The sequence below is a fragment of the Rubrivivax gelatinosus genome, from assembly GCF_016583785.1.
Lineage (GTDB): Bacteria > Pseudomonadota > Gammaproteobacteria > Burkholderiales > Burkholderiaceae_C > Rubrivivax > Rubrivivax gelatinosus_B.
This window is the reverse complement of the sequence record NZ_NRRU01000043.1, coordinates 1-43,225: the sequence shown is the minus strand read 5'-3', so window position 1 is coordinate 43,225 and position 43,225 is coordinate 1. Positions and strand designations below refer to the sequence as shown.

General features: G+C 72.5%; 36 protein-coding genes and 1 pseudogene. 14 read left to right on the top strand and 23 right to left on the bottom strand.

What is annotated here, in order from left to right; genetic code table 11:
* A pseudogene (locus CKO43_RS12920) lies at positions 1–373 on the top strand (hypothetical protein); the annotation flags it as partial.
* A gap of 15 nt (positions 374–388) precedes the next feature.
* Here CKO43_RS12920 and CKO43_RS12915 read toward each other — a convergent pair.
* From CKO43_RS12915 to CKO43_RS12885, 7 genes are all read right to left on the bottom strand, one after another.
* Positions 389–1,666 carry a hypothetical protein gene (locus CKO43_RS12915; protein ID WP_200228407.1) on the bottom strand — a complete coding sequence of 426 codons (1,278 nt, stop codon included), beginning with the start codon at positions 1,664–1,666 and terminating at the stop codon, positions 389–391.
* Positions 1,667–1,806: 140 nt separating this feature from the next.
* A complete protein-coding gene (locus tag CKO43_RS12910) occupies positions 1,807–2,091 on the bottom strand; it encodes a type II toxin-antitoxin system HicA family toxin (protein WP_200378883.1) in 285 nt (94 codons plus the stop codon).
* A 172-nt stretch (positions 2,092–2,263) separates the two neighbouring features.
* Positions 2,264–3,082: a (R)-mandelonitrile lyase gene (locus CKO43_RS12905; RefSeq protein ID WP_200228405.1), complete on the bottom strand. Its 819-nt coding sequence runs from the start codon at positions 3,080–3,082 to the stop codon at positions 2,264–2,266.
* A gap of 49 nt (positions 3,083–3,131) precedes the next feature.
* The gene (locus CKO43_RS12900; RefSeq protein WP_200378882.1) at positions 3,132–3,920 is read right to left on the bottom strand and encodes an NAD(P)H-binding protein; all 789 of its coding nucleotides are present in this window, start codon (positions 3,918–3,920) and stop codon (positions 3,132–3,134) included.
* Complete coding sequence (locus tag CKO43_RS12895) at positions 3,917–4,984, bottom strand: NAD(P)-dependent alcohol dehydrogenase (RefSeq protein WP_200378881.1); 1,068 nt, start codon at positions 4,982–4,984, stop codon at positions 3,917–3,919. Before CKO43_RS12895 ends, CKO43_RS12900 begins: the two co-directional genes overlap by 4 nt.
* Positions 4,985–5,014: 30 nt before the next feature.
* Entirely contained in the window at positions 5,015–5,998 is a 984-nt protein-coding gene (locus CKO43_RS12890) for an aldo/keto reductase (RefSeq protein WP_200378880.1), read from the bottom strand.
* A gap of 31 nt (positions 5,999–6,029) precedes the next feature.
* Positions 6,030–6,776 (bottom strand): SDR family oxidoreductase, encoded by a 747-nt coding sequence (locus CKO43_RS12885; RefSeq protein WP_200228401.1) that lies wholly within the window; start codon positions 6,774–6,776, stop codon positions 6,030–6,032.
* Positions 6,777–6,898: 122 nt separating this feature from the next.
* Between CKO43_RS12885 and CKO43_RS12880 the strand changes: the two genes are divergently transcribed.
* The gene (locus tag CKO43_RS12880) at positions 6,899–7,873 is read left to right on the top strand and encodes a LysR family transcriptional regulator (protein WP_200378879.1); all 975 of its coding nucleotides are present in this window, start codon (positions 6,899–6,901) and stop codon (positions 7,871–7,873) included.
* Between the two features lie 8 nt (positions 7,874–7,881).
* Here the strand turns inward: CKO43_RS12880 and CKO43_RS12875 are convergent, their stop codons facing one another.
* Positions 7,882–9,105, bottom strand: coding sequence for a multidrug effflux MFS transporter (locus CKO43_RS12875; protein ID WP_346728251.1), 1,224 nt, complete (start codon positions 9,103–9,105; stop codon positions 7,882–7,884).
* Positions 9,106–9,207: 102 nt separating this feature from the next.
* Positions 9,208–10,233, bottom strand: coding sequence for an NAD(P)-dependent alcohol dehydrogenase (locus CKO43_RS12870; RefSeq protein ID WP_200378887.1), 1,026 nt, complete (start codon positions 10,231–10,233; stop codon positions 9,208–9,210).
* Positions 10,234–10,909: 676 nt separating this feature from the next.
* Here CKO43_RS12870 and kdpF point away from each other — a divergent pair.
* From kdpF to kdpE, 6 genes are all read left to right on the top strand, one after another.
* On the top strand, positions 10,910–11,002 hold the full coding sequence (gene kdpF / locus CKO43_RS12865) for a K(+)-transporting ATPase subunit F (RefSeq protein ID WP_200228399.1): 93 nt from the start codon (positions 10,910–10,912) through the stop codon (positions 11,000–11,002).
* Positions 10,999–12,792: a potassium-transporting ATPase subunit KdpA gene (kdpA, locus tag CKO43_RS12860; RefSeq protein WP_200378878.1), complete on the top strand. Its 1,794-nt coding sequence runs from the start codon at positions 10,999–11,001 to the stop codon at positions 12,790–12,792. Before kdpF ends, kdpA begins: the two co-directional genes overlap by 4 nt.
* A gap of 8 nt (positions 12,793–12,800) precedes the next feature.
* Entirely contained in the window at positions 12,801–14,861 is a 2,061-nt protein-coding gene (gene kdpB / locus CKO43_RS12855) for a potassium-transporting ATPase subunit KdpB (RefSeq protein ID WP_200378877.1), read from the top strand.
* 7 nt (positions 14,862–14,868) lie between these two features.
* A complete protein-coding gene (kdpC, locus tag CKO43_RS12850; RefSeq protein ID WP_200378876.1) occupies positions 14,869–15,444 on the top strand; it encodes a potassium-transporting ATPase subunit KdpC in 576 nt (191 codons plus the stop codon).
* Between the two features lie 112 nt (positions 15,445–15,556).
* Positions 15,557–18,238, top strand: a complete 2,682-nt coding sequence (locus CKO43_RS12845; RefSeq protein ID WP_200378875.1) for a DUF4118 domain-containing protein — start codon at positions 15,557–15,559, stop codon at positions 18,236–18,238.
* Positions 18,235–18,927: a two-component system response regulator KdpE gene (kdpE, locus tag CKO43_RS12840; RefSeq protein ID WP_200228394.1), complete on the top strand. Its 693-nt coding sequence runs from the start codon at positions 18,235–18,237 to the stop codon at positions 18,925–18,927. Before CKO43_RS12845 ends, kdpE begins: the two co-directional genes overlap by 4 nt.
* A gap of 17 nt (positions 18,928–18,944) precedes the next feature.
* Here the strand turns inward: kdpE and CKO43_RS12835 are convergent, their stop codons facing one another.
* Positions 18,945–21,722, bottom strand: coding sequence for a transporter substrate-binding domain-containing protein (locus tag CKO43_RS12835; protein WP_207185020.1), 2,778 nt, complete (start codon positions 21,720–21,722; stop codon positions 18,945–18,947).
* A 301-nt stretch (positions 21,723–22,023) separates the two neighbouring features.
* On the opposite strand from CKO43_RS12835, the gene CKO43_RS12830 reads away from it, so the two are divergent.
* Positions 22,024–22,503 carry a hypothetical protein gene (locus CKO43_RS12830; RefSeq protein ID WP_242481154.1) on the top strand — a complete coding sequence of 160 codons (480 nt, stop codon included), beginning with the start codon at positions 22,024–22,026 and terminating at the stop codon, positions 22,501–22,503.
* Positions 22,500–23,450: a CapA family protein gene (locus CKO43_RS12825; protein WP_200378874.1), complete on the top strand. Its 951-nt coding sequence runs from the start codon at positions 22,500–22,502 to the stop codon at positions 23,448–23,450. Before CKO43_RS12830 ends, CKO43_RS12825 begins: the two co-directional genes overlap by 4 nt.
* A gap of 164 nt (positions 23,451–23,614) precedes the next feature.
* Here CKO43_RS12825 and CKO43_RS12820 read toward each other — a convergent pair whose 3' ends face one another.
* The 5 genes from CKO43_RS12820 to CKO43_RS12800 all read right to left on the bottom strand — a co-directional run bounded on the left by CKO43_RS12820 (position 23,615) and on the right by CKO43_RS12800 (position 30,792).
* Positions 23,615–24,403: an ethylbenzene dehydrogenase-related protein gene (locus tag CKO43_RS12820; protein ID WP_200378873.1), complete on the bottom strand. Its 789-nt coding sequence runs from the start codon at positions 24,401–24,403 to the stop codon at positions 23,615–23,617.
* 70 nt (positions 24,404–24,473) lie between these two features.
* Positions 24,474–25,067, bottom strand: a complete 594-nt coding sequence (locus CKO43_RS12815) for a NapC/NirT family cytochrome c (protein ID WP_346728250.1) — start codon at positions 25,065–25,067, stop codon at positions 24,474–24,476.
* 118 nt (positions 25,068–25,185) lie between these two features.
* Positions 25,186–26,589, bottom strand: coding sequence for an efflux transporter outer membrane subunit (locus tag CKO43_RS12810; protein WP_200378872.1), 1,404 nt, complete (start codon positions 26,587–26,589; stop codon positions 25,186–25,188).
* On the bottom strand, positions 26,582–29,656 hold the full coding sequence (locus CKO43_RS12805; RefSeq protein ID WP_200378871.1) for an efflux RND transporter permease subunit: 3,075 nt from the start codon (positions 29,654–29,656) through the stop codon (positions 26,582–26,584). Before CKO43_RS12805 ends, CKO43_RS12810 begins: the two co-directional genes overlap by 8 nt.
* Entirely contained in the window at positions 29,653–30,792 is a 1,140-nt protein-coding gene (locus CKO43_RS12800) for an efflux RND transporter periplasmic adaptor subunit (RefSeq protein WP_200378870.1), read from the bottom strand. The genes CKO43_RS12805 and CKO43_RS12800 overlap by 4 nt, the downstream gene beginning before the upstream one ends.
* 118 nt (positions 30,793–30,910) lie before the next feature.
* Between CKO43_RS12800 and soxR the strand changes: the two genes are divergently transcribed.
* Positions 30,911–31,372, top strand: a complete 462-nt coding sequence (gene soxR, locus CKO43_RS12795) for a redox-sensitive transcriptional activator SoxR (RefSeq protein ID WP_200378869.1) — start codon at positions 30,911–30,913, stop codon at positions 31,370–31,372.
* Between the two features lie 27 nt (positions 31,373–31,399).
* Here the strand turns inward: soxR and bla are convergent, their stop codons facing one another.
* Positions 31,400–32,272: a class A beta-lactamase gene (gene bla / locus CKO43_RS12790; protein ID WP_200378868.1), complete on the bottom strand. Its 873-nt coding sequence runs from the start codon at positions 32,270–32,272 to the stop codon at positions 31,400–31,402.
* 261 nt (positions 32,273–32,533) lie between these two features.
* Here bla and CKO43_RS12785 point away from each other — a divergent pair, with 261 nt between their 5' ends.
* The 3 genes from CKO43_RS12785 to CKO43_RS12775 all read left to right on the top strand — a co-directional run bounded on the left by CKO43_RS12785 (position 32,534) and on the right by CKO43_RS12775 (position 35,879).
* A complete protein-coding gene (locus CKO43_RS12785; protein ID WP_200228386.1) occupies positions 32,534–33,463 on the top strand; it encodes a family 2A encapsulin nanocompartment shell protein in 930 nt (309 codons plus the stop codon).
* A gap of 145 nt (positions 33,464–33,608) precedes the next feature.
* Positions 33,609–35,522 (top strand): family 2A encapsulin nanocompartment cargo protein cysteine desulfurase, encoded by a 1,914-nt coding sequence (locus CKO43_RS12780; protein WP_200378867.1) that lies wholly within the window; start codon positions 33,609–33,611, stop codon positions 35,520–35,522.
* A gap of 168 nt (positions 35,523–35,690) precedes the next feature.
* Entirely contained in the window at positions 35,691–35,879 is a 189-nt protein-coding gene (locus tag CKO43_RS12775) for a hypothetical protein (RefSeq protein WP_242481153.1), read from the top strand.
* Here CKO43_RS12775 and CKO43_RS12770 read toward each other — a convergent pair.
* The 7 genes from CKO43_RS12770 to CKO43_RS12740 form a co-directional block, all read right to left on the bottom strand.
* Entirely contained in the window at positions 35,837–36,814 is a 978-nt protein-coding gene (locus tag CKO43_RS12770) for a Bug family tripartite tricarboxylate transporter substrate binding protein (RefSeq protein ID WP_200378865.1), read from the bottom strand. The genes CKO43_RS12775 and CKO43_RS12770 overlap by 43 nt on opposite strands.
* A 183-nt stretch (positions 36,815–36,997) precedes the next feature.
* Positions 36,998–38,308, bottom strand: coding sequence for an O-acetylhomoserine aminocarboxypropyltransferase/cysteine synthase family protein (locus tag CKO43_RS12765; RefSeq protein ID WP_200232244.1), 1,311 nt, complete (start codon positions 38,306–38,308; stop codon positions 36,998–37,000).
* 113 nt (positions 38,309–38,421) lie between these two features.
* A complete protein-coding gene (locus tag CKO43_RS12760; protein ID WP_200378864.1) occupies positions 38,422–39,330 on the bottom strand; it encodes a hypothetical protein in 909 nt (302 codons plus the stop codon).
* A gap of 137 nt (positions 39,331–39,467) precedes the next feature.
* On the bottom strand, positions 39,468–40,379 hold the full coding sequence (gene flgL, locus CKO43_RS12755; RefSeq protein ID WP_200378863.1) for a flagellar hook-associated protein FlgL: 912 nt from the start codon (positions 40,377–40,379) through the stop codon (positions 39,468–39,470).
* Between the two features lie 22 nt (positions 40,380–40,401).
* The gene (flgK, locus tag CKO43_RS12750; protein ID WP_200378862.1) at positions 40,402–41,766 is read right to left on the bottom strand and encodes a flagellar hook-associated protein FlgK; all 1,365 of its coding nucleotides are present in this window, start codon (positions 41,764–41,766) and stop codon (positions 40,402–40,404) included.
* Positions 41,763–42,146 carry a rod-binding protein gene (locus tag CKO43_RS12745; protein WP_200378861.1) on the bottom strand — a complete coding sequence of 128 codons (384 nt, stop codon included), beginning with the start codon at positions 42,144–42,146 and terminating at the stop codon, positions 41,763–41,765. Before CKO43_RS12745 ends, flgK begins: the two co-directional genes overlap by 4 nt.
* A gap of 14 nt (positions 42,147–42,160) precedes the next feature.
* A partial coding sequence (locus CKO43_RS12740) for a flagellar basal body P-ring protein FlgI (RefSeq protein WP_200378860.1) occupies positions 42,161–43,225 on the bottom strand: 1,065 nt, incomplete at its 5' end.

Below are 43,225 nucleotides of genomic sequence, written 5' to 3'. Positions count from 1 at the left end.
GCCGACGGCGGCGGCGCCCGCAGGCAGCGGCGAGCTGCGGCCGCTGCACGAACGGCTGGCGGCAGCCGAGGGCCTGGACGTCGAGCTGGCGCTGCGCAACGTCGGCGGCCGGCCACCGGTGCTGCGCCGCGTGCTCGAGACCTTCGTCCAGAAGTACCGCGACGGCCCCGGCGTGCTCGACGGCCGCAGCGCCCATTCGCTGCGCGGCGCCTGCGCGACCGTCGGTGCGACGCGGCTGCAGGCGGCGCTGGTCGACTACGAGAACGGCATCGCCGCCGGCGCCGACGCCGCCGCGCTGCGGCACCGGGCCGATCGCATCGTGGCCGAGCTGCAGGCGCTGACGGCCTTGCTGAAGGCCGAGCTGGCGCGCTGAGGCGCGGCGCCGGCGCTACTGCTTTTCTTCCGGCGGGCAGGACGAGGCCGCGCGCCGCACCGCCACCGGGAGCAGATCGCCGCCGGGCAGGATCCGGCTGACGATCAGGCGGCAGAAAGCGCGGCCGACGTCCATGCGCGCCTCGTAGTCGGCGCCCGCCTCGGGGACAAAGCTCGCGTGGATGGTGGCGCAGCTCGCACCCGTGGCCGCGCTGCCGAAGCCGTAGTCCACCGTTACCGGTGCCCAGGCCGTGACCTCGCGCTCGAAGAAATAGGCCTTGGAGCCCGCCCGGCTGCGGTCCGACAGATGGCGCGTGGTCTCGGTTTCCGGCATGCCGATGCTGGTGCTGGACGCCACGTGCAGGGTCGACGCCAGCGCGTTCCAGAAGCCGCCGCCCGCCGCCTTCGTGCTGCCGCGGGAGGAACAGGCGGCCTCGTCCGTGAGGCCACCCTCCAGCCCGTTCTGCTGGAACAGCCGGATGCGCGCTTTCGTGTTGCCGAAGGGCGTGCCCTCGGGGGCGGAAGCCGCCGCCTCGGCGCTGGCGGCCTGCGGCGGCGCGGCGAGCAGGCCCTGCGCCTGGAGTGCCGTTTCCGCCGCGCTCGGCGCCGGCGGCGTCAGCAGCTGATCCAGCTGCCGGCGGCCTTCTTCGTCGCCCTCGGCGGCGCTCAGCACCGGGCCGCAGACGGCACGCACTTCGGCGGCGACGTCGGCGTCGCGCGCAACCGCCTCGTTCGACCACACCCCCGGCTTGTTGAACTCCAGATCGGCGCCGTAGGGGTCGCCGCGCGTGTCCAGCGACACGAAGTACAGCGAGCCGGCCTCGACCACCTTGGCCGCGGCGCACTGGACGAAGCGGCGCTGCGCCGTCGAGAACATGTGCCGCGGCGACGCGCCGTTGATCGGCTGCACGTGCGTCAGGCTCCAGTAGACCTGCCAGGCACGCGGCCCCGACGGCGCGCTGCGGTCCGGGTCGAAAGACATCGCCTTCAGCGCCGCGGCCGGAATCGGGTGCCCGGCCGAGACGAAGCGGCGCAGCAGGCGGCTGCGGTCGGTGCTCGGCGCCACCGGCACCTCGATCACCTCCAGCGGCTGCGCGGCCTTCCAGGCCCGGGTCACGTTGTCGACCATCGGGCCGCCGAAGAACGAACGCCCGTTGGGCTCGTCCAGGGCGCGCAGCATCTGGCCGTACTCGGACGTGTCGTACGCGGCGCCTTGTGCGCTCCAGGCCGTCGCGGCCAGCAGCACCCCGCCGCCGGCACGCAGACACCGGCGTGCAATCTCGATCCCCTTCATGGCTCTGACGGGCCTCCCTGCCCTCTCGTGACGTCGAAGCCGGGCACGCTAGCGGCGCGCGTGCCGGCGCTCCATCGGCCAGAGGGAGGAGGCTGCGCCCGCGCACGGGCGTTTCGTGAAGGATTTGGTACCGGGCGGCCTCAGCCGGCCGCGTCGCCCGTGCCCTCGAACGCCGCCGGCGTCACCCCGGCGCGTCCGAGGAAGGCGCGCACGTGCAGCACCGACTGGCTGTCGACCTCGTCGCCGTGCGGGCGGTGCAGGATGTCCTCGGCGCGGTTGAGCGTCACGCGCAGCCGCGCGCCCGAGATCGGCTCGATGCTGGTGCCGACGTGCCGCAGCAGCGCCTCGACGTCGCGCCAGTGCAGGTTGTGCGGCGGCGGGTCGTGGAACAGCGCGCGGATCAGGGTGGTGTGGTGCCGACTCATGCGCTGCTCCGGTGGCTGGCCTGGGGCGAGCGTACCCGATGGTGCGCGTGGACGTCGGCGGCCGTGTCGACAGGCGACACAGACCGCAAGACCTGCTGCGGCGAGCGATCGCCGCGAGGCGCCCGCGATCTCCTACTCGAGGTCGCGCCAAGCTGCCATCGAGACGGATCGCTCAGGGCTGGACAGCCGGCACGCCGAACACCTCGCGCGCCACGCCGATGGCCGTCACCGCGCTGGGCCAGCCGGCGTAGAAACCGAGCTGCGTGATGGCCTCGATCAGTTCGGCGTCCGACAGGCCGTTGCGGCGCGCCAGCGTCAGGTGGCCACGCAGCTGCTCGGCCCGGTTCATCGCGATCAAGGCGCTGACCGTGATCAGGCTGCGGTCGCGCGGCGACAGGCCGGGGCGCGCCCAGACGTCGCCGAACAACACCTCGTCGGTCAGCTGGGCGAACTTGGGCGCGATGTCGCCGAACAGCTGCCGGCCCTGCCCGGCCGGCGCCACGGTGGCGGCCTTCTCGGACGGCACGAGGTACTGGGCGTCGCTGACGTGTTCCAGCCACGTGGCGGCCTTGCCGTCCTGCATCTCGGTGATGGCGATGTGCGTCATCGCGCTGTCGGGCGCGGCGCCATGCCAGTGTTTGACCTGCGGCGCGATGTGCACGACGTCGCCGACGCGGATCTCCTCCATCGGCCCGCCCCAGCGCTGCACGCGGCCGACGCCGGCCGTCACGACCAGCGTCTGGCCCAGCGGGTGGCTGTGCCAGGCGGTGCGGGCGCCGGGCGCAAAGCTCACGCTGCCGGCCGACGCGCGCTCGGCACCGGCAGGCGTCTGCAGCATCTCCACCTGGACGGTGCCGGTGAAGTTCTCGGCCGGCGCGGTGTAGACGGGGCGCGTGCCGGCGCGTCGGATCTGCAGCTCGGGTTCGGCAGCGCCGGCCGTGTCCAGCATGGACAGCGTCAAGGCCGCGGCGGTGGCAGCAAGCAGTTTCATGGTGGACTCCTGTATCTGATGGGGTGGCCGAGGCACTGGCGGCCAGGTGTCAGCGGGCGGCCAGCCGCTCCAGGTCCGCGCGCACGCGCGCCGGCTCCTGGTCCAAGGGCATGTTGGGTGCGTCGCGCACGGCGTCCAGCGCGCCCGGGGTGTCCGCATCCAGCGCGGCGAACAAGCTGTCGAAGTCGTTGGTCGCCGCGCCGCGTTCGGCCACCAGTTCGAAGGTCTTGCCCAGGGCGGCGTCCGCGCCCAGGCTGCGCACCAGCAGCTCGGCGATCTGGCGGCGCGATACGACGCCATCGCTGGAGTTGCCGGCGTGGCGGGTGTCGCCCTGCAGCAGGACCAGCCGTTGCTGGTCGGCCGCGTTGTAGTCGAACCAGCCCGGCCGCACGACCGTGTACGGCAGGCCGCTGGCGCGCACCAGGCGCTCGCCGCGGCGCTTCCAGTCGTGGCCCTCGGTGGCGCGGTTGAAGTGGCCCAGCCGGTCGGTGACGCCGATGGCGGTCATCAGGGCGACGCGTACCGCACGCCCGTTCAGCGCCGTCAGCACGTTGCGCACGCCGCCGTAGTCGACATGCTCGGCGCCGGCCTTGCCGCCGGCGCTCGAGCCGTGGGTGAACACGATGGCCTGGATGCCGTCGACGGCGGCGGCCAGCGTCTCGGCGCGGGTGAGTTCGCCGACGACGCGCTCGGCCTGCGCCGGCAATGCGCCGGCGCGGCCCGCATCGCGCACCAGCACGCGCACCGCGTGGCCCTGGCGCAGCGCCTCGGCGACGACCAGACGGCCTATGCTGCCGGTAGCGCCGACGACGAGGACCTTCATTGGTCCAACGCTCACACCGTCGCCTCTTGCTTCAGCGACGCCATGTCGATCACGAAGCGGTACTTCACGTCGCTCCTGAGCAGGCGCTCGTAGGCTTCGTTGATGTCCTGGATGGCGATGGTCTCGGTGTCCGAGGTGATGCCGTGCAGGCCGCAGAAGTCCAGCATCTCCTGGGTCTCGGCGATGCCGCCGATCAGCGAGCCCGCCACCGCCTTGCGGCCCAGCACCAGCGGCGCGGAGTTCAGCGCCGGGTCCAGCGGCCCCAGGTAGCCCACCAGCACCAGCGTGCCGCCGGTGGCCAGCGTGGGCAGGTAGGGGTTCAGGTCGTGCACATAGGGCACGGTATCGATGATCAGGTCGAAGCGGCCGGCCACGCCGTCCAGCTGCGTCTCATCGGTGGACAGCACGACGCGGTGGGCGCCCAGCCGGCGCGCGTCGGCCTCCTTGCCCGGCGAGCGCGTGAACAGCGTCACCTCGGCGCCCATCGCCCGCGCCAGCTTCAGCGCCATGTGGCCCAGGCCGCCGAGGCCGACCACCGCGACCTTGCTGCCGGGCCCGACCTTCCAGTGGCGCAGCGGCGAGTAGGTGGTGATGCCCGCGCACAGCAGCGGCGCCGTGCCCGCCAGGTCCAGCTTGTCGGGCAGCTTCAGCACGAAGGCGTCGCTGACGATGATCTTCTCCGAGTAGCCGCCTTGCGTCGGCCGGCCGTCGAGGCGGTCGACGCTGTTGTAGGTGTCGACGCGGCCGCTCTCGCAGTACTGCTCCCAGCCCTTGCCGCAGGCGCTGCACTGCCGGCACGAATCGACCAGGCAGCCGACGCCGACGCGGTCGCCGGTCTTGAAGCGCGTGACCTCGGCGCCGACCTCGACGACGCGACCGACGATCTCGTGGCCCGGCACCAGCGGGTAAGTGGCATTGCCCCAGTCGTTGCGCACGCTGTGCAGGTCGGAATGGCAGACGCCGCAGTAGAGGATCTCGATGACGACGTCGTCGGCGCGCGGGCTGCGGCGGTCGAGCTTGAACAGGCCCAGCGGGCTGGTGGGCGAATGGGCGGCGTAGGCGCGCACAGCAGTGGTCATGGCGTGAGGTTCCAGCAAAGGGTGCGTGGTTCAGCGGCCGACACGAGCGGCCAGGTGCGCGGGGTAGCGCGCACCTTCGACCGGATGGGCGGTCAGTGCGTCCTGGATCTGGCGCAGGTCCTGCGCGCTCAGCACCACGTCGGCCGCGGCCAGGTTCTCGTCCAGGCGGTTCAGCTTGGTGGTGCCGGGAATCGGCACGATCCAGGGCTTCTGTGCCAGCAGCCAGGCCAGCGCGATCTGTGCCGGCGTGGCCTTCTTGGCGCCGGCGATGGCCGTCAGGGCGTCGACCAGCGCCTGGTTCGCCTCGCGCGCCTCGGGCGTGAAACGCGGCACGACGTTGCGGAAGTCGTCCTTGGCAAAGGTGGTGTTGGCGTCGACCTTGCCGGTGAGGAAACCCTTGCCCAGCGGGCTGAACGGCACGAAGCCGATGCCCAGCTCTTCGAGCAGCGGCAGGATTTCACCCTCGGGCTCGCGCCACCACAACGAATACTCGCTTTGCAGCGCCGCCACCGGCTGCACCGCATGGGCGCGGCGGATCGACTGCGCGCCGGCTTCGGACAGGCCGAAGTGCAGCACCTTGCCCTCGGCGATCAAGTCCTTCACCGTGCCGGCGACGTCTTCCATCGGCACCGCGGTGTCCACGCGGTGCTGGTAGAACAGGTCGATGCGGTCGGTCTTCAGGCGCTTGAGCGCGGCGTCGGCGACGGCGCGGATGGTCTCGGGCCGGCTGTCCTGGCCCTTGGCGGTCTCGCCGTCCTTGAAGCCGAACTTGGTGGCGATCACCACCTGGTCGCGCACCGGCGCCAGCGCCTCGCCGACGATGTCTTCGTTGGTGAACGGGCCGTAGGCTTCGGCGGTGTCGAAGAAGGTCACGCCGCGTTCGACCGCGCCGCGGATCAACGCGATCGCGTCCTGCCGGCTCAGCGCCGGGCCGTAGGCGAAGTTCAGTCCCATGCAGCCCAGGCCGATGGCCGAGACCTGCAGGCCGCTGTTGCCGAGGGTTCTCTTTTGCATCTTGATTCCTTGAAGTCGATTCGGCGCGTGGTCAATAGACCTGGCGCGTGGGCCGGAACAGGATCTCGTTGACGTCCATGTCCTCGGGCTGGCCGATCGCGAACTCGACGCAGCGCGCGAACGAGTCGGCCGAGATCGCGTTGGCGTCGTAGAACTCGTACAGGCCCTGGGCGATGTCGGCTTCGGTGGCGCTGCCCGGCAGCTCGGTGGCGACGGCGCCCGGCGAGATGATGGTGCTGCGGATGTTCCAGGGCTTGACCTCCTGGCGCAGCCCTTCGGACAGCGCGCGCACCGCGTACTTGGTGGCGCTGTAGACGGCGCCGTTGGCGCCGACCTTGTGGCCGGCCACCGAAGAGACGTTGATGATGTGACCTGACTTCTGGCGCTGCATGTGCGGCAGCGCGGCGGCGATGCCGAAGAGCACGCCCTTCAGGTTGACGTCGACCATGCGTTCCCAGTCGTCGACCTTCAGCCGCTCCAGCGGCGAATGCGGCATCAGCCCGGCGTTGTTGATCAGCACGTCGACGCGGCCGAAGGTCGACACCGCGCTGTCGACGAGGTTCGCCACCTGGGCACGGTCGGTCACGTCGGTGGCCACAGCCATGGCCTGGCCGCCCTGGCGCACCAGATCTTCGACCAGCGAGCGCAGGCGCTCGATGCGGCGCGCGCCCAGCACGACGCGGGCGCCGCGCGCGGCCAGCAGCCGGGCGGTGGCTTCGCCCAGGCCGCTGCTGGCGCCGGTGATGACGACGACCTTGCCTTGGATGCTCTGGCTCATGACGATCTCCTGGGGTTGGACGAGAGTGACTGTAGGCCGCTCGCTGTCAATCAACTAGCCGTTAGCAGCTTGCACCAGAAGCAAGCTGCAATTGATAATCAAACGACACACCAGGGGCCGCCATGGCGATGAACGAGTTGCGTGCGATCGAGATGTTTGCCAAGGCCGTCGAGCTCGGCAGCCTGCGCCGCGCCGCCGCGGCGCAGGGCGTCAGCCCGCAGGCGGCGAGCCAGGCGCTGGCACAGCTGGAGCAGCGCCTGGGTGCGCGGCTGCTGCACCGCACGACACGCAACATCGCGCTCACCGACGAAGGCCAGCAGTTCCTGGAAGCCACCCAGCCGGCGCTCGCGGCGCTGGAGCGTGCGATGCAGCGCGTGCGCGCGGCCAAGGACGAGGTCGCGGGGCCGCTGCGCATCGTCGCGCCGAAGTCCTCCTTCCTGCCGGTGATCTGGCCCGTGATCGACGCCTTCTGCCGCCAGCACGGCGAGGTGCAGCCCGAGGTGCAGCTGGACGACCGCATCGGCAACTGGGTTCAGGACCGCGCCGACGTCGGGTTTCGCATCGGCGCGCCGCCCGAGGACGGGCTGATCGCGCGCCGGCTGTTCACGGTGCAGCTCATCGTCTGCGCCGCGCCCGCCTACCTGGCCGCGCACGGCGCGCCGGGCTCGCTGGACGAACTGGCCTCGCACCGCTGCAGCATGTTCCGCCATCCGGGAACCGGGCGCGTGCTGCCGTGGTACTTCAAGGTCGGCACCGAAGTCGTCAGCCGCGACCTGCCGCCAGCGCTGTCGACCAACGACACCGAGCTGGAATGCGAGGCCGTGCTCTCCGGGCACGTCATCGGCTCCTTGTCCAACCTGTCGGCCGCCGCGCACATTCGCGCCGGGCGGCTGGTGCCGCTGCTGACGCAGCACGTGACCGACCACCTGAGCGTGCACGTGTACTACGGCAGCCGCTCGGCGCAGCCGCTGCGGGTGCGCGCCTTCATCGATCTGGCGGTCGAGCGCCTGGCCGACTCCGCGGCCTACGAGCTGAGCGCCAGGGAACTGGTCACGGCCGAAGCCAGGGGGCGCAAGACGCTGCGGCAGAAGGGCTGACCTGCGGCTCAGCGCGCCGGCACGGGCGCCACGCCAGCGCGCGACCCCACCAGCCACGCCGCCGACAGCGCGCTGGCGATGCCGAACACGGCGATGACCCAGCCCATCGGTGCCGCCGTTCCGTCCGCCAGCAAGCCGACGGCTGCCGAGCCCAGGATGCCCGTTCCGTACTGGGTGGCACCGACCAGCGCCGAGACCGCACCGGCGGCCGCCGGCTCGTCGTCGAGTGCGCCGGTGATCGCATTGGCGACGATGAAGCCGGTGCACGAGACGAAGAAGAACAGCGCCAGCAGCAGGCCGGTCAGCCCGCCCCAGCCGGTGCCTGCGGCGAGGGCAGCGGCCACGCCGGCCAGGGCCGCGCCGACGGCGCCGGCGCGCATCAGGCGGTCGCCCCCGAAGCGGCCGACCAGCCGCGCATTCAGCAGGTTGGCGCCCATGATGCCGACGATGCCCAGGCCGAAGAGCAGCCCGTAGTGCTGCGGGCTGACGTGGTGGACCTCGATGTACGCGAACGGCGTCCCAGCCACGTAGGCATACATGCCGCCGTAGAAGAAACCGCCGACGCCCAGGTAGCCCAGCAGCCGGGGCTGCCCGAGCAGCGCGCCGTAGCGGGCGAGCGCGCGCCGCAGCGGCTCCCGCGTGCGCCGCTGCGCGGGCAAGGTCTCGGGCAGCGTCCAGAGTGCCGCGAGCGTGAGCACGCCGATCCCCGCCAGCGTCCAGAAGATGGCCCGCCACGAGCCGAACGCCAGGATCCAGCCGCCGGCGCTGGGGCCGATCAGCGGCGCGATCGCCATCACGGTCATCAGCGTCGACATCATCCTGGCCGCCGGCGCGCCCGAGTACAGGTCACGCACCATCGCGCGCGCCAGCACCACGCTGACGCAGGCGCCCGCGGCCTGCAGCACGCGCCAGGCCACCAGCGCCGGCGCGCTGTCGGCCAGCGCGCACCCGGCGGAGCCGACGATGAACAGCAGCAGCCCCAGCGTGACGGGCAGGCGCCGCCCGTACCGATCGGAGATCGGGCCCCACAGGAGTTGCCCGAGGCTGAAGCCGATCAGGAAGCCCGAGACCGTCAGATCAAGAGTGCCAGGGCTGGCGCCGAGCGCGGCGCGCATCGCCGGCATCGCCGGCAGGTACAGGTCGGTCGAGATCGACGCGAAGCCCATCAGCAGGCTGAGCACCGCCAGTGTCCAGAGCTGGCGGGCGGGGGTGGGCGGCAGGAGTCTGGGCACGGCAGGCGCTTGTCAAGGCAGCGAAGAGCAGAACTCTAGGCTCCGCTCTATCAACCGTGAAGCCGGCAATTGCTTGCGTGACACGCAACCTGAACTTGATACTCAAGCCTTCATGTCGACGACGTAGCGATAACGCGCCTTCTTGTCGACGACCCGGTCCCAGGCAGCGCTGATCTCGTTCATCGCAATCCGGCTGGTCTCCGGGCGGATGCCGTGCAGGGCGCAGAAATCGACGAGCTCCTGCGTTTCGCGGATGCCGCCGATCTGCGAGCTGGCGTAGGAGTTGCGCGCCGCCAGCAGCGAAAACGGCCCGATCTCATAAGGCTCGGAGACCTTGCCGGCGCCCACCATGCAGAACGTGGCGTCCTGCTTGAGCAGCGTGAACAGGCGGTCGAGCTTGTGCTTGTAGGGCGCCGTGTCCAGGATGAAGTCCAGGCTGCGCTTGTGCCGGCTGAGATCGGCGCTGTCGGGGTTGACGATCACGTCCCTGGCACCGAAGCGCAGGGCATCGGCCACCTTGTCGGGCGAGGTCGTCAGCACGGTCACCTCGGCACCCATCGCCTTGGCGATCTTCACCGCCATGTGGCCCAGGCCGCCCAGCCCGACGACGCCCACCCGCTTGCCGGGCCCGACACTCCAGCGGCGCAGCGGCGAATACACCGTGATGCCCGCGCACATCAGCGGGCCGGCGTCGGCCAGATCGATGGCATCGGGGACACGGATCACGAAGTCCTCGTCGACCACGTTCAAGGTCGAGTAGCCGCCCTGGGTCAGCGTGCCGTCGCGGTCCTTGGAGCCGTAGGTGAAGGTGGCGCCGTTCTCGCAGTACTGCTCCAGGCCCACGTTGCACATCGAGCAGTGGCGGCAGGAGTTGACCATGCAGCCCACGCCGACACGGTCGCCGACCTTGAACCGGGACGCGCTGGAGCCGACGGCGACGACCACGCCCGCCAGTTCGTGGCCGGGCACGAGCGGGAACGGCTCCTGGCGCCAATGCTCGCGGCCGTGGTGGATGTCCGAGTGGCAGATGCCGCAGTAGTGGAGCTGGATCGCGACGTCCTTGGGCCCCAGCGCCCGGCGTTCGAACTTCAGCAGCCGAAGCGGCTGCGTTGCCGAATACGCCGCCATGCCCTCGACGGCGTAGGGGCCCGGCCCGATCCCGGCGCCAGCCCCTGCCCCCGGCGCGGCGGCCTGGGCAGCACGCGCCGACCGCGCCCCGAACAAACCGACGGCACCCGCGCCCATCGCGCTCGCGACGAAGAAGTCGCGCCGCCCCAGGTATCGGCCTTCGGGGATCTCGGCCGTGTCATGCGGCTGCGGGCTGTCGGCACGATCGCGTGTCATCGCTTCTCCTTCTGAAGATGGGAACGGGGCCACCTGCGGCGCTTGCCGTGCCGGCTTGGCGCCACGACGGCGTGCTCTCGGATACGGGAGGCGCCGCTCTGGTTGCGAGGCGAATCTAGGCGCGAAGCGCCAGGTCGAATAGACGCCGAGCGCTTGCGAGACCGACAAGCACAGCTTGCCAATTCCAGGCCCATTCAGGGCAGCCGGCCGCCCGGCACGGGCGCTTGCGGCATACGCGGCCACCACGCCTGCAGGAGAAGCCGGCCCCGTCTTGACGGTTTCTTGACACCCCCCGCCCGCCTCTTGCGACCGTCTTGACGCCCCGCTTCCTAGCATTTCCCCATCGTCTCTTGGAGGGTTCGATGGACCTGGTTTATCTGGCGGTCGCGGCAGCGCTCTGGCTCGCGATCTGGGGCATGAGCCTGGGCTGCGCGCGGCTGCAGCGCATGGGGGCGGCGTCATGAACGGCTGGTTCGTCGCCGGCGCGCTGCTCGCCGGCCTGCTGCTCGTCTACCTCGTCGCCGCACTGCTGCGGCCGGAGGATTTTTCATGAGCGCCGGTGCCTGGCTGCAGCTCGCGGCCTTCCTGCTGGTGCTGCTGGCCGCGGCCTGGCCGCTGGGGCATGCGATCGAGGCGGTGATGCAGGGCCGCTTCGCCTTCGGCCGGCGCATCGAGGCGCCGCTGTACCGCCTGGCCGGCGTCGACGCGCAGGCCGAACAACCCTGGCAGCGCTACACGCTCGGCCTGCTGGTCTTCAACGGCCTGGGCTTGCTGGCGGTCTATGCGCTGCAGCGGCTGCAGGGCCTGCTGCCGCTGAACCCGCAGGGACTGGCGGCGCTCACGCCCGACTCGGCGCTGAACACCGCCGTCAGCTTCGTCACCAACACCAACTGGCAGGGCTACGGCGGCGAATCCACGATGAGCTACGGGACGCAGATGCTGGGGCTGGCGGTGCAGAACTTCCTGTCGGCCGCCACCGGCATCGCCGTCGTCGTCGCGCTCGTGCGCGGCTTCGCGCGCCGCAGCGCCGCCACCGTGGGCAACGTCTGGGTCGACCTGACACGCGCCACGCTCTGGCTGCTGCTGCCGCTGGCTTTCGTCGCCTCGATCTTCTTCGTCTCGCAGGGCGTGGTGCAGACGCTGTCGCCCTACGCCAGCGTCGAGACGGTGGAGCCGGTGTCGTGGCAGCAGCCGCGCCTGGACTCTGCCGGCCAGCCGCTGCTGGACGTTCAGGGCCAACCGCTCACCGAGACCGCCAGCACGCGCACGCAGACGCTGGCGCTGGGCCCGGTGGCCTCGCAGCTGGCGATCAAGATGCTGGGCACCAACGGCGGCGGCTTCTTCAACGCCAACTCGGCGCACCCGTTCGAGAACCCGACGCCGCTGGCCAACTTCGTGCAGATGCTGTGCATCTTCCTGATCCCGGCGGCGCTGTGTTTCGCCTTCGGCCGCATCGTCGGCGACCGGCGCCAGGGCTGGGCGCTGCTGGCGGCGATGACGCTGCTGTTCGTCGCCGCGGTCGTGGCCGTCACCGCGGCCGAACAGGCCGGCAACCCGGTGCTGGCGCGCCTGGGTGTCGACCAGGCGGCCTCGGTGCTGCAGGCCGGCGGCAGCATGGAAGGCAAGGAAGTGCGTTTCGGCGTCGCCGCCAGCGCGCTGTTCGCCGCCGTCACCACCGCCGCCAGTTGCGGCGCGGTGAACGCGATGCACGACAGCCTGATGCCGCTGGGCGGCGCGGTGCCGCTGGTGCTGATGCAGCTGGGCGAGGTCGTCTTCGGCGGCGTCGGCTCGGGGCTCTACGGCATGCTGGTCTTCGCCGTGCTGGCGGTGTTCATCGCCGGGCTGATGATCGGCCGCACGCCCGAGTACCTGGGCAAGAAGATCGAGGCGCACGAGATGAAGATGGTGTCGCTGGCGATCCTCGTGCCGCCGCTGCTGGTGCTGGGCGGCACGGCGCTGGCGGTGGCCACCGGCGCTGGCCGCGCCGGCATCCTGAACCCCGGCGCGCACGGCTTCAGCGAGGTGCTGTACGCGCTGAGCTCGGCCGCCAACAACAACGGCAGCGCCTTCGCCGGGCTGTCGGCCAACACGCCCTTCTACAACCTGCTGCTGGCTGTGGCGATGTGGCTGGGCCGCTTCGGCGTCATCGTGCCGGTGCTGGCGCTGGCCGGCTCGCTGGCAGCCAAGAAACGCATCGCCGCCACCCGCGGCACGCTGCCGACGCACGGCCCGCTGTTCGTCGTGCTGCTGCTCGGCGCGGTGCTGCTGGTCGGCCTGCTGAATTACGTGCCTGCACTCGCGCTCGGCCCCGTCGTCGAGCACCTGACGCTGCAGGCGCAATGAGAGCCCTCATGACCCGCAACACCCTGCCCCTGTTCGACCCCGCGCTGCTGCGCCCGGCGCTGCTGGACGCGCTGCGCAAGCTGCACCCGCGCGCCCAGTGGCGCAACCCGGTGATGTTCGTCGTCTACGTCGGCAGCGCCTTCACGACGGCGCTGGCGGCCGCTGACCCGGGGCTGTTCACCATCGCCGTCGCCGCCTGGCTGTGGTTCACGGTGCTGTTCGCCAACCTGGCCGAGGCGCTGGCCGAAGGCCGCAGCAAGGCCCAGGCGGCGGCGCTGCGCGGGCTGAAGAAGAAGACCTGGGCGAAGAAGCTCGAGCCCGGCCAGGACCTCGGCGCCCGCGAGGCGCTGCGCTGGCACCCGATCGAAGCCGACGCGCTGCGCCGCGGCGACGTCGTGCTGATCGAGGCCGGCGACACCGTGCCCGCCGACGGCGAGGTGCAGGCCGGCGTCGCCTCGGTCGACGAGAGCGCGATCACCGGCGAGTCGGCACCCGTGATCCGCGAGTCCGGCGGCGACTTCTCGGCCGTCACCGGCGGCACGCGCGTGCTCTCCGACTGGGTCGTGGTGCGTGTCGCCGTCGACCCGGGCGAGACCTTCGTCGACCGCATGATCGCGATGGTCGAAGGTGCGCGCCGGCGCAAGACGCCCAACGAGATCGCGCTCACCATCCTGCTGGTGGCGCTGACGCTGGTCTTCCTGGGTGTCGTCGTCACGCTGCTGCCGTTCTCGCAGTTCGCGGTGGCGGCGGCCGGCGGCGGCGAGCCGGTCGGGCTGCTGGTGCTGGTGGCGCTGCTGGTGTGCCTGATCCCGACGACGATCGCCGGGCTGCTGTCGGCCATCGGCGTCGCCGGCATGAGCCGGCTGCTGCGCGCCAACGTCATCGCCACCTCGGGCCGTGCGGTCGAGGCCGCCGGCGACGTCGACGTGCTGCTGCTGGACAAGACCGGCACGATCACGCTGGGCAACCGCCAGGCGGCGGCCTTCCTGCCCGCGCCCGGCGTCAGCGAGGCGCAGCTGGCCGACGCGGCGCAGCTGGCGTCGCTGGCCGACGAGACGCCAGAGGGCCGCAGCATCGTCGTGCTGGCCAAGCAGCACGGGTTGCGCGAACGCGAGGTGGCGGCACTCGGCGCGAGCTTCGTGCACTTCTCGGCGCAGACGCGCATGAGCGGCGCCGACCTGCCCGGCGGCCGCACGCTGCGCAAAGGCGCCGCCGACGCCGTGCGCCGCCACGTGCAGGCACTCGGCGGCCAGTTCCCGGCCGAGCTGCAGCAGGCCGTCGACGAGGTCGCGCGCCGCGGCAGCACGCCGCTGGTGGTGGCCGACGGCGCGCGTGCGCTCGGCGTCGTCGAGCTGAAGGACGTGGTCAAGGGCGGCATCAAGGAGCGTTTCGCCGAGCTGCGCGCGATGGGCATCCAGACGGTGATGGTCACCGGCGACAACCGGCTGACGGCCGCGGCCATCGCCGCCGAAGCCGGCGTCGACGACTTCCTGGCCGAAGCCACGCCCGAGGCCAAGCTGGCGCTGATCCGCGAGCACCAGGCCGCCGGCCGGCTGGTGGCGATGACCGGCGACGGCACCAACGACGCCCCGGCGCTGGCCCAGGCCGACGTCGCGGTGGCGATGAACACCGGCACCCAGGCCGCCAAGGAGGCCGGCAACATGGTCGACCTCGACAGCAACCCGACCAAGCTGATCGAGATCGTCGAGACCGGCAAGCAGCTCCTGATGACACGCGGCGCGCTGACCACTTTCAGCGTCGCCAACGACGTCGCCAAGTACTTCGCGATCGTGCCGGCGGCCTTCGTCGCCACCTACCCGCAGCTCGCGGCGCTGAACGTGATGCACCTCGCCAGCCCGGCGTCGGCGGTGCTGTCGGCGGTGATCTTCAACGCCCTCGTCATCGTCGCGCTGATCCCGCTGGCGCTGCGCGGCGTGGGCTACCGCGCCGTCGGCGCGGCCGCACTGCTGCGCCGCAACCTGGCCGTCTACGGCCTGGGCGGCGTCATCGTGCCCTTCGTCGGCATCAAGGCGATCGACCTGCTGATCGCCGCCACCGGACTGCTTTGAGGCCTACATGAACTCCATCCTGCGTCCCGCGCTCGTGCTCTTCGCCGCGCTCTCGCTGCTGACCGGCCTGGCCTACCCGCTGCTGGTGACCGGCGTCGCCCGCGTCGCCCTGCCCTGGCAGGCCGAAGGCAGCGTCATCGAACACCAGGGCCGCGCCGTCGGCTCGGCGCTGATCGGCCAGGCCTTCGCCGACCCCGGCCACTTCTGGAGCCGGCCGTCGGCCACCGCGCCCATGCCCTACAACGCCGCCAACTCGGCCGGCTCCAACCTCGGGCCGTCCAACCCGGCGCTGGCCGACGCGGTGCGCGAGCGCGTCGCCGCGCTGCGTGCCGCCGACCCGGGCAACACCGCGCCGGTGCCGGTCGACCTGGTCACGGCCTCGGCCAGCGGCCTGGACCCGCACATCAGCCGCGCCGCCGCCGACTACCAGCTGGCCCGCGTGGCGCGTGTGCGCGGCGTGCCGGAGGCCGAGCTGCGTGCGCTGGTCGAGCGCCACAGCGAAGGCCAGCTCTTCGGCTTCCTCGGCGAGCCGCGCGTCAACGTGCTGCAGCTGAACCTGGCGCTGGACGCGCTGCGGCCGTGAACGAGCTGCTGCAGGCGCTGGCGGCGGTCGTCGTTGTGGTGCTCGTGCCGCTGGCCGCCGCCAACTGGTGGCTGCGCCGCGCCGACCGCCGCCATGGGAAGATGCCGCGCCGATGAACGAGCCCGAACGTCCCGACCCCGACGCGCTGCTGCAGCGCGTGCAGCACGAAGCGGCGCGCGCGGCGCGCGGCCGGCTGAAGATCTACTTCGGCGCCTCGGCCGGCGTCGGCAAGACCTGGGCGATGCTGGCCGCGGCGCGCGACGCGCTGGCGCAGGGGCGGCCGCTGGTCGTCGGCCTGGTCGAGACCCACGGCCGCAGCGAGACCGAGGCCATGGCGCAAGGCCTGCCGCGGCTGGCGCTGCGCCGTGTGCCGCACCGCGAGCGCACGCTCGCCGAGTTCGACCTCGACGCCGCACTCGGCTTCGGCGCCGAGCGGGCGCAGGCCCTGGTGCTGGTCGACGAGCTGGCGCACAGCAACGCACCCGGCTCGCGCCACCCCAAACGCTGGCAGGACGTCGAGGAGCTGCTGGCCGCCGGCGTCGACGTCTGGACGACGATGAACGTGCAGCACCTGGAGAGCCTGAACGACATCGTCGGCGGCATCACCGGCGTGCGCGTGCGCGAGACCGTGCCCGACCGCGTGTTCGACCAGGCCGACGAGGTCGTCGTCGTCGACCTGCCGCCCGACGAGTTGCTGGCGCGGCTGAAGGCCGGCAAGGTCTACCTGGCGCAGCAGGCCGAACGTGCGGCGGCGCACTTCTTTCGCAAAGGCAACCTGCTGGCGCTGCGCGAGCTGGCGCTGCGCCGCACCGCCGACCGCGTCGACGGCGAGATGCTGGCGTACAGGCACCAGAACTCGGTGGCCGCCGTCTGGCCCAACCGCGAGGCGCTGCTGGCCGGCATCGGCGCCGGCGAACACGGCGAGAAGGTGGTGCGCAGCTGCGCCCGGCTGGCGGCACAGCTGGGCCTGCCCTGGCACGCGGTGCTGATCGAGACGCCGGCACTGCAGCGCCTGCCCGAGGCGCGCCGGCGCCAGCTGCTCAAGCTGCTGAAGCTGGCCGAGGAGCTGGGCGCCAGCGCCGCGACGCCGTCGGCGCCCGACGCCGCCGCCGGGCTGGTGCGCTACGCGCGCGAGCACAACCTGTCGCGCCTGGTGCTGGGCCGCGGCCAGCGCCGCTGGCCGTGGCAGCGCGGCACCGCCGAACGCGTCGCGGCGCTGGCCGGCGAACTCGACCTGCTGCAGGTCGGCACGACCTCGGCGATGCGCACACGCACCGCGCACGAGAGCGCGCCCGGCGCCGCCTTCGCCTGGCAGGGCTACGCCGCGGCGCTGGCCGCCTGCGCCGGCACCGCGCTGCTGGCGATGCCGCTGCACGGCGTGCTCGAGCTGACCAACATCGTGATGATCTTCCTGCTCGCGGTGGTGGGCGTGGGGCTGCGCTTCGGCCGCGGGCCGGCGGTGGCCGCGGCCTTTCTCGGCGTCGGGCTGTTCGACTTCTTCTTCGTGCAGCCGCGTTTTTCGTTCGCGGTCAGCGACGTGCAGTACCTCGTCACCTTCGGCGTGATGCTGGCGGTGGCGCTGGCGATCGGCCAGCTCACCGCCGGGCTCAAGGTGCAGGCGGCGGCGGCGATGCAGCGCGAGCACCGCGTACGCAGCCTCTACGAGATGTCGCGCGACCTGTCGGCGGCGCTGCTGCCGCTGCAGGTGGCCGAGATCGGCGCGCGTTTCCTCGCCGCCGAGTTCGGCGCCCGCTGCACGCTGCACGTCGCCGACGACGACGGCCGGCTGCAGGCGGTGCCCGGCGGCAGCGCCGAAGCCGACGAAGGTGTGCTGCAGTGGTCCTACGACCGCGGCGTCGCCGCCGGCTTCGGCACCGACACGCTGCCGGCCAGCCGCTGCCTGGTGCTGCCGCTCAAAGCCCCGATGCGCGTGCGCGGCGTGCTCGCCATCGAGCCGGCGCAGCGCGAGGCGCTGGGGCCCGACGCGATGCGGCTGCTGGAGACCTGCGCCTCGCTGCTGGCGATCTCGCTGGAGCGGCTGCACTACGTGGACGTGGCGCAGAAGAGCTCGCTGCAGATCGAGAGCGAGCGCCTGCGCAACTCGCTGCTGTCGGCGATCTCGCACGACCTGCGCACGCCGCTGGCGGCGCTGGTCGGCCTGGCCGACACGCTGGCGCTGCAGGGCAGCGGCCAGCACACGACCATCGCCGCGATCCGCGAGTCGGCGCGGCGCATGGCGGCACTCGTCGGCAACCTGCTGGACATGGCGCGGCTGCAGGCCGGCGCGGTGCGGCTGCGCCTTGCCTGGCAGCCGCTGGAAGAAGTGGTGGGCAGCGCGCTGGCCGCCAGCCACGCGGCGCTGCAGGGCCGGCCGGTGACGGTGGAGTTGGCCGATGACCTGCCGCTGCTGGCGCTGGACGCGGTGCTGTTCGAACGGGTCTTCGTCAACCTGCTGGAGAACGCGGCCAAGTACACGCCGGCCGGCAGCCGTGTCACGATCCGCGCCGCGCGCCAGAGCGAGCAGGTGCGCATAGCCGTCGAGGACGAGGGCCCGGGGCTGCCGCCGGGGCGCGAGCAAGCGCTGTTCGAGAAGTTCGAACGCGGCGAACGCGAGAGCGCGACACCCGGTGTCGGCCTGGGGCTGGCGATCACGCGCGCCATCGTGCAGGCGCACGGCGGCACGATCGTCGGCAGCAACCGCGAAGGCGGCGGCGCGCGGTTCACGATCGAGCTGCCCTGCGGCACGCCGCCGGCCGACGACGGCAGCGCCGCCGCGCAAGAGGACACGACATGAACGAGCTGCGCCAGCGGGTGCTGGTGGTCGAGGACGAAGCCGAGATCCGGCGCTTCGTGCGCCTGGCGCTGGAGAGCGCCGGCTACGAGACGCACGAAGCCGAGGGCCTGCAGCGCGGCCTGATCGAAGCCGCGACGCGCCGCCCCGACCTGCTGGTCGTCGACCTGGGCCTGCCCGACGGCGACGGTGTCGAGCTGATCCGCGAGCTGCGCAGCTGGTCGGCAGCGCCGGTGATCGTGCTGTCGGCGCGCACCGGCGAGGACGACAAGATCGCCGCGCTCGATGCCGGTGCCGACGACTACCTGGTCAAACCTTTCGGCGCCGGCGAGCTGCTGGCGCGCGTGCGCGCCCAGCTGCGCCGCCAGACGCTGCAGACACCCGACGGCGAGCCCGTCATCCGCTTCGGCGACATCTGCATCGACCTGGCACGCCGCCGGGTGCAACGCGGCGACGAAGACCTGCACCTGACGCCGATCGAATACAAGCTGCTGACCTGCCTGGCGAGCCAGCCCGACCGTGTCATCACGCACCAGCAGTTGCTGAAGGCCGTCTGGGGCCCGGGCCACGCCGAGGACACGCACTACGTGCGCGTGCACATGGCCAATCTGCGCAAGAAGGTCGAGGCCCAGCCGTCGATGCCGGCGCATCTGCTGACCGAAGCCGGCATCGGCTACCGGTTCCGGGGCTGAAGCCGGGGCAGCCGGCCTCAGGCGCCGGGCAGCGGCGCCGCCTCGCCGTCGGCGCCCTGGCCCAGCAGCGCCAGCACGCGCAGCACGAACACCCGGACGTCGCTCTCCTTGGCCAGCACCTCGCGCGCACCGGCGGCCAGCAGCCGCGCCTGGGCCTCGGGCTCGACCTCGGCCGACATGCAGATCACCGGCGGCAGGCGCACGCCCGGGCGCACCGCGTCGCGCATGAACCGCAGCAGCTCGCCCGCTTCGCCGTCGCCGACGTAGCGGTCGCACAGCACCAGGTCGAAGCTGGGCGTGGTGACGCCGGCGCCGGCCACCGACTCGACCAGCGCGCCGCGAGCCGCCTCCAGCGTCTCGGCCAGCACGACGGCGATGCCCAGGTTTTCGAAGGCCTGGCGCAGCAGCAGGCCGTAGACCGGCGAGTCCTCGACGACGAGCACGCGGTCGACGTGGCCCGGCGCCGCCTGCGGCGGCTGCTCGGCGGCCTCGACGTCGAAGGCCAGCGTGAAGGTGGCGCCGGCACCGGCGGCGCTGTCGACTTCGATCGTGCCGCCGAAGGCGTGCACCAGGTCGCGGCTCAGCCCCAGCCCCAGGCCGCTGCCGGGGCGGTCGCCGCCTTCGGTGTGGAAAGGCTCGAAGATGCGTTCGCGCGAAGCCGCCGCCACGCCGGCGCCCGAGTCGATCACGGCGATCACGAGCCGGCGCCAGACCGCCCCGCGTGCCGACGGCTCCAGGCCGGCGGCCAGCGTCACCTGCCCGCTGTCGGTGTACTTCACCGCGTTGACCAGCAGGTTGCGCAGCACCTGCTGCAGGCGCAGCGCGTCCAGCCGCCACCAGCCGTCCAGCGGGGTGCGGCGCTCGAAGGCGAGCGCCAGGCCTTTGGCCTGGGCCATGGGCTGGATCTCGTCGACGGCTTCGCGCAGGCAGCGTTCGAGCGACTCGGGGCGCAGTTCCAGCGCCAGCCGGCCTTCGTGCAGGCGGTGGCGATCGAGCAGCGCGTTCAGCAGCCCCAGCGTCGCACGCGACGAACGCCCCAGCACGTCGAGCAGCGGGCGCTCGGCGATGCCGGGCGACGAGCCGCGCAGCAGCGCGACCGCGCCGCTGACCGACTGCAGCGAGTTGCGCACCTCGTGCGCGAGGAAGGCCAGGTACTGCTCGCTCTCCTGGCGCGCGCGCCGCGTGCGCTCGATCTCGCGCCGCAGCGTGCGGCTGTGCCACCACCAGGCCAGCGCCAGCGCCAGCAGCGCCGCCCCGGCGGCATAGGCCGACAGCCGCACGCGCTGCCAGTCGACACGCGCACGCACCTCGGACTGGGCCCATTCGCGCTCGATGCGCGGCATGTCCTCGGCGAGCACGGCGTTGAGCGCGTCGCGCAGCCGCGGCGCCAGCGTCGCACGCGCCAGCGACAAGCCCAGGTTGTGTTCGTCGTAGAGCCCGGGCACGGTGCCGGTGATGTGCAGCCTGCTGCCCGAGCGTGGCCCCAGGCGCGCGTAGGCGCCCTGCAGCCCGTAGAGCGCGGCCTCGGCGCGGCCTTCTTCGAGCAGCGTCAGACAGTCGTCGAAGCTCGTGCATTCGACGATGTCCACCATCGGGTAGGCGGCACGAATGTAGGGTTGGCCGAAGTAGCCCCGGATCATCGCCAGCCGCTGCCCGGCGAGCTGCTGCAGGTCCCAGACCGAGAACTGGCGCGGGCTGATCAGCACCAGCGGGTTGGCGCGGTAAGGGCCGACGAAGGTCATGCGGTCGCGGCGCTCGGCGATGTCGGTCAGCCCCAGCATCACGTCCAGTCGCCCGTCGGCCAGGGCCTCCAGGCCATCGGCCAGGCTCATCGGCTGGAACGAAGCCACCTGCAGGCCGGCGCGCTGCGCCACCTCTTTCATCATGCGGATGCCCAGGCCGTCGGCGACGCCGGGCCGCACCTCGGTCGTGAACGGCAGGTCGCCGGACAGATAGCCGACGCGCAGCGGCGCGACGTCCAGCGTGTCGTCGGCCGGCAGCGGCGGTGGCGGCGGTGCCGGCGGCAGCCACTTGTCGCGCAGCGCCTTCGTGAAGGCCGGGTCGAGTGCGGCCAGCGTCGCGTCGAGCTGGCGCACCAGGGCCGCGTCGCGCATGCCGGTGGCCAGGCGCAGATGGCCTTCGGGGAAACCGTAAGTGCGCAGCACCGCCAGATGCGAGCGCGGGCGCTCGGCGAGCAGCGTGCGCAGCGTCGGCAAGGCCTCGAAGACGAAGTCGACGTCGCCGCGTTCGGCGGCGTCCAGCGCCGCCGTGACGTTGGCATAGGCCGGCCGCGACGCCGAAGGGAAGCGTTCGGCGGCGATGCTCTCGGTGACGTAGCCGCGCGTGACGGCGACGCGCCGGCCCGACAGGTCGGGCGTCGCCGGCACCGAGGTGATCGCGGCCGCGCCGACGAACGCCTGCTGGACCGACGCGTAAGGGCGCGTGAAGCGCAGCGTCAAGGCGCGCTCGGGCGTCTGCGCGACCGCGGTCGTCAACCGCACGCGGCCGTCGGCCAGCGCCTGCTGCAGCGCCGGGAACTCGGCGAAACGTTCGTAGCGGAAACGCAGCCCCGTCTGGCGCGACAGTTCGGCCAGCAGCTCGACGTCCATGCCGGTCGGGGCCGGCTGGCCGGGCTGCCACTCGTGGAACGGCGGAAAACGTTCGAGCAGGCCGACGGTGACGACGTCGCCGGCCTTCAGCACGTCGCGCTCGGCAGCGCGCGCCGGTGCCGCGGCGATGCACAGCGCCGCCAGCCCGGACACGCCCCAATAGGTCCACGATCTCCAGCCGTGCATCCCATCCTCCCTGCGCGCACTGTAGTCCCAGCCAGGTCGCCGGGCGCGGGCGGCGGCGGCGCCGGGTGTGCGCGAATCGGCAGACCGGCGGATCCGGTGGTCCCGGTGGCGCGCCCGGACGGCGTTGCTCAGGCCGCGAGCAGCCGGCGCCGGCGGAACCGGACGGTGCAGCCCGGCAGGCGCGTGTTCATCTGCGGCCCCGGATCTCAGCCGCTGCGCGACGGTGTGCATCGGCAACTGCGCATCGGCAAGCGCGACGTCGCGGCCGGTCGGTCCGAGCGCCGCGCTTAAAGTCGCAGCCATGCTCCACACGCCCGACGCCGGAAGACCCGGCAGCAGACGATCCACGAGCCTGTTGCCGCGCCTGGTGTGCGGCCTGGCCGCCGCCGTCGCCACGGCTTCCGGCGCAGCCGACAACGTGCTGCCGGAAACGGCCACGCCGCTGCTGCGCTGCGAGCTGCGCTACGTCAGCACGACGATGCGGATCGAGGCCCGCCCGGTCGCCGACCCGTACACGGTGGCGGCGCAGGACGTCGGCACGCGTTTCCGCTTCAAGGCCGTGGTGCTGGGCACACCCGAGCGCGTCGACTCGGTCTCGCTCTACACCTACGACATGGCGGTGGAGAACGCGCCGGTGCTGGTGCACGAGGTGGTCTTGCGGCCGCCCTTCCCCGCGACGAGCACGATCCCCGGCCTGACCGGCTGGAACCACGTCTACTCCTCGCGCCTGGGGCGCGAACTGGTCTACGGCTGCGCGCTGGGCACGGAGGCCGCCCGATGAAGCGCCGCGACGCCACCGCCGCGCTGCTGGCCGGCGCCTGGGCCGCGGCCGGGGCCGCACGTGCCGAGCCACAGCCCAGCGTCAGCCTGGTCTTCGTCGGCGACGTGATGCTGGCCGACGGCCCCGGGCGCCTGCTGCGCCGCGGCGGCGACCCGTTCGCGCCGACGGCGCGGCTGCTGGCCGGCGCCGACCTGCGCATCGCCAACCTGGAATGCGTCGTCGCCCGCGGCGGCAAGGCCGACGACAAACCCTGGACCTTCCGCGCCGACCCGCGCGTGCTGGCACTGCTGCGCCGCCGCGTCGACGTCGTCTCGCTGGCCAACAACCACTCGGGCGACTTCGGCCGCGAGGCTTTCGCCGAGATGCTGGGGGCACTGAAGGCCAACGGCCTGCCGTACTTTGGCGGCGGCCACGACCTCGCGGAAGCGCACCGGCCGCTGATCGTCGAGCGCCGCGGGCTGCGCATCGCGCTACTGGGTTACGACGAGTACTTCCCGCGTTATTTCGAAGCCGGCAGCGACCACCCCGGCGTCGCCTGGAGCGAGGACGAGCAGGTCGTGCTCGACATCCGCCGCGCGCGGGCGATGGCCGACCTGGTGATCCCGTTCATGCACTGGGGCGAGGAAGGCCGGCCGACGGCCAACGAGCGCCAGCGCGCGCTGGCCCGGCTGATGATCGACGCCGGCGCCGACGCCGTCGTCGGCACCCACCCGCACATCGTGCAGGACGTCGAGTTCCACCGCGGCAGGCCCATCGTCTACAGCCTGGGCAACTTCGTTTTCGACGGCTTCGACAAGCCCGAGAACAACACCGGCTGGGTGCTGCGCATGGAGATCGGCCGCGACGGCGTGCGCTCGCTGCGGCGCAGCGTCGTGCGCATGGACCGCGACGGCACGCCGCACCCGACCGGGGACGAGGCGGACCTGATGCCCGCCGCGGGCCGCTGAGCGGCGGCTCAGCGCCTGGGCGCGGCCGGGATCCTGTTCGGCGACGACGACTCGCAGCCCGGCCGCGCCACCAGACAGCAGGCGGAAACCGGCGCCGCCACCGGTGCGCAGCTACAGCCGCGCGAGGACGGCGAGGGCCGGCTCCGGCGCCCCCCGGCAGCGGCTCATCGGCCCAGCGCCTGCACCTCGCCGGCGACGCCGTCGCCCAGGGCCAGCCGGTAGCCGAGCGAGACGTAGTGCAGGCGCCCGGCGGCATGGTTGGCGTGGATCGCGATGCCGAACGGCACGCTGCGCCCGGCGACGGCGGCGCCGCCCAGCTTGCGCGAGAAGGTGACGACGGTCCTGCCGCCCTCCTGCGTGCTCGCCACCTGGACGCCGGCCGGCTGCGCGGCGGGTTTGCCGCTGGTCCATTGCAGCAGCTCGAAGCGGCCGGCGCCGACGTACTTGCCCTTCTTCGGGTCGCCTCCGGGCATGCCGCGCAGGTCCTGGTGGCAGGTGGCCCAGCAGCCGGCCTGCGCCGCCTGCGGCACCTGGTCGTCGAGCAGCATGAGCGCGGCCTTCAGCTCGTGCGCCGCGTCGCGGCCCAGCGGCGCGTCGGCCGGCGGCTTGAACGCCAGGCGCACGCTGAGCGTTCCCTTGTCCAGCGCGGCCTGCACGCTGACCGGGAAGCTGACGGTGCGCGGCATCGCCTGCACGTCCGGCTCGCGCGGCGCGAGGCGTTTGGCGTTGTAGTCCAGCCCCGTCTTCGTTTCGTGGCAGACGATGCAGGGCTGGCCGGACTTGAGCACGCTGGCACCGGGGTGGCCGCTGGCCAGCCACTCGACCGAGGTGGCACCGGGGTGGAAGACCGTGATCTCGCGTGCCGGGATGCGGCTCCAGTCGGGCGCGGCCAGGGCAGCGGCGGCACCGACGGCCCACGGCAGGGCGAACGCGAAACGGATCAAGGGCGGCATGGGATTCCTTTCATGAAACAAGCCGGTTGAAGAAACAGGGAGACAGGGCGACGGCGCCCGGCACACGGACTCAGGTGCCCTCGGGCATGTCGTCTGGCAGCCGGTGGGCGATGCCTTTGTGGCAATCGATGCAAGTGCGGCCCTCGGCGCCGATCAGCGCGTGCATCGCCTGGGCACGCGGCGTCTGCTTGTCGGCCGCCATGCCGTCGGCGTGGTGGCAGCTGCGGCATTCGCGCGAGTCGTTGGCCTTCAGGCGCGCCCATTCGCGCTGCGCGAGTTCGAGCCGCCGGGCGGCGAACTTCTCCGGCGTGTCGATGCTGCCGTTCAGCTTGGCCCACAGCTCGCCGGCCGACTCGACCTTCTTCACCAGCTTGGCGCCCAGCGGTTTGGGGATGTGGCAGTCGGCACATTGCGCGCGCACGCCCGAGCGGCTGTCGTGGTGCGGCGTCTGCCGGTACTCGTCGGCGACCTGCTTCATCTCGTGGCAGGCGCTGGCGCAGAAGTCCGGCGAACTCGTGAGCTCGAAGGCGACATGCGTGGCACCGACGAAAGCGAGGCCGGCGACGAAGCCGACGCCGACCAGCGTCAGCTGCGAATAACGAACGGAAGGCCGCAGCAGCGTGTGGCGCAGGGTCGCGAAGAGGCGGGAGATGGATGTCGGCACGGTTGGTTCAGGCTCCGATGGGATGGATGGGATGGGATGGGATGGATGCGGGCGTGGCGCCGCGTGCGCCCGCCACGACGGCGGGCAGCAGCGGCCAGTCGACTCGACAGGACTCAGCTCAAGGGCCGACGTCCCAGCCGCCGCCGAGCGCGCGGAAGACGTCGACGCGGGCAGAGGCCAGCGCGAGCAGCGAGTCCAGCCGCAGGCTCTGCGCGGCGATGCGCTCGCGGCTGGCGTCGAGCAGCTCCAGCTGCGAGACGCTGCCGGCGCGGTAGCGGCTGCGCGCCAGCTCGTAGGCCGCGGCCGAGCGCCGCTCGGCTTCGGCCAGCCGGTCCTGGTGCTGCTGCTCGGCGGCCAGGCTGGCCAGCGCCTGCTCGGTTTCGCGCAGCGCGTTCAGCACGCTGCCGTCGAAGGCGGCCAGCGAGGCCCGAGCCTGCGCCTCGGACTGCCTGACGCGCGCCCGCGCCACGCCCAGCTGCGGAAAGCTCCAGGACAGCAGCGGGCCGACGCCGACGCTCCAGCCGTCGCCGCCCGAACCCGCCGTCTGCAGATGGCTGCCGGCGGCGCCGAACTCGATGCGCGGGTAGAGCTCGGCCGTGGCGACGCCGATGCGGGCCGTGTCCGCCGCCAGCCGGCGTTCGGCCTCGTGCACGTCGGGCCGCCGCCGCAGCAAGGCGGCACCGTCGGCGGCCGGGATCGGCGCCGCCAGCGCGGGCGCACGCTCGCAGGCCGCCGCGGCCGGCGGGACGTCGGTCGGCGCCGCGCCCAGCAGCACCGCCAGCGCGGCCAGCGTGTTGTGCCGGCGCGCCTGCAGCGGAGGCAGCGCGGCTTCGGCGTTGGCGAGCAGCGCGCCGGCACGTTCGAGTTCCAGCCGCGACGCGGCGCCGGCACGTTCGCGCCGGGCGCTCAGCTCCAGGGTCTGGCGGGCGACGTCGACGGCAGCCTGCGCCGCCACCAGCGACTCGGCCAGCGTGCAGGCGAGCACGTAGTGGCGCGTGACGTCGGCGGCGACGGCGACACGCACGCCGTCGCGCGCCGCGGCCAGCGCCTGGGCATCGGCGTTCGCGGCTTCGACCAGGCGCCGCACGCGGCCGCCCAGGTCCAGCTCCCAGCTGACGGCGACGACGGCCGTCGTCGTCCATTGGCGCTGCGCCAGGGCGGAGCCACTGCCGGTGGACGAGCTGCTGTCGCCGTCGGTGCGTGCGGCCTCCAGCCGCGTCGCCGGCAGGCGCGCCGTCTGCGCCTCGGCGAGCACGGCACGCTCGCGCTCCAGACGCGCGGCGGCCACGCGCAGGTCGGTATTGGCGGCGAAGGCCTGCTGCACCAGGGCGTCGAGCACCGGGTCCTGGTACAGCCGCCACCAGCGCCCGGGCAGCGGCTCGGCACTGGCCGTCGCCCCCGCAGCGGCAAAGGCGCCGCTGGCGCCGGCCGGCCACGGCGGCGCCCGGTGCTGCGGGCCGGCGGCACAGGCGGCCAGCAGCACAGGTGCCAGCACGGCCGGCAGCAGGCGGGCCTCACGCATGGCCGGCCTCCTGCGCCAGCTCGCGCGAGCGCGCAGCGCCGGCCTCGGCGTGGTGGTCGCGCGCCAGCAGGCTGTAGACGGTGGGCAGCACGAACAGCGTGAACAGCGTGCCGATCGTCATGCCGCAGACGACGACGATGCCGATGGCGAAGCGGCTGCCGGCGCCGGCGCCGCTGGCGAACAGCAGCGGCACCAGGCCGACGACCATCGCCGCCGTCGTCATCAGCACCGGCCGCATGCGGATCTCGGCCGCGCGCCGGATGGCCTGCGCCGGCGGCAGGCCCTCGCGGCGCTGGATGTCGTTGGCGAACGAGACCATCAGGATGCCGTGTTTGGAGATCAGCCCGATCAGCGTCACCAGCCCGATCTGGGTGTAGATGTTCAAGGTGGCGTAACCCAGCCACAGCGGCGCCAGCGCGCCGCAGACCGCCAGCGGCACCGTCACCAGGACCACCAGCGGGTCGCGCAGGCTCTCGAACTGCGCCGCCAGCACGAGGAAGATCACCAGCAGCGCGGCGGCGAACGAGACGGTCAGGCGATGGCCTTCGTTGACGTACTGGCGGCTGTCGGAGAGCCAGTCGACACGCGCGCCGGCGGGCAGCGGCAGCCGCTGCAGGTACTCGACGGCCTGGCCCATCGTCACGCCGGGCAGCAGCACGCCCGACAGCGTCGCGGCGTTCATCTGGTTGAACTGCGGCAGGCGGTTCGGCGCCGGCCCGGCGTGCGCCTGGACCAGCGTGGCCAGCGGCACCAGCGCCCCCGACTGCGCGCGCAGGTAGTAGCCGCCCAGGTCGTCGGGCGCGCTGCGCTGCGCGCGCGGCACCTGGGCGATGACGTCGTAGGAGCGGTCGAACCAGTTGAAGCGGTTGACCGTGCTCTCGCCGACCAGCGTCGCCAGCGTGTCGGCGATCGCGCTCATCGACACCCCCATCTCGCCGGCCTTGGCGGCGTCGACCGCCAGCCGCAGCTGCGGGCTGTCGAAAGCGAGGTCGCTCTCGACGAAGGCGAACAGGCCGCTGGCGCGGGCCGCGTCCTTGATCTCCTCCATCGTGCGGTAGAGCGCGCCGAAGTCGTCGGGCGAGCGCAGCACCATCTGCACCGGCAGCCCGCCGCTGCCGGCCGGCAGCGGCGCCGGCTGGAAAGCCGTCAGCGAAACGCCGGTGATGCCCGCGGCATGCCCGTTGAGCGTGTTCTGCACCTGGTCGGCGCTCTGCCGGCGCCCGTCCCAGGGCGTCAGCACGACGCCGCCGAAGCCGATGTTCTGGCTGCCGGCGCCGTTGACCAGGAAGCTGCCGGCGTAGTCGGGCAGCGCGCCGAAGAAACCCTGGACCTGGCGCGCGAAACGCTCGGTGTAGGCGAGGTTGGCGTACTGCGGCGCCTTGGTCTGGACGAAGACGTAGCCCTGGTCCTCGCGCGGCGCCAGCTCGCGCTTGACGCCGGCAAAGAGCACGGCGATGCCCACCAGCACCGCGACGCAGACCAGCAGCACGGCGGCGCGCGCCCGCAGCGTGTGCTCGAGCAGGCGGCCGTAGCGCCGCGCCAGGCCCTGCATCGTCTGCTCGACGCGCCGCGCCAGGCGCCCGTCGGCCACGCGTGCGCCCAGCAGGTAGCTGCTCATCATCGGCGACAGCGTCAGCGCGACGAGGCCGGAGACGATCACCGAGCCGGCGAGCGTGAACGCGAACTCGCGGAACAGCGCGCCGGTGAGCCCGCCCATCAGGCCGATCGGTGCGTAGACGGCGGCCAGCGTGATCGTCATCGCGATCACCGGCGTGACGATCTCGCGCGCGCCGACCAGCGCCGCACGCGGCGGCGACAGGCCTTGCTCGATGTGGCGGTGGATGTTCTCGACGACGACGATGGCGTCGTCGACCACGAGCCCGATGGCCAGCACCATCGCCAGCAGCGTCAGCAGGTTCAGCGAGAAGCCGCAGACCAGCATCAGCGCCGCCGTGCCCACCAGCGACAGCGGGATCGTGACGATCGGGATGACGACGGCGCGCAGCGAGCCCAGGAACAGGAAGATCGCGAGCACGACGATGACGATGGCCTCGACCAGCGTGCGCACGACCTCGTCGATGGAGGCGTGCACGAAACGCGCGGTGTCGAAGGAGTTGACGACCTTCAGCCCCGGCGGCGCCGCGCGCTGCAGCTCGGGCAGCAGCGCGTTGACGCCGGCGACGATGGTGAGCGGGTTGCCGTCGGGCGTCGGCGACACCGACAGCGAGACCGCCTGCCGGCCGTCGTTCAGGAAGCTGCTGTCTTCGTTGTCGCCGCCGAGCTCGACCGTGGCGACGTCGGCCAGGTGCACGACGCCGTGCTCGCCGCGCTTGAGCACCATCTCGCGGAAGGCCTGCACGCTGCGCAGGTCGGTGGCGGCGGTGATCGGCATCAGCGTCTGCTCGCCGCGCAGCGCGCCGGGTGCGGCCTGCACGTTGTTGGCGCGCAGCGCGGCGACGAGCTCGCTCGCGCTCAGGCCGCGCGCGGCAAGCCTGAGCGGGTCGACCCACAGCCGCATCGCGTAGGTCCGGCCGCCGTGCAGCTCGGTCGAGGCGACGCCGGGCACGGCGTTGATCAGCGGCTGCGCGACGCGGGCGACGAAGTCGGTGATCTGGGCGATGCTCTGCTGGTCGCCGACGAAAGCCAGGTACTGGACCGCGGAGACGCCGTCGGTGATCTTCTCGATGACCGGGTCGAACGCGCCCTCGGGCAGCCGGTACTTCACCTGCTGCACCTTGGCCAGGATCTCGGTCATCGCGCGGTCGGCGTTCGCGTTCAGCACCAGCTTGGCCTTGATGTGGCTGCTGCCGGTGGTCGAGCTGGAGCTGAGGTACTCGATGCCGTTGGCGGTGGCGATGGCCTGGGCGATCGGCGTCGTCACGAAGCCCTGCATCACCTCCTGCGTCGCGCCGGGGTAGCGCGTCTCGACGACGATGGTGGCGCTCTCCATCTTCGGGTACTGGCGCATCGGCAGCGCGAACAGTGCGGCGCTGCCGGCCAGCAGGATCAGCAGGCTCAGCGTCAGCGACAGGATGGGCCGGCGGATGAAGAGGTCGGTGAAGCTCATCGTGCGCTCCCGGCGGGCGCGGACGCGCCCTGCGCCGGCACGACGTGCACCCGCGCGCCGGGCCGGATGCGCAGCTGGCCTTCGCTGACGACGAGGTCGCCGGCGCGCAGGCCCTGCTCGACCAGCACCCGCTCGCCGACGCGGCGCCCGAGCCGCAGCGGCACGATCTCCGCCGTGCCCAGGGCCTGGGCGTCGAGCCCGCGCACGACGACCGCGGCGTCGCCCGTCGCCGATGTCAGCACCGCCGTCGCCGGGACCAGCAGCGCGTCGGGCTGGGGCGGCAGCTCGACCGCGACCGCGACCGACATGCCCGGCCGCAAAGCCCGCCCGGGATTGGCGAGCTCGGCCTGGACGCTGGCGTTGCGCGTGTCGCGCCCGACCTGCGGCTCGATCGCGCTGATGCGCGCCAGCACCGGTGCGGCGCCGGGCGCGTCGCCGCGCACCTGGACACGCTGGCCGACGCGCAGCCGCGGCAGCGCCTGCTGCGGCAGGTCGAAGTTGACGTACAGCGCGTCCAGGTCGGTCAGCGTGACGATGCGCTCGCCGGCCTGGAGGTACTGGCCCGGGTCCACCTGGCGCAGGCCGAGCACGCCGGCGAAGGGCGCGCGCAGGTGCAGCTTGCGGATGCGCGCCTGCAGCTGCTGCACCTTCGCGGCGGCCTGGTCGAACTCGGCGCGGCGCTGCTCCAGCAGCTCGCGCGCCACGGCGCCGGTCGACGCCAGTTCGCCGGCGCGCTGCCACTGCTGGCGCGCGAACTGCGCGGCGGCCTGTGCGGCGAGCAGGTCGGCCTGCTCGCTGCTGTCGTCGAGGTCGAGCAGCGCCGCGCCGGCGCGCACCGACTGGCCGGCGGCGAAGCCGATGGCGACGACGCGGCCGGCGGCTTCGCTGGCCAGGCTCACCTGGCGCACGGCGCGCAGCTCGCCCAGCGCCTGCAGCTGGTCCGCGGCGGGCTCCGGGTGCAGCGGCAGCGCGACGACGTCGATCGCCGCCGGCGGCGTGTAGCCGCCGCCGGACGCACGGCTGCCGCGCCAGGCCCAGAGCGCGGCGGCGACGGCGGCGACCAGGACGGCGGCGATGGCGAGCGACCGCCAAGAGACACGCGCACGCGGCGCGACGGTGGTGGACGGGGCGTCCATGCTGGCTCCCGAAGACATGAGGAATTGCCTTGCCGGGACCCAAACCGAGACTGCTGTTTTGAAACCGGACCGGACGGGATAGACTCTAAAACCTCAACTTAACTTGAGGTCAAGAGGCATGGCGCAAGAGATTGCGGAAGGTTCGACCGCGCTGTTGTCGGTCGGCGTCATTGCCAGGCGCAGCGGCGTGGCGGTCTCGACGATCCACTTCTACGAGTCCAAGGGGCTGATCAGCAGCGTGCGCACCGAAGGCAACCAGCGCCGCTACGCGCCGGTGCTGCTGCGCTACATCGCGATCATCAAGGTGGCGCAGCGCACCGGCATCCCGCTGGAGGAGATCCGCGAGGCGCTGCGCCGCTACCCGCCGGGCAGCAAGCTGACGGCGGGCCAGTGGAAGACGCTGGCCTCGGAATGGCGCGTCGATCTGGACCAGCGCATCCAGAAGCTGACGCGGCTGCGCGACGAACTGGACCAGTGCATCGGCTGCGGCTGCCTGTCGCTGGAGGAATGCCCGCTGCGCAACCCCGGCGACGCGCTCGGCGCCAAGGGGCCGGGCGCGCAGATCCTCAACCGGCCCTAGGCGGCCGCGGCGCCAGGGGCCGGCCCCTCAACCCAGCAGCCCCACCCTCACCCGCCGCGCCACCAGCGCCAGTGCCGCCTCGCGCGCCTCCAGCGGTGCCTGGCATTCGGTGAGGTAGGCGGCCACCAGCAGCGGCGCACGCCCGGGCGGCCAGACGACGGCGACGTCGTTGGTCGTGCCTTCGCCGCCGCTGCCGGTCTTGTCGCCCACCTTCCAGTCGGCAGGGAAGCCGGCGCGCAGCCGCTTGGCGCCGGTGCTCGAAGCCACCATCCACTGCAGCAGCAGCTCGCTGCTGCGCCGCGACAGCGCGCCACCGAACAGCGCCTGGCGCAGCGCCGCGACCATCGCCGCCGGGCTGGTGGTGTCGCGTTCGTCGCCCGGGCGGGCCTCGTTCAGGGCGGGCTCGCGCCGGTCCAGCCGCGTCACGCGGTCGCCCAGCGTGCGCACGAAGCTGGTGAAGGCCGCCGGGCCGCCGAGCGTGTCGAGCAGCAGGTTGGCGGCGGTGTTGTCGCTCACCGTGACCGCGGCCGCGCAGAGTTCGGCCAGGCTCAGGCCCTGGCCGCCGACGCGTGGCGCGGTCACCGGCGCGTACTCCAGCAGCGCCTCGCGGCCGTAGACGATGCGACGTTCCAGGCGCTCGCGGCCGGCGTCGACACGCGCCAGCACGGCGGCGGCCAGCAGCCACTTGAAGGTGCTGCACAGCGGGAAACGTTCGTCGGCGCGGTGGCCCAGGCTGCGGCCGCTGTCCAGGTCGTAGGCCTGCACGCCCAGGCGGCCGGCGACGGCACGTTCGATCGCACCCAGCGTGTCGGCGTCGCCGATGTCGGCGGCAGCCGCCGCCGGGCGGCCGGTGGCGGCCAGCACGAGTGCGGCCCAGGCGTGGAAGCTGCGTCGTTTCATGCGCCCATTCTGGCGCGCAGGGGCGCGGCCGGCGTGGCAGACGGCGGCCGCCCCCGTTGTTGCGCCATCGGCGCATGTCGACATGCACCGCCTGCGCCCACGCAGCGCCGTCCTTGCGTTCGCTCGTGGCGCGGGGCGTTCGCCGTCTATAGCCGGTTGCCGCCTGCTACCGCCGTTCCGGAGACTGCGGCGGCGACCTCCGGTCCAGCCGCCACCCGGCGGCGCCGTCGCACGCTTCACATCCAAGAGGACGAGTTCTCCATGGCAGATACCGCGCCCGTGCAACTGGCTCTCGGCGACAGCGCCGCCCGCCAGCTTGCCAACGCCACCAAGACCGCGCCGACCCTGGCGACCATCAGCCCGCGCTGGCTGACCCATCTGCTGCAGTGGGTGCCGGTCGAAGCCGGCATCTATCGCCTGAACAAGGTGCGCAACCCGCAGGACGTGCAGGTGCTGTGCGCCAAGCGCGACGAGTCCGAGCTGCCGACCACCTTCGTCGACTACGAGGCCGAGCCGCGCGAATACTTCCTGAACGCCGTCAGCACCGTGCTGGACGTGCACACCCGGGTCTCCGACCTCTACAGCAGCCCGCACGACCAGATCAAGGAGCAGCTGCGCCTGACGATCGAGACGATCAAGGAGAAGCAGGAAAGCGAGCTGATCAACAACCCCGACTACGGCCTGCTCGCCAGCGTGCACCCGGATCAGGTGGTGTACCCGCTGACCGGCGCGCCGACGCCCGACGACTTCGACGAACTGCTGAGCAAGGTCTGGAAGGAACCGGCCTTCTTCCTGACGCACCCGCTGGCCATCGCCGCCTTCGGCCGCGAATGCACGCGCCGCGGCGTGCCGCCGCCCACCGTCAGCCTGTTCGGCAGCCAGTTCCTGACCTGGCGCGGCATCCCGCTGGTGCCCAGCGACAAGGTGCCGGTGGCCGACGGCAAGACCAAGGTGCTGCTGCTGCGTGTCGGCGACAAGCGCCAGGGCGTCGTCGGCCTGTACCAGCCGGGGCTGCCGGGCGAACAGAGCCCGGGTCTGTCGGTGCGTTTCATGGGCATCAGCCGCAATGCCATCGCGTCCTATCTGATCTCGCTGTACTGCTCGCTGGCGGTGCAAACCGAGGACGCGCTGGCGGTGCTGGAGGACGTCGAGATCGGCAAGTACCACGCGTATCCGGACACCTACCGATGACCCACCCCCGTAGCGCCTTCGGCGCTCCCCCTCAAGGGGGCGACGCCAGCGACCGGGCGAAGCCCGGCCGCGGCGTCCGCTCGATGCGCTGCAGGCACGGATCGGGGCCCGCGCCTCGGTCATGCACAGGAAACACCCCGTCCCGATGACGACCCCCGAGATCCCGGCCGCGGCCTTGCCGCCCGGCCTGCCCGACCCGGCGCTGCTCGCGCGCCTGGCCGGCGAACTGTTCAGCAGCTGGCCGGGCGCGGCCACGGTGCCCGCCACCGGCGGCGTGCCGCTGCCCGAGCGGCCGCACCCGGCCGGGCTGACGCTGCCGCCCGGCAGCTTCGGCCCATCGACGCCGGCAGCAGTTCCGGGCGGACTGCCGCCCGGCGCCAACCTGCTGCCGAGCTCGCCACAGAGCGCCGCCAACATCGTCGCCTCGGCTCCGGCGCGGCGGCCGCACGCGTTGGCCGGCAACGGCGTGCCCGACGTGCTGCTGTCCGCCGCGCCGGCCTACGACGGCCGTCTGGGCAGCCACCTGCTGGCGGTGCCGCAGGCGCCGGTGGCCGCGGCACCCTTCCACTTCGCCGAAGCCGAGGCGCTGGGTTTCCCGGCGGCCGAAGCGGCACCGGCGGCGACGCCGGCGGCCGGCCCGGCCTTCGAGGCGCTGCGCGCGCTGCCCTGGCAGCTGCCGACCGCGGGCGCGGTGCCGCGGCTGGATGCGACGCCGACGCCGCCCGCGGCGCCAACGGCCGCTTCGCCGCGTTTCTACTTCGTGCCCGAAGCGGCACCGGCGGCAGCCGCAGCCGGCCGCCCGGCCTTCGCCGACGCGCATCCGCCCTTCGACGTGCACGCGGTGCGGCGCGACTTCCCGCTGCTGGCCGAGCGCATCAACGGCCATCGCATCGTCTGGCTGGACAACGCCGCGACGACGCAGAAGCCGCAGGCGGTGATCGACCGCCTCGCGCACTTCTACGCCCACGAGAACTCGAACATCCACCGCGCCGCGCACGCGCTGGCAGCGCGTGCCACCGACGCCTACGAGCAGGCGCGCGAGACCGTGCGCCGCTTCATCGGTGCCGCGTCGACCGAGGAGATTGTGTTCGTGCGCGGCGCCACCGAGGCCATCAACCTGGTCGCCGCGGCCTGGGGCTGCCGCCACGTCGGCGCCGGCGACGAGATCGTCGTCTCGCACCTGGAGCACCACGCCAACATCGTGCCCTGGAAGCGCCTGGCCGACGAACGCGGCGCCAAGCTGCGCGTGATCCCGGTCGACGACAGCGGCCAGGTGCGGCTCGACGAATACCAGCGCCTGCTGAGCGAGCGCACCAAGATCATCGCCGTGACCCAGGTCTCGAACGCACTCGGCACCGTGGTGCCGGTGGCCGAGATCGTGGCCATCGCACGCCGCGCCGGCATCCGCACGCTGGTCGACGGCGCCCAGTCGGTGTCGCACCTGAAGGTGGACGTGCGCGCGCTGGACACCGACTTCTTCGTCTTCTCGGGCCACAAGGTCTTCGGGCCCACCGGCATCGGCGTGCTCTACGGCCGGCGCGAGCTGCTGGAGGATCTGCCTCCGTGGCAGGGCGGCGGCAACATGATTGCCGACGTCACGTTCGAGCGCATCGAATACCAGCCGCCGCCGGCACGTTTCGAGGCCGGCACCGGCAACATCGCCGACGCAGTGGGGCTGGGCGCGGCGCTGGAGTATGTCGAGCGCATCGGCATCGCCAACATCGCGCAGTACGAACACGGGCTGCTCGAGTACGCCAGCGGCCGCATGGCCGAGGTGCCGGGGCTGCGGCCGATCGGCACCGCGCGCGACAAGGCCAGCGTGCTGTCCTTCGTGCTCGCCGGCTACTCGACCGACGAGATCGGCCAGGCGCTGAACCGCGAAGGCATCGCCGTGCGCACCGGCCACCACTGCGCTCAGCCCATCCTGCGGCGCTTCGGGCTGGAAGCTACCGTGCGGCCCTCGCTGGCCTTCTACAACACCTGCGAGGAAGTGGACCAGCTGGTCGCCGTGCTGCACCGGCTCGCCAGCGCCCGGCCGGTGGCCGGACGGCGCGGCTGAGGCCGCGGGTGCCGGCTGCGGCCGGCACCCTGCGGCGCGCGCATATCGAAGCGACCATTGGTTCGTGGCGGCGGCCGGCGGCGGCGCCTATCGTGCCCGGACACGTTTCGAGGACCCGCCATGCCGTTCGCCGCCTTACAGCCCCGCCACCCGCCCTGCCCCCGCCTCGTGAGGCCGGCGCTGGGCTGCGCGCGCGGCACGGCCGGCGAACTCGCGCCGGTGATCGACGCCGACATCCGCCGCGCCGCACTCGCGGTGCTGAAGCTGACGGCGACGACCTGGTGGCCGAGCGCGCCGGCAGCACCCGGCCGGCTTCAGTCGCTGGCCAGCTTCACGCGGTCGGACAGCCGGCTGTAGCGCTCGAAGTCGCGCCGCACCAGCTGCGCCAGCTGGGCCGGCGTGCCGCCGACCGGCGTGATGCCCTGCTTGCGCAGCGCCTCCAGCACCGCCGGCTGGCGCAGCGTGGCGCTGGCGTCGCGGGCGATCTGCTCCAGCACAGCAGCCGGCGTGCGCGCCGGCGCGAACAGCGAGAACCAGCTCGTGACACGAAAGCCCGGGATGGTCTCGCCGGCCGTCGGCACGCCGGGCAGCAGCGGCGCGCGCTGGGCGCCGCCGATGGCCAGGGCCCGCAACCGGCCCGACTGGATGTGCGGCAGCGCCGCGGTCACCGAGACCCACATCGCCTGCGCCTGGCCCGAGGCCACGTCGGCCACCGCCTGCGAGCCGCCGCGGTAAGGGATGTGGACGAAATAGAAGTCGCGCTCGGCCTTCAGCAGCTCGAACGCGAGGTGGTGCAGCGAGCCGACGCCGGCCGAGGCGTAGCTGTAGGCGCCGGGGCGCTTCTTCGCCGCGGCGATCATCTCGCCCAGGCTGCGCCAGCCGGTGGCGGCGTTGGCGACGAGCACGTAATCGCTGTCGGCCAGGTGCACCACCGGCGCCAGCTCCTTGATCGGATCGAACGTCAGCCGGCCCTGCAGCGCCGGGGCGATCGTGATCGCGCCTTCCTGCGACAGCGCCAGCGTCAGGCCGTCGGGCTCGGAGCGCGCCACGGCTTCGGCGGCGACCAGGCCGCCGGCGCCGGTGCGGTTCTCGACCGCCACCGGCTGGCGCCAGTCGTCCTGCAGCTGGCGCGCGACGATGCGCACGGCGACGTCGGCACCGCTGCCGGCGGTGTTGCCGACGAGGATGCGCACCGGCTTGGCCGGGAAGGCGCCGTTCTGGGCCTGGGTGCTGCCGAACGCGGGCAGCGCGGCGGCGGCGGCCCACTGGAGGATCTGGCGACGCTGGGTCATGTTTGCCTCGTTGGCTCCCTCTCCCGCGTGCGGGAGAGGGAGTGAAGATCCGGGAAGCCGGTTTGTCTCGTTGGCTCCCTCTCCCGCAAGCGGGAGAGGGAGTGAAGACCCGGGACCCGGTTTGTCTCGTTGGCCCCCTCTCCCGCATGCGGGAGAGGGGGTGAAGACCCGGGCACACGTCGCTCAGACCGCTGCCAGCGCCTGGTCCAGATCGGCCAGCAGGTCGGCGATGTGTTCGATGCCGACCGACAGCCGCACCGTGTCCTCGCTGACGCCGGCCTTGGCCAGTTCCTCGGGCGCGAGCTGGCGGTGCGTCGTCGACGCCGGGTGCGTGGCCAGCGAGCGCACGTCGCCGATGTTGACGAGACGCGTGAACAGCTGCAGCGCGTCGAGAAAACGGGCGCCGTTCTCGCGCCCCTGGCCGGGTTCGCCCTTCAGACCGAAGGTCAGCAGGCCCGAGGCGCGGCCGCCGTAGTGCTTGCGGATCAGCGCGTGGCTGGGGTGATCCTCGAGGCCGGCGTAGTTGACCCAGGCCACCTTGGGGTGCTGCTTCAGGTGCTGGGCCACCGCCAGCGCGTTGTCGCTGATGCGCTCCATGCGCAGCGCCAGCGTCTCGATGCCGGTGAGGATCTGGAAGGCGTTGAACGGCGAGATCGCGGCGCCGGTGTTGCGCAGCGGCACGACGCGCGCGCGGCCGATGTAGGCCGCCGCGCCCAGCGCCTCGGTGTAGACGACGCCGTGGTAGCTGACGTCGGGCGTGTTCAGGCGCGGGAACCGCTCCGGGTACTGCGCCCACGGGAACTTGCCCGAGTCGATGATCGCGCCACCCAGGCTGGTGCCGTGGCCGCCCAGGTACTTGGTGAGCGACTGCACCACGATGTCGGCGCCGTGTTCGATCGGGCGGAACAGATAGGGGCTGGGCACGGTGTTGTCGACGATCAGCGGCACGCCGTGGCGGTGCGCGATCGCGGCGATCGCGGCGACGTCGGTGACGTTGCCGGCCGGGTTGCCGATCGACTCGACGAAGATCGCCTTGGTCTTGGCGTCGATCAGCGGCTCGAAGCTGGCCGGGTCGCTGGCGTCGGCAAAACGCGTCGTGACGCCGAACTGCGGCAGCGTGTGCGCCAGCAGGTTGTAGGTGCCGCCGTAGAGCGCGCTCGAGGCGACGATGTTGTCGCCGGCCTCGGTGATGGTCTGGATCGCGTAGGTGACCGCCGCCTGCCCCGAAGCCAGCGCGAGCGCGGCAATGCCGCCTTCGAGCGCCGCGACGCGCTGCTCGAGCACGTCGGTCGTCGGGTTCATGATGCGGGTGTAGATGTTGCCCGGCACCTTCAGGTCGAACAGATCGGCACCGTGCTGCGCGCTGTCGAAGGCGTAAGCCACCGTCTGGTAGATCGGCACCGCGACCGCCTTGGTCGTCGGGTCGGGGCTGTAGCCGCCGTGCACCGACAGGGTCTCGAAACGCCAGCCGGCGCGCGGGTTCTGTTCGCTCATCGGGTCCTCAGCTTGGAATTCATGATTCGAATTCCTCATGTTGACCCGGCGTGTTCATACACGCAAGAAAACAAAACGACGTCTTATATGAGAAAAACTTATGAAGACGCGTTTCAGCGCAGCGACAGCAGTTCGACGACGCGGCTGCGGTTGATGCCGCCCAGCGCCGGCGCCATCGCCACATAGGTCTCGTAGCTGGCGCCGTTCAGCGTCGCGCTCAGGTCGCCGACGAAGCTCTGCGCCCAGGCCGGGTCGACGCTGGTCTGGGCCTGGCTGGCGAGCAGCCGGCGCAGCGACTCGGCGACACGCTGCACCCGCTCCAGCGCACGCGCGACCTCGCGCAGCGTCTGCCGCGACTGCTCGATGTCGTCCACGCCCCAGCCCTCGGGCGCGAGCGCTTCGCTCTGGCGCTGCAGGCGTGCCGGCTGCGCCTGGCCCGCGGGGAAGCGGATGCCGCCGCCGGTGACGCTGAGCGAGCCCTGCAGCCCGGCCCAGTCGGCTTCGGCGACGCTGAACACCGGTTCGCCCGACGCGTCCAGGCCGGCGCGAACGCCGACGGGTGTCAGCGCGCGGTCGAGCTGGCGCAGCGCCGAGCCGGCGCCTTCGCCGTCGGCGAGCACGACGCTGATCGAACGCCGCGAGCTGCGCGACTGGAACGACAGCGTCTCGGCACGGCCGGAATCGAGCGCGGCGGCGTTCAGCCCGCGCACCCGGAACCGCACCCGCGCCTGGCCCTCGGCGTCGAAGGCCAGCGTGTCGTCGAGAAAACCCGAGGTCGCGTCGCCACGCGAACGCCAGCTGCTCGCGGCGTCTTCGAGCGCGGCCTGCAGGCCCGCGCCGTCGGCGTCGGCCGCGTCCCGGGTCTCCTTGCCCTGGGCGATGCGCAGGCTGAGCCGCTCCTTCAGGGCCTGCAGCCGCTGGCGCAGCTCGTCGAGGTAGTTCAGCGTGCGCTGGGCGCCGGCGACGGTGCTGTTGGACGGGCCCTGGGCCTGCTCGCGCGCGCCACGCAGCGGGCGCGGCATCGGCGGCAGCGCCGGCCCCGCCGGCGGCCGCAGCGAGCGCCGCCCCGAGGCTGGAATCGGCCTCGCGGCGCGTGCCGCGGGTGGCGGCGACGCCGGCAAGCGAGTTCTGGATCTGCACCTGCGCTTGGCTCCGGTGCTCAGATCACGTCGAACAGCGACAGCCCGGCGACCTTGGCATAAGCCTTCTGCGTCGCCTCCAGCGCCGTCTTGTAGCCTTCCAGCCGCACCGCGGCGTCGGTGTAGTCGAGCGCGCCGTATTCGATCTCGGCCTCGGCGTTGGCCAGGCCGAGGTTGGCGTGGTTGTCGTCCAGCGTCTGCAGCAGGTTCATCGCCCCGCCCTGCCCGGCGATCAGCGAGGTGACGTTGCCGAGCTCGGTGTCTATGCCTTCGAACGCGGACACGAGCACGGCGCGCACCGCCGGGTCGTTGGCGTCGGAGCCGCCGGTGGCGGCGGTCTCGGCGGCGAGGTCGAGCTTGTTCAGCAGCTCGTGCATCGTCGGCAGCGAGACGTTGGCCGGCTGGCGCACACCGCTGCCGACGACGACCCACTGCGTCTCCTCGTTGCCGGCCCAGCTGTAGCGGCTGCCGGCCGGCGCGCTGGCGTCGTAGGCGATGGGCGCGGTGTCGCTGAGCGTGCCCGAGAACAGGCGCCGGCCTTCCTGGTCGCGGCTGTTGGCGGTGAAGTAGAGGCTGTCGCGCAGCGACGCGAGCGTGCTCGCCATCGCCTGCACGTCGTCGGGCGTGTTGGCACCGTCGGCGGCCCAGACCAGCAGGTCGCGCGCGCTCATCAGGTCGGCGCTGGCCGAGTCGAGCAGGGCCTCGTTCTGCTGCAGGCGCGAGCGCAGCGCGCCGATGTTGTCGCGGTACTGCTCGATCGCGCTGTCCTCGCGCGCCAGGCGCGACAGCCGCACGGCGGCCACCGGGTCGTCGGACGGCACCGCCAGGCGCTTGCCGGTGGCGATGCGTTCGAGCAGCGAGCCGGTCTGCGCGTTCGCCTGCTGCAGCGCGCGCGTCATCGTGCCGTGGTACTGGGTGCTGGCGATACGCATGTGATTCCTTCTTCGCCGGCCTTCAGCCGAACATCTGCAGCGTGCTGTCGAACAACTCGTTGGCCACCGCGATGACCTTCAGGTTGGCCTGGTACATCTGCTGGTACTGGATCAGGCTGGCCGCTTCTTCGTCGTCGTTGACGCCGCTGGTCGACTTCCAGTTCTGCTCGGCCTGGTCGCGCACCGTCTCGGCGGTGGCGAGCGCGGCCTGGTTCTGGGCGCTGCGGCTGCCCAGGTCGCCGAGCAGCTGCGAACAGGCGTCGCGCAGCTGCACCGAGCCCAGCAGCGGCAGCGTCACGCTCTGCGTCGGCAGCTCGACCAGCTGCTGCAGCACGTCGCTGTTGCCGGGCTTGGTCGCGTCCGACGAGAAGCCGAGCTGGCGCGCGGTGAGCGCCGGGTTGACGGCGATGCGGCCGGTGCCGGCGTCGAACTGGAACAGCGCGCCGCCGGCGTTGCCGTCGAGGTCGAAACCGCCGGCGAGCGTGCTGTTGACCGACGAGGCGATCTGCGACGCGAGCTGGGCGACGCTGTCGGCCATCGGCGTCAGCACCTTGCTCAGGTAGTCGTCGAGGCCGCCGAGCTGGCCACCCACGACCCCGCCGCCGACGGTGTAGCTCTGGCTGGCGAAGGCGATCGTGACCGTCGGCGGGCTGCCCGGGTTCATCTCGATCGACGCCGCGCGCGCGCCGACGACCAGCGGCATGCCGTTGCGCAGCGAGACGTTGCGCGTGCCGTCGGGCTGCTCGACCACCTGCACCGCGGCCAGCGATGCGAGCGCGTCGATCTTGCGGTCGCGCTCGTCCTGCAGCGCCGAGGTGCCGCCGCCGGTGGCCTGGGCCGAGGCGATCTGGCGGTTCAGGTCGGCGATGCCGGTGGAAAGCGTCGACACCTGGCCGGCGAGGCTGCCGCGCTGCTGCTCGATCGCCGAACGCTGGTTGGCCAGCGTCTGCTGCAGGCTGACGAAACGCTGCGACAGCGCGTCGGCGGCGCTGATCACCTGCTGGCGCAGCGGCGTCGAGGTGGGCTCGACGCTGGCGGCGTTGAGCGCGGTGAACAGCTCGTCGATGCCGCCGCCGATGCCGCCCTCCTCGTCGCCCATCACGCGCTCGAGCTGCGACAGATAGGGCTGGGACGACTGGCGCTGTCCCATTTCGGAGGCCGACTGCCACAGCTGCAGGTTCTTGTAGCCGTCGCTGAAACGCTGCAGCGAGCTCACCTGCACGCCGTCGCCGGCGCTGATGCCGCCGCGCGTCGAGCCGAGCGCCGTCAGCAGCGTGCCCTGGCGCGTGTAGCCGTCGGTCTTCGAGTTGGCGACGTTCTGGCTGACCGTCGCCAGTGCGATCTGCGTCGCCTGGGCACCGGTCAGGGCGATGCTGATGATGCTCATCGGGTCCTCGTGTCGGCTGCAGCGCCGCTCACCGGAAGGGCGACGGCGGCGGCGCTTGTCTTAAGCGGCTCGGGCGGCAGCACCTGGCGCAGCAGCGCGTCGGCGATGCCGAAGGCGCGGCTGCCGGCCATCGCGTCGGCGACGGCGCGGTCGGCCATGTCCTGCAGGTCGTCGCGGCTGCGGTCGCGCGTGCCGTCGTCGGCGGCGAGTTCGCGCAGGCCCTGGCGCGTCTGCTTGAGCATCTCCGCGATCATGTAGCCCTCGAACTGCACCGCGGCCTTCTCGGCGCGGGCGCGGGTGGCGGCGTCCATGGCGGGCGCCGGGGCGGCCTCGGTGGCGGCAGCGGCCGGGCCGGCTTGCAGCGGGTCGATGGTGCTCATGGGTGCCTCGTGGATCAGATGACGACGAGCTCGCCGTCGATGGCGCCGGCTTCGTCCAGCGCCTGCAGGATGGCCATGACGTCGTCGGGCGTCGCGCCGGTGCTGTTGATGACGTCGACGATGGTCTGCAGGCTGGTCGACGGCGGCCAGCGGAACATGCGCCCGGCGCCCTGCTGCTCGACCTGCACGTCGCTGCGCGGCACGACGGCGGTCTGGCCGCCGCGCGAGAAGGGCTCGGGCTGGCTGACCTGCGGCGTCTCGGAGATCACGACACGCAGCGCGCCGTGCGAGACCGCGGCCGGGCGCACGCGCACGCCGTCGGCGATGACGACGGTGCCGGTGCGCGAGTTGAAGACCACCTTGGGCAGTTCGCGGCCGACCTCGATCGCGAGCCGGCCGAGCGCGGCGACGAAAGCGACACGTTCGGTCGGCTCGCGCGGCGCCACCACCTGGATCGTGGTGCCGTCGCGTGTCGTCGCTGCGCCGGACCAGCGCCGGTTGATGGCGTCGACGACGGCGGTCGCGGTCTCGAAGTTCGGCCGCTTCAGGCTCAGCCGCACCTCGGGGCCGGCGTCGAAGTCGCTCTCGATCTCGCGCTCGACGGTGGCGCCGTTGGGCACGCGGCCCGAGGTCGGTGTGTTGACGGTGACGCTGGAGCCGCTGGCGCCGGCGGCGCTGACGCCGCCGACCACCAGGTTGCCCTGGGCGAGCGCGTAGACCTCGCCGTCGGCGGCGCGCAGCGGCGTCAGCAGCAGCGTGCCGCCGCGCAGGCTCTTGGCGTCGCCGAGCGAAGACACGGTGATGTCGATCTGCTGGCCCTTGCGGTAGCCCGGCGGGAACACCGCGCTCACCATCACCGTGGCGACGTTCTTGGATTTGCTCTCGGTGCGTTCGGGCAGCTTGACGCCGAACTGCTTGAGCAGGTTGGTCACCGACTGGCCGGCGGCCTTGACCTGGGTGCTGTCGCCCGAGCCGTTCAAGCCGACGACGATGCCGTAGCCGACGAGCTGGTTCTCGCGCACGCCTTCGACGTGCACCAGGCTGCGCAGCGGCCGCGTCGGCGCGGCCGCTGCGCAGCC

Excerpts from the sequence above, each read along its gene's own strand:
- CKO43_RS12915 (WP_200228407.1), bottom strand. The coding sequence starts at position 1,666 with ATGAAGGGGATCGAGATTGCACGCCGGTGTCTGCGTGCCGGCGGCGGG.
- CKO43_RS12910 (WP_200378883.1), bottom strand. The coding sequence starts at position 2,091 with ATGAGTCGGCACCACACCACCCTGATCCGCGCGCTGTTCCACGACCCG.
- CKO43_RS12905 (WP_200228405.1), bottom strand. The coding sequence starts at position 3,082 with ATGAAACTGCTTGCTGCCACCGCCGCGGCCTTGACGCTGTCCATGCTG.
- CKO43_RS12895 (WP_200378881.1), bottom strand. The coding sequence starts at position 4,984 with ATGACCACTGCTGTGCGCGCCTACGCCGCCCATTCGCCCACCAGCCCG.
- CKO43_RS12890 (WP_200378880.1), bottom strand. The coding sequence starts at position 5,998 with ATGCAAAAGAGAACCCTCGGCAACAGCGGCCTGCAGGTCTCGGCCATC.
- CKO43_RS12885 (WP_200228401.1), bottom strand. The coding sequence starts at position 6,776 with ATGAGCCAGAGCATCCAAGGCAAGGTCGTCGTCATCACCGGCGCCAGC.
- CKO43_RS12880 (WP_200378879.1), top strand. The coding sequence starts at position 6,899 with ATGGCGATGAACGAGTTGCGTGCGATCGAGATGTTTGCCAAGGCCGTC.
- CKO43_RS12870 (WP_200378887.1), bottom strand. The coding sequence starts at position 10,233 with ATGGCGGCGTATTCGGCAACGCAGCCGCTTCGGCTGCTGAAGTTCGAA.
- kdpF (WP_200228399.1), top strand. The coding sequence starts at position 10,910 with ATGAACGGCTGGTTCGTCGCCGGCGCGCTGCTCGCCGGCCTGCTGCTC.
- kdpA (WP_200378878.1), top strand. The coding sequence starts at position 10,999 with ATGAGCGCCGGTGCCTGGCTGCAGCTCGCGGCCTTCCTGCTGGTGCTG.
- kdpB (WP_200378877.1), top strand. The coding sequence starts at position 12,801 with ATGACCCGCAACACCCTGCCCCTGTTCGACCCCGCGCTGCTGCGCCCG.
- kdpC (WP_200378876.1), top strand. The coding sequence starts at position 14,869 with ATGAACTCCATCCTGCGTCCCGCGCTCGTGCTCTTCGCCGCGCTCTCG.
- CKO43_RS12845 (WP_200378875.1), top strand. The coding sequence starts at position 15,557 with ATGAACGAGCCCGAACGTCCCGACCCCGACGCGCTGCTGCAGCGCGTG.
- kdpE (WP_200228394.1), top strand. The coding sequence starts at position 18,235 with ATGAACGAGCTGCGCCAGCGGGTGCTGGTGGTCGAGGACGAAGCCGAG.
- CKO43_RS12835 (WP_207185020.1), bottom strand. The coding sequence starts at position 21,722 with ATGCACGGCTGGAGATCGTGGACCTATTGGGGCGTGTCCGGGCTGGCG.
- CKO43_RS12830 (WP_242481154.1), top strand. The coding sequence starts at position 22,024 with ATGCTCCACACGCCCGACGCCGGAAGACCCGGCAGCAGACGATCCACG.
- CKO43_RS12825 (WP_200378874.1), top strand. The coding sequence starts at position 22,500 with ATGAAGCGCCGCGACGCCACCGCCGCGCTGCTGGCCGGCGCCTGGGCC.
- CKO43_RS12820 (WP_200378873.1), bottom strand. The coding sequence starts at position 24,403 with ATGCCGCCCTTGATCCGTTTCGCGTTCGCCCTGCCGTGGGCCGTCGGT.
- CKO43_RS12810 (WP_200378872.1), bottom strand. The coding sequence starts at position 26,589 with ATGCGTGAGGCCCGCCTGCTGCCGGCCGTGCTGGCACCTGTGCTGCTG.
- CKO43_RS12805 (WP_200378871.1), bottom strand. The coding sequence starts at position 29,656 with ATGAGCTTCACCGACCTCTTCATCCGCCGGCCCATCCTGTCGCTGACG.
- CKO43_RS12800 (WP_200378870.1), bottom strand. The coding sequence starts at position 30,792 with ATGGACGCCCCGTCCACCACCGTCGCGCCGCGTGCGCGTGTCTCTTGG.
- soxR (WP_200378869.1), top strand. The coding sequence starts at position 30,911 with ATGGCGCAAGAGATTGCGGAAGGTTCGACCGCGCTGTTGTCGGTCGGC.
- bla (WP_200378868.1), bottom strand. The coding sequence starts at position 32,272 with ATGAAACGACGCAGCTTCCACGCCTGGGCCGCACTCGTGCTGGCCGCC.
- CKO43_RS12785 (WP_200228386.1), top strand. The coding sequence starts at position 32,534 with ATGGCAGATACCGCGCCCGTGCAACTGGCTCTCGGCGACAGCGCCGCC.
- CKO43_RS12780 (WP_200378867.1), top strand. The coding sequence starts at position 33,609 with ATGACGACCCCCGAGATCCCGGCCGCGGCCTTGCCGCCCGGCCTGCCC.
- CKO43_RS12770 (WP_200378865.1), bottom strand. The coding sequence starts at position 36,814 with ATGACCCAGCGTCGCCAGATCCTCCAGTGGGCCGCCGCCGCCGCGCTG.
- CKO43_RS12765 (WP_200232244.1), bottom strand. The coding sequence starts at position 38,308 with ATGAGCGAACAGAACCCGCGCGCCGGCTGGCGTTTCGAGACCCTGTCG.
- CKO43_RS12760 (WP_200378864.1), bottom strand. The coding sequence starts at position 39,330 with ATGCCGCGCCCGCTGCGTGGCGCGCGCGAGCAGGCCCAGGGCCCGTCC.
- flgL (WP_200378863.1), bottom strand. The coding sequence starts at position 40,379 with ATGCGTATCGCCAGCACCCAGTACCACGGCACGATGACGCGCGCGCTG.
- flgK (WP_200378862.1), bottom strand. The coding sequence starts at position 41,766 with ATGAGCATCATCAGCATCGCCCTGACCGGTGCCCAGGCGACGCAGATC.
- CKO43_RS12745 (WP_200378861.1), bottom strand. The coding sequence starts at position 42,146 with ATGAGCACCATCGACCCGCTGCAAGCCGGCCCGGCCGCTGCCGCCACC.